The sequence below is a fragment of the Mesorhizobium sp. M0227 genome (assembly GCF_040321855.1).
Classification (GTDB): Bacteria; Pseudomonadota; Alphaproteobacteria; order Rhizobiales; family Rhizobiaceae; genus Mesorhizobium.
Genome location: NZ_JAMYSJ010000009.1, coordinates 167,761 through 221,522 on the forward strand (window position 1 = coordinate 167,761; position 53,762 = coordinate 221,522).

Here is a 53,762-nt window from a genome sequence, read left to right on the forward strand (position 1 = left end):
CATCATATTGTTCGGCATAATCCTCGTAGGCGCTGATCGTTTGACGGCTCTGCGCCAGAGCCTCCGATGACACACCCATCTTTTCCTCCCATGCGTCCATGTCGGTCAAAGAGCCGGACACTTTCCTCAGCGAATGCTGCCGGCGGAAGCGTGTCCATCGAGCAGTCCGATATCGCGCTTGCCCAGACCGCGGGCATCAGGCAGAGCGAAGCGCGCCGGGACTGACGACTGTCTCAGTTGGCGTCGGCTACCGTCTGCCGGCCGCCGGCCCAGGCGCGCCATTGCCGTTCGTCGCCATGGAAGACATTGAGGTCTATACGGCCGGTGACGCCGTGCGACAGGCCGGAGCCGGAATACTGCCAGAAGAGCCATTTGCGGCCGGGATAGACCTTTGACGGATGCTGGGCCACGGCACGCAGCCAGAACGGATAGTCGAGGAATTCGCCCCTGAGATTGTCGCGGTAGAAATCGGGCGCGGTGTAGATGATGGGACGCTGGCCGTAATGGCGCTCCAGCTTGTCCATGAACACCTGCATCTTTTCCAGCACCTTTTCGCGCGACGGCCGGCGCTTGCAGCTGGACTCGCCGTTCCACTCGACGTCTATCACCGGCGGCAGTGCGCCTTCGACCCTGGGCACGTTGCGGATGAACCAGTCCGCCTGCTCGCCGGCCGTGCGGCACCAGTAGAAGAAATGATAGGCGCCGCGCTTCAAGCCGGCGGCGTCGGCGTTGCGCCAGTTTTTCATGAACATCGGATCGAGGTGGTCGCCACCGTCGGTCGCCTTGATGTAGGCGAAGTTGGCGCCCTGGGCGCGCAGCTTGTCCCAATTCACGTTGCCTTGCCAACGCGAGACGTCGACGCCGTGCACTGCAAGGCGGCGAGGCGAAGCCTTGCCGAAATTGATAGGCTTGGCATCACGAAAACCGTAACGGGTGAGCGGCCCGGCAAGCATGGCCGGTGCCGCGCGGGTCAACAGCTTGGGCGGCGACACCAAGGCTGCCGGCTCGACCGGCAACCCGCCGACATCAGGCACTTGGGGATCAGGCACATCAGGTGCGGCAAACACCCCCGTCTCTTCCTCCTCCGCCAAACCAAACGGGCGCCTCGGACCGTTGTCAGACATGGGGGCCAATTCGGCCCTTGCCGCCCTGTTGCCCCTTGCCGCCGGAGCAGCGGCGATCGGTGCCGGCGGCCGAATCACGGAACTGGTGGTCTCGTTGGACGGTTTCTGCAAATCCAGCGCGTCGACGCCGGCCGTTGAAGAGCAGCCGGCAAGGCATAGCGATGCGATCAAAAAACTGACGACGCCCGGAATCCGCATCTGGACCTGTACTCAAAACACAACAGACCGAGGGCAAAACGACAGCCGACGGACAAACCGGATCAGTTATGAATGAGAAATTACCAATAAAGTTTGAATCAATTTTTTTCGCCCATACCGCGTGTGGGTAAGCGCGGTGGAAAACCGGCTAGGATTTCCTGAAAACGCCGATCATCGGCCCGAGATTCCAGTAGTCGTCTTTGCGGCCGATGGCAGGCGCAAACAAGCTTGATATCGTGCCGTCGAGGAACAGCGCGTTGTCGCAGCCAAGCGCGTCGCGGAAAAGCCGGGCGAAGGCATGGAAGGTCACTGTGCCGTTCGAAATCGCAAAGACCGCGACGCCGTCCTTTCGCACCCCGACACCGTCGCGGGTTTTCCGCGAAGTGCCGTCAGCCTGGAATTTTGGATGCAGCTTGCCGTCGATCACCAGCATCGGCCCCGATTGCGTCGCATAGTCGACGGTCGGGCGCCTTTTCACGAATTCCCGAGTGGCACGAACCGCGGCCTTGCCGTCGCGCAGGTAGAAAATGCCGTTCGGCTGCAGGGAAAAATTGCCGCTTCCCGATCCCGTTTTCACCGAGGCCATCTCCTGGCCACGCTCGACATAGAGGCCGACCGGCGCGAGGTTAGGGTGATACATGCCGGCATTGATGCCGAACACCATCGTGCGCCCGATCGCCTGTTGCGCGGCATGCAGATTGTGCAGCGACTGAAACGGCTTGCCCGCCGCATCCTTCCAGAACAGCTCGAGCTGGTATCGTTTCGGATCGACCTCGCAAACGAGATAGCTGGTCGCCTCGAAGGTGAAGTCCCGGCATGGCGGCAGTGAAGCGGCCCACTGGCCAAATGCCGCCACCGACGGCAGTGCGCCCTTGGCCAACGCCAGCAGCAACGGCAGTGATTGCAGGAGGGTCAAAAAATCCATGTGCGTACCGGAATCGAAGTTCGAGGTCCGGTACGGATATAGCCCGTTTCAAGCGATACTGTGGAACTTGCCTTAGACGAGCCATCCCATCGCCACGCCCAGCAGCAGGACGACACCGAGCAGGCCGCGATAAATGACGAACGGCCAGGCCGAGAAACGCTCCAGCACGTGCATCAGCCCCCATATGGCGAAGAAGGCGGAGATCGAGGCGACGACCAGCCCGACGGCAAGGACCGACCACCCATGGGCGTCGAGATGGACCTTGTGCAGTTCCCAGAGTTCCTTAAGGCCGGCGAGTGCAATCGCCGGCAACCCGAGCAGGAACGAGAAGCGCGCCGCCTCGGCCCGCTTGAAGCCGAGCCCCAGTGCCGCCGTCAGGGTCGAGCCCGAGCGCGAGACGCCGGGGACAAGCGCGCCGATCTGGGCAACACCGACGAGCAGCGCATCGGTCAGCGACGCACCGCCCATGCTGCGCCGGTGACGGGCAAAGATCTCGGCCAGCGCCAGCAAGATCGCCATTGCGATGCAGGCCCAGCCGATCACCGTTAGGCTGCGTAGCGGCGAATTGCAGGCGTTGAGCACGCCCGACAGCGCCACGCCGGCGATGACGATCGGGATCGTCGCCAGCACGATCCAGAGCGCCAGCTTGAAATGCCGGTCGGCGAAATCGCGTCGCGCCAGAGCGTCGAACGAACCAAACAGGATATTCCTGACATCACTCCAGAAATAGCTGACCACCGCGGCAAGAGCCGCGAGTTGCATGGCGGCGGAGAAGGCGGAGCCAGGATCCTGCCAGCCGAGCACGGCCGGCACGATGCGCATATGGGCGGTCGAGGAAATCGGCAACAGTTCGGTGATGCCTTGCACCACGCCGAGGAACGCCACCTTGGCGAACCCCAGCCCGACGAAGCCCGTGTCCAGGCCTTGTGTGCAGATGTCGGCCAAAATCGAATTCCGTGCATGAGAGATCAGAGTTGCGTGGACCGACCACCGGTCAATCCCCGACAAGCCTTATCGTCATGGGCCGGATAATCAATTTACGGATTTGTAAGCTGGCGTGCCGAAGTGCACGCCGTTCGAAAACCGGCCCACCTTGGAGCCGGCTTGAGATACACAGGGAAAATCGCAAAGCGACTACGGGCAGAGCCAGAGTTTCTGGCATGTCCTGGCGATCACATGCGCCGGCGGCACTTCGGGCTCATCGGTCGAAGGCCGGCGAGCCCGTTCGAGCAGCATGCGCACCTGTTCGGGGCGCACACGATCGCGCTCCATCACAAGCAGGACCATCGGATCGCTCAAAAGCTCGTCCAGGGTGCTGATGCTGTCGTTCATCCGTCGTCTCCTCGAATGCCGTACCCGCGACCCATAAATAGGGAGACAATGATGGCCCGCCAATGACGCTTTGCCGGCTATCTCGTGTCGATTTGGATTAAATTTTGGCCATGGTTGCGTTCTTCCTTCTCGCTGGCGTAGCGCGTCGATCCACCTTCTTCCACAACAAAGGGAAAGGGGAAAATTAGCCTGGCGGAGGGGCGCCTTCGTATTTCGGCAGGCTGTCATCGAGCACCACCCAGGGCTGCTTCGAGGCGGTGAAAATATGCATTTGCGGCTTGAAAACCGTGGGATCGTCGAGCGAACCGGTGGTGATGCCGATGATATCAGCGGAATCACGCCGGGAAAACATCGTCGTGCCGCAGCTCGGGCAAAAGCCGCGCTTGAGATCCGGCGAAGAGTTTATGGTCGCCAGCGGCCCGTCGATCGTCACGTCGTCGATGCGAAACAGGACGCGTGCGTTGAAGGCGGCGCCGATCGCCTTCTGGCAAACCCGGCAGTGGCAGACGCGTTCGTTGATGGGGGCCGCGTCCGCGCGGTAGCGCACCGCCTTGCACAGGCATCCGCCGTCATATCTTGCCATTGTCCGGATCGATCCACTGGTGGGGGAGAATAGGCGCGCAAGGTATCGGCGCGGCCGATTGGGTCAATTGAAAAGCTTTGATGCAACGTCATCGCTTATGCTGATGCGAGTGGGGCTGAAGTCATGACGCCGAAAGCCGTCATGGCGGCCGCATGACGATCCGCCGGCTGCCAGCCAACAACCGGCGGCCTTGGCGTTCACTCCGTTTCGCCGACGACCTCGTCCCAGGTTTTGACCTTGGTCTGGCCGTTGAGGAACGGCAGCGCGGCGGCCGTGAGTTCGGGGGCGAAGAAAGTGTCGTAGTGGGTGCGGTTGGGCAGGATCGCCAGGCGGTTCTGCGACAGGTTCTCGCGCATCCAGCCGGCGTCCTTCAGCCCGCCGCCGAGCATCTGATAAAACTTGATCTCGTGCTCGGGCTTGTACATATCGCTGTCGCCATAGACCAGCATGACAGGCATCTTCAGCTTGGCGACGTCGGCCGAGTAATCGCGGTTCTGACGCATGAAGCCGCCCAGCGCATCGAGGAGCTTCGGGAACTCCTCCGGATGCGGCGCCACCGCGACGTAGGATTTGTACATCGGCGTGTCCTTCATGAACTCAGCCGCAGCCGCGCTCACCTGTGCCTGCTGGGGACGCATCTCGTCATAGAAGCCGTCCGTGGCGTAGCCGGTCGATACCAGGACGAGGCGGCGCACCGCTTCGGGATGCTGGCCGGCCATGCGGAAGGCGACGCCGCCGCCCAGCGAATAGCCCATGACATCGACCTGGTCGTAACCGAGCGCCTTGACGATGGCGGCCATGTCGTCGCCCATCGCTTCCACGGTGAATGGTCGGTCACCCAGCGCGGTGCGACCGTGACCCTGCAGGTCGACGCCGATGACGGTGCGGTTTTCGGCAAGTTTCGGCAGGATCGGCGCGAACATATCCGTGGTGCCGAGACCGCCATGCAGCAGAAGCAGCGGCTCGCCCTTGCCATAGATGGCATAATAATAATTCAGGCCGTCGATCGGCAGCAGGCCAGACTTTTCCGGCTTCGGCAGTGCGTTCGTCTCAGTCGTCATGGCGGGTTTTGTCTCCTCCGCATTGGTGGTGCCCGGGCAGGCAAGCAGTGCTGCGGCCGAAGCAAAAATGGCGAAAAACAGGGTTTTGGACATATCGATCTCCTCTCGTCCTGCCGGTATCAGAGCGTCATGCGGATCAAAGCGTTTTGGCGAGTTCTTCGAGCTGGTCGGCGCACTGTCCCCAACCCTCGTGGAAACCCATCTTCTCATGCTGTTCGCGGTCGGCGACGCTCCAGTGCCTGACCCGAGCGATGTAGCGCGTCTTGCCGTTGCCCTCGTCCTCGAAGGTCAGCACGACGGTCATGAACGGCTTTTCCGAAGGCTGCCAAGCCTCTGTGTAGGCGTCGGTGAAGACGATCTTCCTGCCGGGAACGACTTCGAGGAAGATTCCCGGGTTGGGGAATTCGTTACCGTCCGGGCTAGCCATGACGACAAGGCTCGAGCCGCCGGTGCGCACATCCATCTCGGCGCGCGGCGTCGTCCACGGCTTTGGCGAGAACCAGCGCGTGATCAGTTTCGGATCGGTCCAGCAGCGATAGACGTTCTCACGCGGCGCATCGATGATGCGGGCAAGAACCACTTCACGGTCGTTGGTGGGGGCGGTGTCGAGCTTGGTGGTCATAAGGGCGTCCTGCGTTTGATCTGGCTTCCGTCCCAAGGACGAGCCGATGAACCGCAAACCGACATCGTCCACGAAAATTTTGCGATGACGTCCCTGCTCCGCGTCGGTCCGTGGGAACGAAGGAAGTGTCAGTGGCGCTTGGCTTGCACCAGATAAGCCTCGATTTCGGTCTCGCCGAGCCACTTTGCCGCTTCCAGCCGGTGCAGGCCTTCGACGAGGATGTGGCGTTTGCCGTCATGGCGGACCTGGATCGGCGTCTTCATGCCGTTTTCCAGAATGTCCTCGGCCAGATGGCGGACGGTCTCGGGATGCAGCGTCTTCTTGCGCGCTGTCGGCACGTAGATCTCGTCGACTTTGACCTTTTGCACTCTGAGCATTCCGACCCCCGTGGCGGAAACGCCGCCTGCCCTGAGATAGTCCGTTTGATGGAGGCGGCCAAGGGTGCGGCTAACGAATGCTGGTCCGATCGTTTCCATTTGACGCAACGACAGCAGATCGCCGAAATGGCGGCCTTCGACCTTTCAGGTGTTCATGACCCATCTGCCGACCGAATTCCCCGATTTCGGACTGACGCCGGAGCAGCGCCGCCACGCGGTGCGTGGCCATTACTACGAATGGCCGGGGATGGATGGCGAGCGCGGCGAGATCTGGTGCTACAGCGACCGCTTTTCCTATCGCGCCGGCGAAACGGTGGCGTTGCATGTCAGTTCGACAGCTCCGAACTTCGGCATGACAATCACCCGGGATGGCGGCAGCGAGACCAAAGCGTTCGAAAAATCGGGCATCGCGGCACGCCGGCAGGACACACCTGACCAGTGTTCGGTTGAAGGCTGCGGCTGGGACGTATCCTTCGAATTTCGCGTCGGGGCGGACTGGCCGTCCGGCGCCTATCGGGTCACGCTGACCGCCGACGGCCGCGACGGCAAACCGATCCAATCCCATCATCTTTTCATCGTCAGCCCGCAGCCGGGCCGTAAACCCGGCCGTGTGCTGCAGGTGGCTGCGACAGGCACATGGCTGGCCTACAACACCTGGGGCGGCTCCAACCACTACCAGGGCATCACCGGGCCGGATCGCAACCAGTATTCGCCCATCGTGTCGACGCAACGCCCCTGGTGCCGCGGCTTCGTCGTGCTGCCGAAAGACGCGCCGCGCGTGCCGCTGGAAGTCGCCGTGCCACCCAAGACGATTCCCCGCTATCCGCATATGGAATGGGCGCTCGCCACGGGCCATTCGAAGAAATACGCCTCTTCGGGCTGGGCCAGCTATGACAGCCATTTCTTCCGCTTCGCCGAACAGGCCGGCTATGGCGTCGATCTCATCAGCCAGCACGATCTGCATTTTTCGTCCGAAATTCTCGACGGCTACGACTGTGCCGTCTTCGTCGGCCATGACGAATACTGGACCTGGGAAATGCGCGATGCCGTCGACGCCTATGTCGAGCGCGGCGGCCATGCGGCGCGCTTTGCCGGCAATTTCATGTGGCAGACGCGGCTGGAAGACGAGGCCCGCCGGCAGGTCTGCTACAAATATCGCGCGCGTGCCGAAGACCCCGCCTATCTCCCAGGCGGCGACATCACCCGCGCCACCAACTCCTGGGAAGCGCCGGAAATCGGCCGGCCGGGTTCGGCGACCTTCGGGCTCAACGCCACGCGCGGGGTTTATACCGGTTGGGGCGGTTGCGCGCCGCGCGGCGTGCGTGGCTTTCCGGTCTACCGGCCGGAGCACTGGGCCTTTGCCGGCACCGGCATCTATTATGGTGACCTGCTGGGCTCCGACAGCCATGTCTATGGCTATGAAGTCGATGGGCTCGACTTCGAGATACGCGGCGGCCTGCCCTACCCCACAGCGACCAGCGGCGCGCCAGACGGCCTGCAGGTTCTCGCGGTCGGCATGGCATCCCAGGTCGAGGAAAGCGCCGACATTCCGATCGAGGATCAGTTCCTCACCGACGAAGACGGTCGCTTCACCGCCGAAACACTGTTCGGAGAGGCGAGCGACGCCAATCTGGAAAAGGTCAAACGCGGCAATGGCATGATCGTCAATTTCCCGCGCGGCAAGGGCGAGGTGTTCCACGCCGGAAGCTGCGAATGGGTCGCCGGCCTGCTAAGACAGGACCCGATGGTCGAACGCGTCACAAAAAATGTCCTCGATCGTTACCTCGGAAAGCCCTGATATGTCGAAAATCCAATCCGCCGTTGAAGAAACCGAAGTCCGGCGAGACTCGCATCTGTTCTATCTGTCCAGCCTGCGCCGGCCGCTGATCGACCGTGCCGAGGGCATCTATATGTGGACGCAGGACGGCCGCCGCTTTATCGACGGCTCGAGCGGCCCGATGGTCGCCAATATCGGCCATTCCAACCGCAACGTGCTGGATGCCATGAAGCGGCAGATGGACCGCGCCACCTTCGCCTATCGGCTGCATTTCGAGAACGAGCCGGCCGAAGAACTGGCACGTGAGCTGGCCGGCAAGCTGCCGGAAGGCATGGACCGTATCTTCTTCGTCTCGGGCGGCTCGGAGGCGACGGAATCCTGCATCAAGCTGGCGCGGCAATGGGCTGTCGCCACCGGCCAGGCCAGCCGCTGGAAGGTGATCACGCGCTTCCCCTCCTATCATGGCGGCACGCTGGGTTCGCTGTCGATTACCGGCGACGATGCGCTGGCCGAAACTTTCGAGCCGATGATGCGGGTGATGCCGACCGTGCCGGCGCCGAACGCCTGGCACGACCGCGACAATCTTTCGATGGAACAGCGCGGCATCCGCTATGCCGACATGCTGGAGGAGAAGATCCTGGCCGAAGGGCCGGAGAGCGTGGTCGCCTTCATCATGGAACCGATCGGTGGCGCTGCGACCGCAGCGCTGGTGGCGCCCGACAGCTACTATCCGCGCATCCGCGAGATCTGCGACCGCTACGGCATCCTGCTCATCCACGATGAAGTGATGAGCGGCGCCGGCCGCACCGGCAAATTCCTCGGCGGCGACCACTGGAACTGCAAGCCCGACATCGTTGCGCTGTCGAAGGGGCTGGGTTCGGGCTATGCGCCGCTTGGCGCGCTCGCCGCCCCGATGCGGCTGGTGCAGCCGCTGCTTGACGCCGGCGGCTTCCAGCACGGCCACACCTATGCTGGCAATCCGCTGGCCTGCGCCGCCGGGCTGGCTGTGCTCGGTGAAATGGACCGGCTCGACCTGATCGCCAATGCGGCCGCCATGGGCGACGTGCTGATGGACGGGCTGAAGGGGCTGGCGAAGCGGTTTCCGTTCATCGCCGATATGCGTGGCAAGGGCCTGCTCACCGGCGCCCAGATGGTTGCCGATCCCGAGACGCTGAGGCCGATCGACCAGAACAAGAAGGCCACGCAGCGGCTGCTCGACCTCGCCTATGAACGCGGGTTGATCATCTATGGCCGCAGGGTCAAGGGCGGCGTCGACGGCGACAATTTCATGGTCGCGCCGCCGATGATCGTCACCAGGGAGCAGGTCGGCGAGATCGTCTCCATCATCGGCGACTCGCTGGACGTTCTGGCCTCCGAACTCGACCTACCGGTCGAAGGCTGAGGCGACAAAGATGGCGCCTAGAAAAGTCATCATCACCTGCGCTGTCACCGGCTCGGTGCACACGCCGTCGATGTCGCCCTATCTGCCGGTGACGCCGGACCAGATCGCAGCGGAGGCGATCGCGGCGGCCGAAGCCGGTGCCTCGATTCTGCATCTGCACGCCCGCGATCCGAGTGACGGCCGCCCGACCGCCGATCCGGACGTCTACATGCAGTTCCTGCCGCGCATCAAACAGGCGACCGATGCAGTGATCAACCTCACCACCGGCGGCTCGTCGCTGATGACCCTGGACCAGCGGCTGGCGGCACCGCTCAGAGCCGAACCCGAAATGTGCTCGCTCAACATGGGTTCGATGAATTTCGCGCTGTTCCCGATGCTCGACAAGCCGAGGGAATGGCAGCACGAGTGGGAACCGAAGCTGCTGGAAGCCACCCGCGACACGATCTTCAAGAACACCTTCGCCGACATGGAAGGGGTGCTGGAAAGACTGGGCAAGGGCTGCGGCACGCGCTTCGAATTCGAATGCTACGATGTCGGCCATCTCTACTCATTGGCGCATTTCCGCGACCGGGGGCTGGTGTCTGGCCCATTGTTCATCCAGTTCGTGCTGGGCATTCTGGGCGGCATCGGCGCTGACCCGGACAATCTCGTCCACATGAAGCGGATCGCCGACAAATTGTTCGGCGACAGCTACCAGTTCTCGGTGCTGGCCGCCGGCCGCCAGCAGATGCCGCTGATCTCGATCGCCGCGGCCATGGGCGGCAATGTCCGCGTCGGGCTGGAGGACAGTCTCTATGACGGCCGCCAGCTGGCGAAATCCAATGCCGATCAGGTGCGCCGCATCCGTGGCATTCTCGATGGGCTGTCGCTGGAGGTTGCAACCCCCACCGAAGCGCGCGACATGCTGGCGCTCAAGGGCGGCGACCGGGTGGCGTTTTGAGATGCTGGCGTTTGAAAGGGAGACAATCTGAAATGATTGCGTTCCTTCGCACCCCCCTCTGTCCTGCCGGACATCTCCCCCGCAAGGGGGGAGATCGGATGTCATTTCGGCTTTCGCTAACTTCCAACGTTGCAGGATGGGCGGTAGTATCAAAACTGCCAATCTCCCTCCTTGCGGGGGAGACGTCCGGCAGGACAGAGGGGGGTGCCTGGGCACCGAACCTCCGATGATTGTCCCCCCGCCCAATATCCTCCTTCGACTCGGCACTCTCGACGACGTCGAAACGATCCACGCGGCGATCCTGAAACTCGGCACCCATATCGGCGCGCCCGAGGAGATCATTTCGACACCGGACGATCTCAGAACTTACGGCTTTGGTGAAAAGCCATCCTTCTCCACCCTGATCGCCGAAGTCGGCGGCGAATTTGCCGGGCTCTGCCTGCATTTCCCGATCTTTTCGACCTGGATGGGGCGGCCTGGCGTCTATGTGCAAGACCTCTATGTCGAGGATCGTTTTCGTGGCCGCAAGATCGGCGAGCGGCTGCTGCGGCACGTTGCGGCGCAGTGCCGGAAAGAAGGCGGCGTGTATCTGAGGCTATCCGTCGACACCGACAATGAGGGCGCCAAGGCCTTTTATGAAAGGCTGGGCATCGCCTGGTCGAGCTACGAACAGACCCAGAAGATCATCGGCGATGCCTTCTTTGCCTTCGCCGACACGGCCGAGAATGAGGAGCAGGAATGAAAGCCTTCTACGCCGAGGAACAGAAGCGTCACGACCCCAAGGCCTTTCTGTCAAGCGGTGCGGCGCAGCCCAATCCGGAAAAGCCGGAGCGCGTCGAAAGATTGTTAGCCGGCGCATTATCCGCCGGTTGCACGATCGAGCGGTCTCGGGATCATGGGCTCGGCCCGGTCGCGGCTGTGCATACGCCCGAATATCTGGATTTCCTCGAGCATATCTACGCGCGCTGGCAGCGCATCGAGGGCGCTTCGGCCGAAGTGATCCCCAACATCCATCCGATCGCGCGCAACGGCTCCTACCCGGCCTCGGCAGTCGGGCAGGCCGGCTACCACATGGCCGATACTGCTTGCCCGATCTCGGGCGAGACTTGGCAAAGCGCGCTGTGGAGCGTCTGGAGCGCGGTCGATGCGGCCGAGGCGGTGATGTCAGGCGTACCGGCCGCCTACGCGCTATGCCGCCCGCCCGGTCACCACGCCTTTGCCGATGTCGCCGGCGGCTTCTGTTTCATCAACAATTCGGCCGTCGCCGCACAGGCTCTGCGTAAACAGGCCGCACGGGTGGCGATCCTCGATGTCGACCTGCATCACGGCAACGGCACGCAAGGCATCTTCTATGCACGACCGGATGTGCTGACCGTCTCGCTGCATGCCGATCCCGTGCGTTTCTACCCGTTCTTCTGGGGCCATGCCGACGAGCGCGGCGAAGGGCCAGGCCTCGGCTACAATTTCAACCTGCCGCTGCCACGCAAATCCGCCGACGCGGCGTTTCTCGAAGCGCTCGAGGTAGCGTTCCAGCGCATCCGTGCCTTTTCGCCCGACGCGCTGGTCGTGGCGCTCGGGCTCGATGCGTTCGAGGGCGATCCGTTCGGCGGACTTTCGGTGACGACGCCGGGTTTCTCGCGCATCGGCGAGGCCATCGCAAAGCTCGACCTGCCGACGGTCATCGTCCAGGAGGGCGGCTACCTCTGCGACGAACTCGGCGACAATCTCACCGCGTTCCTCACCGGCTTCGGCGGCAAGATGCGGTGAGTACTCAAGCCAGTGTCAGGAGCGCTGCTGCCTGAGCATGGCGATGACCCGGTGCACGCTCTCCAGCGTCTCGTCGATTTCGGCAGATGTGTTGTAGTGAGCGATGCCGATGCGCACGGCGCCATACTCGGCCGGGATGCCGAGTTGATGGACGATCTCCCAGGCATAGTTGTGCCCCGACCACAGGAAGATGTTCTCGGCGTTCATCTGCCGTACGATCGTCTCCGGCACGATGCCGTCGACGGTGAAGGACACCGTCGGCACGCGCTCGCCAATCCGCTTCGGATCGGTGATGCCGTGGATGGTCAGACCCTCGATATCGGACAGACCGTCGATCAGCTGTTGCGCCAGCGGGTTTTCATAGGCGATCGACACCGCGAACGCCTTGGCGATCTTCTGCCTTCGCGATCCACCCTCGCCCGCTGCCGCGCCAAGGTCGGCGAAGTAATCGACCGCGGCCGTGAGGCCGGCCATCAGTTCGATCTGCGGCGTGCCCAGCTCGAACCGCTCCGGCAGGCCGTTGGATGAACAGCGGCACTTGTAGGGTTTCAGATCATCGATGACATCATGCTGGCCCCACAAAATGCCCATATGCGGGCCGAAGAATTTGTAGGCCGAACAGATCAAGAAATCGCAGCCGAGCTCCTGAACGTCGATCAGGCCGTGCGGGGCGAACTGCACGGCATCGACATAGACCAGCGCGCCGGCGTTCCTGGCGATGGCGCTCAGCGCCTTCACCCGGTTGATGGAACCAGTCAGGTTGCTGGCATAGTTCAACGCGACCAGCCGGGTCCTGTCGGATAGCAACCCGGCGAGCGTCGCCTCTTCGACCTGCCAGCTCTTTTCGTCGAACGGCAGCCAGCGCACGACGAGGCCGAGATCCTCGGCCAGCTGCAGCCAGGGCGACACATTGCCCTCATGGTCCATGCGGGTGAGGATGATCTCGTCGCCGGGCTTCATCGTGCGGCCGAGCGTGCGCGACATGTGATAGGTCAGCGTCGTCATGTTGGCGCCGATGATGATTTCTTCCGGGCTCGCCGCACCAAGGAAATCGGCCATTGCCCGATGCGCCTCATCGACGACGGCCTGCGCGGCAATCGTCGTTTCGAAATAGCCGCCAAGGTTGGCGTTGGTGGTCAAAAGACAGCGCGACACGGCGTCTGCGACGACTTGCGGCACCTGCGTGCCGGCCGGATTGTCGAGATAGATGCGGCGACGGCCCTTGTCGGTCAGGGAGAGAGCGGGAAATCTTTCGCGGACCAGCTCGATCGGAAAATTCATTGTTGCCCTTCTCCCATTGTAATCATTGGATTCGGCCAGCGGCCAATCCCCGTTCAAGGACAGGGATTACCGACCCGCTGATGGATCGCATCCACCGCCTTCTGCATTTCTTCGGTCCAGACGACATCGACGGAAGACAGCGCCATGTCGAGCTGCGAAAGCGTCGTTGCGCCGACGATGTTGGAGGTTACGAACGGCCGGCTTGAGACATAGGCATTGGCAAACAGTGCCGGCTCCAGGTCAAAGGAGCGCGCCAGCTCATTGTATTCAAGTTGTGCTTCGGCAGCACCTGGCGTCTCGTAGCGCTGGCCGCGGTTGAATAGCTGCGTGCGCGAGCCCTGAGGCCGCGCGCCATGGTCGTATTTGCCAGTCAGGTATCCCTGTGCCAGCGGCGAATAGGGCAGCAGCGACACTTGCTCGCGCTCGCAGACCTCGGCGAGGTTCACCTCGAAGGTGCGGTTGACGAGATTGTAGGCGTTCTGGATCGACGCGACGCGCGGGCCGATGTCCTTGTCGGCTTCGGCAAGGAACCGCATCACGCCCCAGGAACTCTCGTTCGACAGGCCGAAATGGCGTATCTTTCCTGCCTTCACCAGTTCGTCGAACACGGCAAGCGTCTCGGCGACCGGCGTTTCGTCGGCCGGTGCGCCGACGGAATCGGCGCGCGGCGACACGGCGCCGACGCGCGTCGGGTTGGCGCCCCAGGGGATATCCCGCTCCGGCCAGTGGATCTGATAGAGGTCGATATAGTCGGTGCCGAGCTTGGCCAGCGACTTGTCGATGGCGTCAAAGATATCGGCGCGCACCAGTTGCGACGGCCTGTCGCCGCGAAACCAGCTGTTGGCCGTGCGGCCGACGACCTTCGAGGCAAGGATTACCTTGTCGCGGTTGCCCTTGGCTTTCATCCAGCTGCCGATGATCTTTTCGGTCCACCCTTGCGTCTCCGCCTTGGGCGGGATCGGGTAGAGCTCGGCGGTATCGATGAAATTGACGCCGCGCGAGAACGCCAGGTCCATCTGGGCGTGGCCTTCGGCCTCGGTGTTCTGCTGGCCCCAGGTCATGGAGCCCAGGCAGATCTGGGTAACAAGAAGATCGGTCCGACCGAGACGACGCTTGTGCATGGAATTCGGCTCCGGAGGAAGGCTGGCGCGACTGCGCGGAGGAAGCCGCATCTATAGGCAAAGCAGAGCCGCTCTCCAAGCCTCGCCAGAGCGACTTTTGCGTGAACCAGCCGGGTTAGCGGCGAGCACCTGCCAATGCACGGCGCTTGGCCTCGTCGATCAGCATGTTGGCCACTTGCATGCGGATCATGGCGCGCTGGCGCAGATGCGGGGCGACACGGTCGGGGTGGTTGGCAAAGGCAAAGCTGCGGCGCATGCGGCCGAAATCGGCGACCTGCTTGGGCTGATTGAGGCCGAGTTCCACGGCGATGGCTTCGGGATCAATCGGCGGCAGTTTCTCCTCGGGCTTTGGCTCTTCGCCGGCGAGAGCCAGCCTGGCATGATCGAGCAAGGCGGCGAATTCGGTCGCCAGATCCGCGCCCGCCTCGCGATATTCGGCAGCGGAAACCTTGATGCGGCCGGAATGGAGTTCATCGGCCACCGAAAGATAGTCGAACGGGATGGATGGACGAGCGCCGGCCTCTTCGCCCTCGCCATTCTTGCCGGGGGCGATGAAGAGGTCGTCGAGCAACGAAGCGAAATCCCGCTTGGCGCCAGTAGCGATGTCAGCCTCCCCCTCGCCCGACCATTCGGGTATAGAAGCATAGAACCGGCTCGTTAAAAATGCATGGCACCGATCTTAACGAATTTAGCCGTCGCCTCATCTACCGCTTGTGACCGCAATCCCAGAAACAAAAGCCGGACTGCATTTTCATGCAGTCCGGAATTCGCCAGGAGTGGCGAGGAAAAACCAGCCATGTAGCCAGCATTCGAGGCTACGATGCGCATCAGTCAAAAGTTTCATCGGGTTGCAGAAAATGGCGAAAATTCGCCAAGACATGGCAGATATGCAAATGCTGCACTGCACAATTGTCACGATTCACCTATATTGGCAGCCGTGGAGGACCAATTTGGGGCTTGAATCATGGGTTTCTTCACTGAAATGTTCGCCCGGCCGCGGCCGCAGGAGCATCTGAGATACCGCTCGGCGCTCGCGCTGCTTCATTCGATGAGCAATGCCGACCGCGCCGACATCGGGATCAAGCCGGCCGACTTCCCCCGCATCGCCCGCGAAATGTCCATTCGCTAGGTACTTCCGGAGATGTCCCGGATCGATCCAGGACATCTCCAAAAAACTCAATTCCTTAGCGCGATCCCAGGAACGTCGCCTTGCCCAACGGCACGCCGTTGTGGCGAAGGATGTCGTAAGCCGTGGTGAGATGGAAATAGAAGTTGGGCATGGCTACATGCAGCAGATACTGCATGCCGGGCATAGAGCTTTCGCGCCCGCCGAGCTTCAATTCGATGATCTTGTCGTCGGAGCCGTCGAACTCGGCAGCCGAAAATGACGCCAGAAGGTCCAGGGTTTTCGTGATGCGAGCCTGGACATCGGCGAAACTCGCCTCATTGTCTTCGTATTTCGGCACTTCGCGGCCGGCGAGCCGCGACGGCGCGCCCTTGGCATGATCGGTGGCGATCTGCACCTGCCGCGTCAGAGCGTACATGTCGGGCGCCAGCCGAGAGGTCAAAAACACCTGCGGATCGATCTTGCGGTCAAGCGCATTCTGTTCGGCGGTCGCCAGCACATTGGAAAGCGCTTTCAGCCTGGCTGCAAACACCGGCACGGATGCCTCATACATCGATATCGTCACGTCAAATATCCTGTCCGGCCGAACGCCGGCGGACGCCACGTAGCGCCTTCGCGCAGGATTTTTCAAGACCGCCGACGCTGCGTCACCACGTTGCCGCAATCGCCGTCGTAGAATCCTCTATCGAGCGGAGGTTCCCGATGAGACGCGCCCTTTTCGCAGCGACTGCCTTTCTCTCCCTGGCACCGATCGGCCAGACGGTATTGGCCGCCGACGATGCCCCCGAAGCGCCCTATATCGACGATCGGTCGAGCGCCGATGCGGTTGTCCGTTCGCTGTACAGCGCCATCAGCCGGCACGAATTCGCCCGCGCATGGGGGTATTTCGGCGATACAAAGCCGGCAAAGGATTTCGACAGTTTCGTCAAAGGCTATGACGGCACCGACAAGGTCGAAGTCCAGATCGGGTCGGTTTCCGACGAAGGTGCGGCGGGCAGCATTTTCTACAACGTCCCCGTCGCCATCCGCGCCACCGACAAGAGCGGCGGCGAAAAGGTCTTTGCCGGCTGCTACACGCTGCGCCAGGTGAATGCCCAAATCCAGGCGGCGCCGCCCTTCGATCCAATCCATATCGAAAAAGGCGCGCTGAAACCCTCCACCGCCGATTTCGAAGAGGCGCTGCCGCCAGGCTGCGGCGACGGACCGCCACCGCCGAAGAAGGACACCGCACTGGAACAGGCCAAGAAGGCCTTTCTGGCGACCTATGGCGACCAGTGCGACAAGCAGTTCCTGGCCGATGAGCCGACCGTTTTTTCGATCAAATACAAGGACAAGGATGCGCAGCCTGGCGACCCCGACAAGGAGACGCGACTGTTCCATTTTTCCTGTTCGGCCGCCGCCTACAATGAAAGCTCGGTCTACTACATGACCGACGAGGTATCGGGCGTGCAGCAATTGCAATTCGCCGAACCCAAGATGGACATCCGCTACGAGAACAATGACAGCAACGGCAAATTGCTGGGCATGACCATCATCGGTTTCCAGACGTCCGGCTGGGCGGTCAATTCCGACTATGACGAGGCCACCCAGACGATCACCACGTTCAACAAGTGGCGCGGGGTCGGCGATGCTTCCGACGCCGGCACGTATCTGTTTCGCAACGGCAATTTCTCGCTGGTCCAGTACGACGTCGATGCATCCTATGACGGCGAGCAAAACCCCGAGACTGTCGTCGACTACAACACTGCGCCTTGAGCGTCACATGGGCTTGCAGGCAGCGCCTGTCAGGGCGCCTTCGATAGCATCCAGTTGAGCGTGCCGCGCCAGTCGGTCATGCGGATCGGCGTGCCATGGGTGCCTGTCTCGAAACGAACGAAATGGGTCGGGTAAGTCTTCGATTTGGCCAGGATCGAGCGAAAGAATGCTTCCTGATTTGCCACGGGGAAGACCACGTCGTGACTGCCCTGGCCGAAAAAGACCGGCACCCGGCGCTTGAAAGCAGGGCTGGCGAAGAAGCTCTCATCCCACAGCGAGCCGAGCAGCAGCAGGCCGCTGATGCGGCCGCCCATGTCCTTGCGCGCGGCAAGCTTCCAGCACAGCGCGCCGCCCATCGAGCCGCAGGCGACGAAGATCTTCGCGCCTGGCGATTGTTCGGCATAGTGACCGATCAGCGCTGCCACCTGCGCTGCTCCCTTGTCGCCGAAATCGGCAAAATCCGGGCTGAGATAGAGGCCGCCATTGCCGGCCATCAGGTTCTTGAGCCGGTTGAAATTGCCGCCGAAGGTGAAGTCGTCGACGCCTTGCTTGCGGCTGCCGCCCTGCCCGTGCAGGTAAAGCACGATGATGCCGGCGCCCTCGGTCTTACCGACGGCGACATGCCTGACATCGCCAGCATCGGTTTTCAGCAACAGATCCTGCTGCATCTTGCGGACGCCGGTGTCGGTGTATTGGGCGTTTACCCGGCGCTCCGGCACCTGGTCACGCTGGTTGATATCGCGCATCTCGCGGTAGTCGATGACGGTATAGGCGCCATTGGTGTCGGACGACAGCGTGGCCGGATAGGCGAAGAGATCGTCCTTGAAGGGTTTTAGTTCGAGAGCGGCAGCGTGGGCAGCTGAAGAAAACAAGAAAAGCATTGCCGTGAGGAAAGCGCGGCACGCCCCCCTCTGGCCTGCCGGCCATCTCCCCCTCAAGGGGGGAGATTGGATGCGCCTTCTGCTTTCACCAATCTCCAAGGTTTCGGGACGTGAGCTGCCGTCAAAGCTGCCAATCTCCCCCCTTGAGGGGGAGATGGCCGGCAGGCCAGAGGGGGGTAAAAGCGCCAACATGGAAGATGAAGTCATCCCTCTGGCATGCGTTTTTAGGCTTGGGTTTGTCAATCCTGCAGCACGCCGCCAGCGCCTTCCAGCGCCTCGCGCGTGTCGACATCGACAGACGCCGCCGCGCCGATCTCGACATCGATGACATCGAGCCCTTCGGTCTCGACCAGATGGCGTGCACCGGTGTCGCCTTCCAGATGGGCGATCGCCGGAAACAGCGAGCGCGGCAAAAGCACCGGGTTGCCGCGCTTGCCGTCATGCGAGGCACGGACCACCGCATTGCCGCCGGCCTTGCGGAATGTATCGATCAACCTGTCGAGGTCGTCGGACGCGATACCCGGCATGTCGCCGAGAACGATCATCACACCGGCGGCGTCTCCCGGCAGATAGGCAATGCCGGCTTTCAGCGAGGTGGACAGGCCCTCGGTAAAATCCGGATTGTCGGCGAAGGTCACGTCGAGGCCGGCCAGCGCCGTGCGCACCCGCTCGCGCTGATGGCCGGTGACGACAATCGTTCCAGACGCCTTCGAGCCGAGCGCCCGCTCGGCGGTGCGGCGCACCAGCGGCTTGCCGTCGAACAGCGCCAAAAGCTTGTTCGGTCCACCCATGCGGCTCGACCGGCCCGCCGCCAGCAGCACGATCCCGACCTTGAGCTGGCTCATGGCCGGCAGCGGTTCGCGCGGCTGCGGCCGCGTCGGGATTTCCATTAGCAGCCCGCCTACTCCCATGCCGGCAATATCCTTGGCGGTCACGTCGAGACCGGCGATCAGCCTGTCGAGCACCCAGTCGAAGCCGTTTTCCTTGGGGCTGCGGGCGCAGCCGGGAGCGCCGATGACGCGCTTGCCGTCGAGCATACCCAACACCAGCAGATTGCCGGGATCGACCGGCATGCCGGCGCGGATGACAGTACCACCCGCCTTCTCGATCGCGGCGGGAACGACATCGGCGAAATCGCTCATCGCCGAGGCGCCGAAGATCACCACCATGTCGTTGTCGCGCGCCAGCGAGGCCGCGGCTTCCGCCACCGACGCGATCTCATGCGGCGTGCGGCGCTCCGCCGTCAGCCTGCCGCCGGTGCGCGCCAGCCGCGCTTCGGTGACGCGCAACGTCTTGTCCAGCACACTCGGCTTGATGCCCGGCAGAACCGTCTGGATGACGCCGACACGCACCGGCTGGTAGGCGTTGACGGCAAAGATCTCACCACCGGCGCAAATTTTTGTCGCGGCGTCGACCAGCGCTGAACTGACCGCGAAGGGAATGATCTTCACCGTCGCGACCATCTGGCCTTTCTCGACCGGCGCATGCTGCGCCAGCGTGGCGATGGTGATGGCGGGATCGATGGCATTGATGGCGTCGATGGCAGCGGCATCGACCGTGAAGATGCCCGGCGCCTTGGCATGGAGGTTGACCCGCCCGGTCGCGGCAGGCCTGGCCTCGATCCCGCGAAAGGTCATGCTCTCAGCTATTTCCTGCGCGGCGGCATCCTCGCCGAGGTCGTCGGCAGCCAGCACGGCTGCAACGACCTGCGAAATGCCGGCGGCCCGCAGCAGCGCCACATCTTCGGCGCTGAGCCTGTGCGCCTTGCGGAAGCGGCGTTCACCAGCGGTGGTGGAGTGCGCCAGCACCGCGCCTTCCGCGGTCTCGATCGGGATCGGGCCGAATTTCACGCCGCAGCGCCCGTAGAGCGCCGCGCGTCCTTTTGGACGCGCAAAGGACGCTCTACTACTTTGAATCTACGCATCGTGCTTTTCCAAAATCGATTTCGATTTTGGAGCCGATGCGGAGGCATCGAAACCGCGCGAGCGGAAGGCATGGATCGCCTGGGCCAGCACCGCAACGGCGATCTCGGCCGGACTGGCAGCACCAATATCCAGCCCGATCGGCGCATGGATACGGGCGATCTGATCGGCGCTCGCGCCCAGCGCCAGCAGGCGTTCGACCCGCTTGGCATGCGTCTTCCTGCTACCGAGCGCCCCGACATAGAAACAGTTGGCGTCGAGCGCGGCCTTCAGGGCGAAATCATCGACCTTCGGGTCATGGGTGACGGCGGCAAGTGCGGTGTAGCTGTCGAGCGGCTGGCGCTTCAGCACATCCTCCGGCCATTCGGCATGAAGCGCCACATCGGGAAAGCGGTCCGGCGTGGCGAAAGCGGTGCGGGGGTCGATGATCTCGACGGGATAGCCGGCAATCCTGGCCATCGGCGCCAGCGCCTGGCTGATATGGACAGCGCCAATCACGACCAGACGCGGCTGCGGCAGATGCGCGTTGAGAAAGAAATTCCGCCCCTCGGCTTCGACCGAACCGGAGTTGCCTGTGCGAAACGCCCTGGCGATCGCGGCGCCAAGATCGCCGGCGACCTGATCGCCCTCGCGCACGATCCGGTCGCGGCCGTCACCGAGATCGGTGACAAGGATCGCCGCACGGCGAGCGCGTCGTTCGGCGTTCAAAGTTTTTAAGGCGTAGGGATCCATCAGGAAATCTCTTGTCCGAGCATGATCTTGTCCAAAAACCGGGTCCCACTTTTTGGGATCATGCTCTAGCCCAGTCTTTCCACGTACACCTTGATGCGACCGCCACAGGACAAGCCGACCTGCCATGCGGTTTCATCGGCAACACCGAACTCCAGCATCCTGGCCTTGCCGCTGTCGATGACGTCGATGGCCTCGCTGACCACAGCGCCTTCGACGCAGCCGCCGGAAACGGAGCCGTGGAAATTGCCGTCGGCATCAATGACCAGATGGCTGCCTATGGGTCGGGGCGCCGAACCCCAGGTCTCGACCACAGTCGCGATGGCCACGTCCTTGCCGTCCTTCATCCAGCCCTCCGCAATGATCAGCGGGTCGCGGGCCTCATCCAGATAAATGCTGTTTTCCATGACCGTTTCTCCAGAAGTCTGTTTTTCTCGGGATCTGTTTTCCGGATGGGAAAGATATGGTTATGCGGCGTGCCTCGCGCCAGCTTCCAGCCATCGGCGCGGATCGACGGATTGTGCCGACTTCTTGTCCAGCGACGCGCAGAGATCGGCGAGCGCGTCGAGATTGTGCACCGAGCGGAACTCGTCGACATGCGGCAGCATCGTCTTGACGCCGCGGGCGCGCGCCTGGAAGCCGTCGAAGCGCAGCAACGGGTTCAGCCAGATCAGACGCCGGCAGGATTTGTGCAGGCGTTCCATTTCTTCTGACAGGCCGGCGACATCGTCGCGCTCCAGCCCGTCGGTGATCAGAAGCACGACCGCGCCCTGCCCCAGCACACGCCGCGACCATACCAGGTTGAATTCGGCCAGCGTGTCACCGATGCGGGTGCCGCCCGACCAGTCCCTGACCGCCGCCGAACAGTCGGCAAGGGCTGCATCCGGGTCGCGATGGCGCATCTGCCGGGTCAGGTTGGTGAGCCGGGTGCCGAAGACGAAGGTGTGCACGCGACGCCTTTTTTCAGTCAGCGCATGCAGGAAATGCAGGAAGATGCGCGTGTACTGGCTCATCGAGCCGGAAATATCGGCCAGCACCACCAGCGGCGGGTGAACCTCGCGCGGCGAACGGAACTTCGGCAGAATCAGCTCGCCGCCGGTGCGCGCAGCCGAACGCATCATGGCGCGCGGATCGATGCGGCGGCCATGCGCATCGGCCTTGAAGCGCCGGGTCCGCACCATGTCGAAAGGCAACCGCAACTGCGCGATCGCCTTCTTGGCGTCGGCCATCTCGGCGGCGTTCATCTGGGCAAAATCCTTGGCCCGCAGCACCTCGTTGCCGGAAAAGGTGAAGCGGGCGTCGACCTCGATCTCGGGAATTTCCTGTGGCGGCTGGTTCTTCTGGTGGCCCTCGAACATCGCCTGGCTGACCCGGTTTTCAGCGGCGCGTGGCTTCTGCTTTTCCCTGGTGTCGGGTGCCACCGGCGAAAACATAGCCAGCATCTTTTCGATCAGTTCGCGCGACTTCCAGAACAGCCGGAAGGCTTCGTCGAAAATGGCGTGATCCTCATGCCGCGACACCAGCACGGCGTGCAGCGTCCAGTAGAAATCGTCGCGCGAACCAATGCCCGCGGCGAGCACCGCCTCGATGGCGTCCTTGACCGAGGCCGGCCCGACCCGCATGCCCGCCTTGCGCAAGGTGCGGGCAAAATAGACGATGTTGTCGGCGATTCGCCCGTGCGGCATGGCCTCTTTTGGCTCGGGGCGTAGCATCGCCTACTCCGCCGCCGAAAGCTCGGCCTTCACCTCGTTGAGGATGCGCCGGCCTTCGCCCTGTTCGATGCGGGCAATGTCGTCCTGGTATTTCAACAGCACGCCGATCGTGTCGGAGACGGTTTCAGGATCGAGCGCCACCTTGTCGAGCTCGGTCAGCGCGCCGGCCCAGTCGATGGTTTCGGCGACGCCCGGCACCTTGAACAGCTCGATCTGGCGCAGCTTCTGGATGAAGGAGACCACTTCGGCCGAAAGGCGCTGGTTGGCCTGCGGCACCTTGCGGCGCACGATCTCCAGCTCGCGCTCGGCATTGGGATAGTCGACCCAGTGATAAAGGCAGCGCCGCTTCAGCGCATCGTGGATTTCGCGGGTGCGATTGGTGGTGATGATGACGATCGGTGGTTCTTCCGCCTTGATGGTGCCGAGTTCGGGCACCGTCACCTGGAAATCGGACAGGATTTCGAGCAGGAAGGCCTCGAAGGCCTCGTCGGTGCGGTCGAGCTCATCGATCAGGAAAACCGGGGCAGCGCCCGTCTTTCCGGTCAGCGCATCGAGCACCGGGCGGCGGATCAGGTATTTTTCGGAAAAGACGTTGCGCTCCATGGCGGAGCGCTCGACCTCGCCGGCCGCCTCCTCCATGCGGATCTCGATCATCTGCGCGGCGTAGTTCCACTCATAGACGGCGGACGAGACGTCGAGGCCTTCATAGCACTGCAGGCGGATCAGCCGGCGGCCGAGCGCCTGTGCCAACACCTTGGCGATCTCGGTCTTGCCGACGCCGGCCTCGCCCTCGAGGAAAAGCGGCCGCTTCATACGCAACGACAGGAACAGCACGGTCGCCAGCGACCGGTCCGCCACATAGTCCGCACCGGTCAGGAGATCGAGCGTCTCGTCGATCGTCCGTGGCGCGGCGCGCGGTTTCAGCTCGGTCATTCTTTCTCCGTGAACGCCGCCGCTCCGCTTTCCAGTACGTGGTAGCCGCGGGCGTGATAGATCAGCGGCCGCAAATTATCGCCCATACGCAGACCTGTCACCTTGCCAAAAAGCACACGATGGGTGGCCAGATCCTTGGTGTCGATCAATTCGCAGTCGAACACGGCAAGCGCGCCTTTCAGGGTCGGCGCGCCGGTGGAGATCACATCCCATTCGCCAAGCGCGAAACGTTCCTCGACCGGCAGGCCGGTGATGCCGGAAAAGCCGACCGACAGCGGCTCCTGGTGCGAGGCCAGCGTGTTCAGGGCAAACCTGCCGTTTTTCACGAACAGCTCATTCTTGGCATTTTCGCGGTTGAGACAGACCAGGATGGTCGGCGGCGTGTCCGACACCGAACAGGCGGCGATCACCGTCGTGCCGCGCTTGCCGGCCGGCCCGTCGGTGGTGACCACATGGACGTGGCCGGCAAAGTGGCTCATCGCATCGCGATAGGCCTGCGGCCCAATGTCGTTCTTCTTCAGCACCGTAAATTTTCCATGGTCAGGATCCTACCGACATATATGGCCAGACATAGCCCGCCACAAGCGAAGTGCCTGAGCCATATCCCGAAATTCGCGTGTTGCACCAAGGCCGGGCAGCCTTTAGGTCTTGGCGGCAATAGTGCCGGGAGCATAGAGCCGGCACGGAGGGACCCATCGCTCGAATGCGACCCAGGACAAGAACAATAGCGGCGCTGTTCTGGCTGTTTCTGGCCAGTGCCGCGGATGCCCAGACGCTGCTCGTCGGCGTCGCGGCACCGCTATCGGGACCATCTGCCATTCTCGGCAAGCAGATCGAGGCCGGGACCGGCCTGGCGGCCGAAGCGAACGGCATCGAACTGAAGACGGTGGATGACGCCTGCACCGCCGATGGTGGCGCTGCCGCGGCCAGGGAATTCGCAGCCGCCAAGGTCAACATCGTGGTCGGCTTTCTCTGCACCGAAGCGATCGAAGCGGCGATGCCTATCCTCAAGGACGCCAACATTCCGGCCATCACCGTTGGCGTGCGAACCGAAAGTCTGACCGACCGCCGCGCCAAGACCGGCTGGCCGGTCTATCGCCTCGGGCCACGCGGCGACGATGAGCGCAACACCGTCGCCTCCGCCCTTACCCATCTGTGGCAGAACGAGCTGTTCGCCATCATCGACGACGGCACCATCTACGGCCGTGAGATCGCCGAGACGTTGCGGGCAGCGGCCGAACAGGCAGCGCTGAGGCCGGTATTCACAGACACGTTCCGGCCACAGCTCGACAACCAGATCGGCATGATCGGCCGGCTGAAGAAGGCCGGCGCGACGCATGTCTTTGCTGGCGGCGACGGCGACGACATCGCCATCATGGGCCGCGATGCCGCACAGCTTCAGGCTGGCATCGTCTTTGCCGGCGGCGAAAATCTCCGCACACCGCCGGGCGACGTGCCCTATGCCGTGGGCACGCTGATGATCGCACCGCCTGAATGGGCCGATGTCGCCGATCCAAAAGTGCTGGCGGCATTTGACGCTAGGAAGATCGTGCCCGACGGCTATGCGCTGCCCGCCTACGCCGCGGTCGAAATCGCCAAGGCGGCATCAAGCTTGTCCGAAAGCTCGGGCAAGCCATTGGCTGAAGCCCTGACCGGACAGGATTTCACCACGGCGATCGGGCCGATCCGCTTTGATGCCAAAGGCGACCTCAGCCAGAGCCCTTACCGCGTCTTCCGTTTCGACGGCACGCGCTTTGCGCCCTTGGAAAGCAACTGATGTTTCGCACCGGCCCACGCAACCTGATCACCGACGTTGCCGGCCTGCGCGTCGGCAATGCGTCCGACGCCAGCCTGAAGTCCGGCGTCACGACCGTGCTTTGCGACACGCCGACAGTGGCTGGCGTTCAGATCCTGGGCGGCGCGCCGGGCACGCGCGAGACAGACCTGCTCGAACCGCACAATTCGGTCGATGTGGTGCACGCCGTGGTGCTTTCAGGCGGTTCGGCTTTCGGCCTCGACGCGGCATCCGGCGTGCAGGCGGCGTTGCGCGAACGCGGCATCGGCATCGAGGTCGGTGGCTTTCGCGTGCCGATCGTGCCGTCGGCGATCCTGTTCGACCTGCGCAATGGCGGCGACAAGGATTGGGGCCGTTATCCGCCCTACCGTGAGCTTGGCTATGAGGCGGCGCAAACCGCCACCGCCGATTTCCAACTCGGCACGATCGGTGCCGGCACCGGTGCGCTGACCTCGGGGCTAAAGGGCGGCCTCGGCTCCGCCTCGACGCTGCTGGATAGCGGCGTCACCATCGGCGCGCTGGCCGCCGTCAATCCGACGGGCTCGGTAACCGTCAGCCGAACCCGCCATTTCTGGGCAGCACCGTTCGAGATCGGCGGCGAATTCGGCGGGCTTGGTTACCCCACGCCGATGCCGGACGATGCGAAACAGATTCTTTTGAAACACCGCAACAAGCATGTTGGCAGGCAGATGGAGACCGGCGGCAACACCACCATCGCCGTCATTGCCACCGATGCGGTGCTCACAAAAGCTGCCGCCAAGCGCCTGGCGATATCGGCGCATGACGGGTTCGTGCGCGCCATATGGCCGACGCACACACCGGCCGATGGCGATCTTGTGTTCGCGCTGGCGACCGGCACGAGCGGTATCGAACTCTCCGCCGATGCGGCAATCGATCTCTACGCCGCCGCCGGCGCCACCATGGCGCGCGCCATCAGTCGCGGCGTCTATGCGGCAACGCCTGCCGAAAACGATCTGTTTCCGGTCTGGTCGTCACGCCTGAGGTGAAGCGATCAATCAGACCCGATCGGACTTTTCTTCCTCGAACGTCACCGCAACATCGGAATTCGCCGACAGCCAGACCTTCTTCCCGTCGACTTCGGCAATCAGGCTCAGGGGAATATAGTGATGATGGCCCTTGTGAGCGCCCTCGCCGCTATCGGCCTTGGTCAGCTTGATGCGCTGGCCATCGACCTTGTCGACAGTGCCGACATGCACGCCGTCGGCGCCGACAACTTCCATATGCTCGCGAATTTTGCTGGTGCCGGTCATGGTGGTTCTCCATTGGGACTGCCGACCATAACAAATGACGGGCCGATTGGATGCATCGGCTTTCGCACCGCACGACGTTTTGATTTCGGCGTGCTAGGGGATTGAGACGATCACGGGGGTGAAGACCGATGCGAATGCTCTTTCTGTTTGCCGTTGGCCTGCTTGCACAGTTTGCCACCTCGATCGCGGCTCATGCCGGCGATGTCGCCGAACTTGAAATCCTCGGCTTCACCAAGGACGGCAGCGTCTTTGCTTTCGAGGAATATGGCGTGCAGGATGGATCGGGTTTTCCCTATGCCAACCGCTACTACATCGACACCAGCACCGACAGCTTTCTCAAGGGCACGCCGATCCGGGTCCGGCTTGAGGACGAGAATGCCAAACTGGATGCGGCGCGCCTTCAGGCCCGGCAAAAAGGCGAAGCCATTGTCAGTCAGGCCGAGCTGAGCGCCAATCGCGGCATCACCGCGGGTTTCAACCCGGTGACCGAGCTTTCGGCGGATCCGCACCGGATGGCGGTCAATCCGCGCCCGATCTTTTCGCCGGTCGACCCACCGCTCGAGTTCCGGCTCGACGAGATCGGCATGAACAACACCAAGGGCTGCGAGAGCCAGGGCGAGATCAACGGCTTCCGGCTGCTGCGCATCGAGGCGCAGGATGGTGGCACCACCAAGCTGCTGCACGAGGATAAGGCGATACCGAAAAGCCGGGGTTGCCCGAACGGCTACCGCATCGGCGCCGTGCAGACCTTTTCGATGGACAGTCTCAGCGCCTATGCCGTGCTGATCGCGGTGCGCCAGTACGGCATAGAAGGCCCGGACTTTCGCTGGATCGCGGTGACCGGCCGCCTGTGACACCGCTTGTCCCACCCGCCCCGCGCGATCGTTCGCTGAACCGCCTTCGCCGCGCTATACCGACGCCGCGCACTGCGTTTTATGGCGCCTTGCTATGGGCCACGACGATGGGCGCCAGTGCGCTCGTCACCCTGTTGTTGGACGACTGGGAGACGCCGGCGAAAATCCGCATTGTCACCGTACTGTTCGCGGTGGGAGCTGCGCTGGCCTTTCCTATCGGCCTGTTCGCGGCGCGGCTGGTTTCGCAGGGAAGACGCTGGGAAGTCGCCTTTGCCGCGGCCTTCGTGTGCCTAGCCGCGGCGACGATCGGCCTGACCGCCGGGCTGTTTGCCCTGCAGTACCGCTCCTACTATGCCGAGTGGCATGCGCCTGCTTTCACCCGCACCTGGGTCCTCCAGTTCGTCTTCACGACGTTGATTGCGCTTTATCAGTTCGTGGTGCTGGGCATCCGGCTCTATTTTCCAGTTGGTTTCATCGCTCTGTTTGCCGCGGGCGTCTGGTTTGCGCGCCAGCGGCGTTGAGCATTTTGCTCGCCTCTGTTAGGACGCGGGCAAACTTCTCGATATGTCAGGACTGACCGATGATCCCTCGCTATTCCCGGCCGGAAATGGTCGCCATCTGGTCGCCAGAAACCCGGTTCCGCATCTGGTTCGAGATCGAAGCCTATGCATGCGACGCGCTGGCCGAACTCGGCGTCATCCCCAGGGAAGCGGCAAAAACCATCTGGGAAAAGGGCGGGGCGGCAAAATTCGATGTCGAGGCGATCGACGAGATCGAGCGCGTTACCAAGCATGACGTGATCGCCTTCCTCACCCATCTTGCCGAATTCGTCGGGCCGGACGCCCGCTTCATCCATCAGGGCATGACCTCGTCCGACGTTCTCGACACCTGCTTTGCGGTGCAGCTTACCCGCGCCAGCGACATCCTGCTCGCCGACATCGATGGTCTGCTTGCAGCGCTCAAGCGCCGCGCCTTCGAGCACAAGGACACGGTCACCATCGGCCGCAGCCATGGCATCCATGCCGAGCCGACCACCTTCGGCGTCAAGCTGGCGCAGGCCTATGCCGAGTTCTCGCGCTGCCGCGAGCGGTTGGTGCACGCGCGGGAGGACATCGCCACCTGTGCGATCTCCGGGGCGGTCGGCACCTTCGCCAACATCGACCCCTATGTCGAGGAACATGTGGCGGCGAAGCTCGGCCTGAAGCCCGAGCCGGTTTCGACGCAAGTGATCCCGCGCGACCGTCACGCGATGTTCTTTGCCACGCTCGGCGTCATCGCCTCGTCGGTCGAGCGGCTGTCGATCGAGATCCGGCATTTGCAGCGCACCGAAGTGCTGGAAGCGGAAGAGTATTTTTCGCCGGGCCAGAAAGGCTCGTCGGCCATGCCGCACAAGCGCAACCCGGTGCTGACCGAGAACCTCACCGGCCTTGCCCGCATGGTGCGTTCGATGGCGCTGCCGGCGATGGAGAATGTGGCGCTCTGGCACGAGCGCGACATCTCGCACTCCTCGGTCGAGCGCATGATCGGCCCGGACGCCACCGTGACGCTCGATTTCGCGCTGTCACGGCTGACCGGCGTCATCGACAAGCTGCTCGTCTATCCCGACAACATGCTGAAGAACATGAACAAGTTCCGCGGCCTCGTGCATTCGCAGCGCGTCATGCTGGCGCTGACGCAGGCGGGCCTGTCGCGCGAAGACTCCTACCGGCTGGTGCAGCGCAACGCCATGAGAGTGTGGGAGCAAGGCGCTGATTTTCTTGAGGAATTACTGTCCGACAAGGAAGTGACCGCAGCGCTGCCGGAAGCCGAGATCCGCGAGAAATTCGACCTGGGCTATCACACCAAGCATGTCGACACGATCTTCAAGCGGGTGTTCGGATAGGATTTCCATGCGACTGGCTGTCCTTTCCGACATTCACGGGAATCTGCGCGCGCTTGAAGCGGTTCATGCGCGGATCAAGGACAATTCTCCCGACATCATCGTCAATCTGGGTGATTGTCTCTCCGGGCCGCTATGGCCGAAGAAACCGCGCAATATTTGATTGCACAGAACTGGCCGACCGTGCGCGGCAATCACGACCGTGTGCTGATCGAGCCGCCGGCTTCCGGGCTGGAAGACGTCGATGCCTTTACCCACCATTGCCTCTCCCAGACGTCATTGGCTTGGCTTTTGGCATTGCCGATTGCCCTGACGCTCGCCCCTGAAATTCTGCTCTGCCACGGCAGCCCCAGCGACGACGAGACGTTCCTGCTCGAGGAAGACGGCGGCAATCACTTCTATCCATCCAATCAAAAAGAAATCAGACACAAGCTCGGCAGCATCGATGCCGGGCTGACCTTGTGCGGCCACACCCATACGCCGCGCGTCGTGCGGCTTTCCGACCGCCAGACGATCCTAAATCCCGGCAGCGTCGGTGTTCAGGCGTTTCCCGGCCTTACCGTGACCGGCAGCCCGCATGCCCGCTACGCCCTCGCCACGCAAGCGCGGAGAATGGTCGTTCAGCCATCACGCGGTCAGTTATGACTGGGCCGAAGCATCCAGCCGCGCGACGGCGGCCGGCTTCGACAGTTGGGCACACGGATTGCTGACCGGTTACGCCGCCAGTTCTGTTTAAGAGCGCAGCGGGCGCTTAGCCGGCAGCGCCAGGCACGGTGCGGATCACCGTGCCCCACGGGTCTTCCCGCGTGGTTTCGGTGGATGCCTTGTCCGAACGCATCTCGACCCAGGCCAGACCTGACCGGGAGGGATCGCGGCGGCCTGCGCCTGAACTCTGCCAGGCGTTGGCGCCGATGTGGTGGTGATAGCCGCCCGACGACAGGAACACCGCCTGGCCGCCATATTTCGCCACCGTGTCGAAGCCGAATTCCTGGTTCCACCAGGCTTCGGCGTCTTCCGGCCTGCCGACACGCAGGTGGACATGGCCGACGATGCTGTTTTCCGGCGCGCCCTGCCAGCCGGCGTCACCCGCAGGCACTTCGGCAACGACGGACGGAATGTTCAGCCGCTCCGTTGCCATGGCAATCTTGTCGCCATTCCACTTCCAGTCCTGCGGGCGGCGGTCGGCATAGATCTCGATGCCATTGCCTTCGGGATCGGTCAGGTACAGAGCTTCGCTGACCAGATGGTCGGAAGCGCCCTCGATCGCGATCTTGTTCGATATAGCGTGGTTGATCCAGCGGCCGAGATCGGCGCGGCTGGGCAGCAGGAAGGCGGTGTGGAACAGCCCGGCGCTGCGCGGATCATCCGGCTTAGCTGAAGCGTCCTGCTCAAGCACCAACAAGGGACGGTTGGCGGCGCCCAGCGTGATCGAACCATCGGCACGGCTCAACTCCTGCAGACCGACAATTTCGCGGTAATATGCGGCAAGGCTTTCCGCGTCGCGCGCCTTCAGCCCGACGCGGGCAACGCTGACTGGGGTGGTGGCGGCAAAAGGCAACTCGCTCATCAAATGCTCCGTTCGACCGGCCTGCGATGAAGCTCCCAAAGCGAGAAGCCCCACTCCGCCGATCATTGTACGTCGTGTCAGTTCCAAAGTCAGGGTTCCCGCGCACGGCTGTTTCTTTTCCTGACCACAGATCGTCCATCGGCATCGTTCACACAAGACGCGAAGAAGCGAACATGGTGTTCACTATTGTGATCAAAAGTGGCGTTCCCGCCGGTTGCACGAAGCGATGCCGCTCGCTATCTCAGCGCCATGAAGGTCAGAGACGCAGATATCCTCATCGTGCCGGGCTACACCAATTCCGGCCCCGACCATTGGCAGAGCCGCTGGCAGTCGAAACTGTCGACGGCGCGCCGCGTCGAACAGGCCGAGTGGTCGAAGCCGGTTCGCGAGGACTGGACCGCGAGCGTCGCCAAGGCGGTCAACGAGGCCGAGCGGCCGGTCGTCCTGGTCGCGCATTCGCTCGGCGTCACCACTGCGGTGCAAGCCATTCCGCAATTCCGCAAGCCGATCGCCGGGGCCTTCTTCGTGGCACCTCCCGACGTCGCCAATCCCGAGATCAGGCCCAGGCACCTGATGACCTTCGGTCCCTACCCGCGTGAGCCGCTGCCCTTTCCCTCGATCGTGATCGCCAGCCGCAACGATCCGTTCTGCGCCTTCGATGTCGCCGAAGACATTGCCGGTGCATGGGGCTCACTATTCATCGATGCCGGCGAGACCGGTCATCTGAACGCGGATTCAGGCTTCGGGCCGTGGCCCGAAGGTTCAATGACCTTCGCCAAATTCCTGACGGATTTGAAACCCTGAGTTTCTTCAGGACCCAATCGAATCGCGGACGCTCTTGATCAGCGTTTTTGCGCCAAGCCCGATCAGCGAATGCTCGGAGCCCATGGCCAGCAGGCGATAGCCCATCGACACAACCCGGCCGGCAATTGCCGGCTCGACAACGTAGATCGCCGCATGTTTGCCGGCCTTGCGGGTGCGCTCGGCCACCGATGCCACCGTCTCCATCATGCTTTCCAGCGTCGAATTGACGGTCGCACCATTGCTCCAGGCGATCGAGAAATCCGATGGGCCGAGGAAGATGCCGTCGATGCCGGGCGTGTCGAGGATGCCGTCGAGCGCATCGAGGGCCGGACGCGTCTCGACCATGGCGAAGGCCATGGTGCGTTGGTTGGTGTCGCGCAGCCACTCGGCCTGGTCGCCCTTGCCGTGGCGTGGAAAAGCGTAGGTCGGACCCCAGGAGCGCTCGCCGAGTGGCGGGTATTTCATGGCGGCGGCGAACAATTTTGCATCGGCAACCGAATTCACCATCGGCGCGATGACCGCCTCGGCGCCGAAATCGAGCGCGCGGCTTGCCATGTCGAAACGGCCAACGGGAATGCGCACCAGCGCCGGCTTGCCGGCGGCGAGCACCGGCACCAGGCCACGCAGCACGCTGTCTTCGTGATGGCCGCCATGCTGCATGTCGAGCGTGACGGCATCAAAGTCCTGCTTGGCGACGATCTCGACGGTCAAGGCATCCGGCACGCCGGACCATGCGGTGAACAACGTTTCATCGGCCGCGAGGCGGGACTTCAGGGACATGGGTACTTTCCTTGTTAACTCCGGCAGTTTCAGCCGGAAATCGTGACAAAGGCAAAGAAAAACCGCCCGGATAGGCCGGGCGGTCGATTGGTCCAGCGTATGGCCGCGGGATCAGCGCATGGCCGGGATCAGGTGTTCTTGATCTGCTCGATCGCCTGCGCCATCAGTTCGTCCATGGTGCGGCGGATCTGGTGGTCCGACTGCTCGACGCCGGCCGCGTCGAAATCCCCGCGGATTTTGCGGAACACGTCGTGGTCGCCGGCTTCCTCGATGTCGGAGATAACCACTTCCTTGGCATAGGCGTCGGCATCAGCGCCGGACTTTCCGAGCTTTTCGGCGGCCCACAGGCCGAGCGCCTTGTTGCGGCGTGCCGAGGCCTTGAACCGAAGCTCCTCGTCGAATGCGAATTTACGCTCAAAGCCCTCTTCGCGGTCTTTCATGCTGCTCATGGCGTCCCTCCGGTCAAATTCGATTCGTTGGCGGTGAATATGTGCGTTGCCAAAGCACAAACCAAAAGGTCGCGGGCCGGTCAATACGCTTCATCGCATGCTGCGCTGCGGCATTTCAGTCCCGAAAGCGGTTGATTGGAAGGATTTGCCGATTGAGCAAACGATGTGATTGGGATAGACCCGGCATTGAACCCTACCGTAGCCGCACTATTTCAGGCAGACGGACAGGAAATGGTCTGATACCGCCCTGTCCGGAACCCCAGAGAAAAATCCAGATGAAAAATCGCCGCCGCATTTATGAAGGCAAGGCCAAGATACTCTATGAGGGACCCGAACCGGGCACGCTTATCCAGTTCTTCAAGGATGACGCCACCGCGTTCAACAAGAAGAAGCATGAAGTCATCGACGGCAAGGGCGTCCTCAACAACCGCATTTCCGAGTACATCTTCAACCATTTGAACCGCATGGGCATTCCGACCCATTTCATCCGCCGGCTGAACATGCGCGAGCAGCTGATCAAGGAAGTCGAGATCATTCCGCTCGAAGTGGTGGTGCGCAATGTCGCCGCCGGCTCGTTGTCCAAGCGGCTCGGCATCGAGGAAGGCACCGTTCTGCCGCGCTCGATCATCGAGTTCTATTACAAGGCCGACGCACTCGACGATCCGATGGTGTCGGAAGAGCACATCACCGCGTTCGGCTGGGCGAGCCCGCAGGAAATCGACGACGTCATGGCGCTGGCCATCCGCGTCAACGACTTCCTCTCCGGCTTGTTCATGGGCGTCGGCATCCAGCTTGTCGACTTCAAGATCGAATGCGGCCGGCTGTTCGAGGGCGACATGATGCGCATTGTCGTCGCCGACGAGATCTCGCCGGATTCCTGCCGCCTGTGGGACGTGGCGACACAGGACAAGCTCGACAAGGACCGTTTCCGCCGCGACATGGGCGGCCTCGTCGAAGCCTACCAGGAAGTCGCACGCCGCCTCGGCATCATGAACGAGAACGAGCCGCCGCGCCCGACCGGCCCGGTGCTTGTCGCCTCGACCGACGGCCTCAAAGGCAAGCCGCACTGATCGCGGCTTGCGAACTGATAGTCCGAACAGGAGCATGTCCAGCGTGATCAAGGCCCGCATTACCGTCACCCTCAAGAACGGCGTGCTCGACCCGCAAGGCAAGGCGATCGAACACGCGCTGTCCGGCCTGGGGTTCGATGGCGTGGGCCTTGTCCGGCAGGGCAAGGTGTTCGACGTCCAACTGGCGGAAAGCGACAAGGCCAAGGCCGAGGCCGACCTCAAAGCCATGTGCGACAAGCTGCTGGCGAATACGGTGATTGAGAATTACGCGGTGGAGATCGCCTAAATTGAAATCAGCCGTCGTCCTCCTGCCCGGCCTCAATCGCGACCGCGACATGATCGCAGCGTTGACCAAGATTTCGGGAACACCGCCAATCACCGTCTGGCAGACCGACACCGAAATCCCCGATGTCGACCTGATCGCCATTCCAGGCGGCTTTTCCTTCGGCGACTATCTGCGCTGCGGCGCGATCGCGGCGCGCATGCCGGTCATGCGGGCTGTGGCCGAAAAAGCGGCCGCCGGCGTTACGGTCATCGGCGTCTGCAACGGTTTCCAGATCCTGGTCGAGGCCGGCCTGTTGCCGGGCGCCTTGATGCGCAACACCTCGCTGAAATTCGTCTGCCGGCAGGTGAAGCTCGAGATCACCAATGCCAACACCATGTTCACCCGCCGCTATCAGCCGGGCCAGATCATCCGCTCGCCGGTCGCGCATCATGACGGCAATTATTTCGCCGATGCCGACACGCTTGCCCGCCTCGAAGGCGAAGGCCAAGTGGTGTTCCGCTATGCCGAGGGCACCAACCCCAATGGCTCGATCAACGACATTGCCGGCATCGTCAACAGCCAAGGCAATGTGCTCGGGCTGATGCCGCACCCGGAAAACCTGATCGAAGCAGCCCATGGCGGCACCGACGGCCGCGGACTGTTCGAGAGCGCCCTCGGCATCGCCGCCTGACGATATCGAAGCGAACAGCTTGAAAACAGCCGGACATTCCTGTCTCTTTGGAGCAAGTCTGGTTCATTGGGGAGAGAGACGGTCATGAAACTCTATTCGCGGCCGTTGTCGCCCTACTCGTCGATCGTGCGGGCACTGGCCTACATCAAGGACGTACCACTCAAGATCATCGCGCCGCCGCCCGGTTTCCCCATCCCGGAAGAGTTTCGCGCCATCTCACCGATGAACCGGATTCCGGTTCTGATCACCGGCTCGGGCGAAACCATCGTCGAATCGGTGGTCATCGCCGAATATCTCGAGGAACGGTTCCCGGAACCGGCGCTGCTGCCGCCCGATTCCAAGGACCGCGCGCTGGTGCGTATGTTCGCCCGCATCACCGATCTCGATGTGCTGACACCGATGATGAAGCTTTTCGAGCTTCATTCCGTGCCGAAGCGAAACAATGCCGAGATCGACGCCCAGTTTGCCCGCCTACATCATGGACTGGCGGCGATCGAGGCCCGCATGGCGCAAGGGCCCTTCGCACTCGGCGACGACATTAGTTTCGCCGATGCCTGGCTGACGCCGACGCGGTTCATCTTCAACAATTTCCGGGCCATGACGGGACGCCACGACCTGCTCGACGCCTATCCCAAATTCGACGCCTACCAGCAGATCGCCTCGCAACACCCGGCATTGTCGAGGGTGTGGGGCGAGATGACCGATGGTTTGAAGATTTTTCTGTCCGAGCTTGAGATGGGTGCCGCTTGATTAAGTCGAAGACGATCGCGCTGGTCGCCGCGGCGGGCTTTGTGCTGGCATCTTGCCAGTCGACGCCAAAGAGCACGCCTGTTCCCTCAGGCAAAAGTGCTGCGCTGCTGGCCATGGAACAAGTGGCGATCGCTGCCCACAAATGCTGGATCGCCAGCAAGGACCCAGCCTTCAAACCGTACCAGATGGCCAATGAGCTGAATTCGTTCAGCGGCACGCCGCGTTTCCTGCTGGTGCCGGCCAAGCATTATGGCGGCAAACCTTTGCTGGTCGTGCAGGCGCAAGGCAATTCTAGCCGTGTCGACGTCTTCGGACCGCTGATGAACGATCCGCTCGGCGCCCGCATCGGCTCGGACATCGCTCGTTGGCAGACCGGCAACCCGGCCTGCGCCGCGACGGCCTAGCCCATGGGCCGCTTTCTGCAGATTGTGGGGCTGGTCATCGGTCTGGCCGGGCTCATCCTGCAGTTCTGCATCAGCATTCCGGCATCGATGGAAGCAGGCCGCAGCCTGCTTGGCTCCGTCATTTTCGTCTTCAGCTTCTTCACCATCTTGACCAACATCGGCGCGGTGCTGGTGTACACGTCGCTGCTGTCACCCACCTTCTATGCCTGGCTGCCGGCCTTTGGAGGCGCGCGGGTGCGGGCCGGCGTTGCCGCTTCGATCGCGCTGGTTTTTATCATCTATGCAACGGTCCTGGCACAACTCTGGCAGCCGCAGGGGCTGTTCCTGCTCTGCGACGTCCTGCTGCATTATGTGACGCCGGTGCTCTTCGTGCTGTGGTGGTTGATATCGGGCGCTGACGGCAGGACGCGCTGGAGCGACATTTCCTGGTGGATGCTCTATCCCGTCGCCTATCTGATCTATGCGCTGGTACGGGCACCGCTTGCCGGCGAGGTGCCCTATCCCTTCCTTGACGTCGCCAAGAACGGTGCGCCCAGCGTTGCCATGTCGGCGCTGGCCATCACCGGACTTTTTCTCGTGCTGTGCGTGGTCGCCGTCCTTGCGGACCATGGCATTGCACGCATCAGGGCATCAAAACTCCGCTAGCTTTCAGTCCCAGAACGGCCTGATGCCCTCACGGTGGGCATCGCAGCGCGAGACGCCGATATCCTTGAGCTGATCATCGGTCATTTCCAGCAGCGCCAGCCGGCTGCGGCGGCGATCCAGCAGGCTGTCGATCCATCTCGCCAGCGATCTGACCAGACGCACCAGACGGCTGACAAAGCCGCTCCGGTCCGATGGACGTGTCGTTTGGCCCGATAACTCGGCGCTCGAATGACGGATTGTGGCGATTGTATTCATTTTCTTTCTGCCAGAATTCCAAATTGTACCCTTTTTGGCACGTAGCTGATATGCATTGACTCATGTATGGGTGCAATATAGAAAATTGTCACCATGACAAATTGGCTCCCCGACCTCACCACCGGCTCCGGACCGCTGTATCAGCGGCTTGCGGATTCCATCGAAACGGACATCGACCGGGGGGTGATCGATGCCGGCGCAAAGCTGCCGCCGCAACGCGACCTCGCCTACGACATCGGCACCACCGTCGGCACGGTCGGGCGGGCCTATCAATTGCTGCGCGAGCGTGGGCTGGTGAGCGGCGAAGTCGGGCGTGGAACCTATGTGCTCGGCCAGCGCGCGAAGCCGGATTTTCCGGCTCCGGACGTCGGCGGCGAAGGCACACGCTATATCGATGCGCCTAAAGGCAAGCTGCGTTTCGACAGCACCGCAGCACCCGATATCGGCCAGGGCGACATCGTCGCCGGTGTCCTGTCGCGCACGGCGCAGGACCATCCACACGAGATTTCAAGCTACACGCGGGATTTTCCCGACCGCTGGTACGAAGCCGGCGCCCGCTGGTTGGCGCGCAATTCGTTTCGTCCGAGTGCCGACACCATCGTTCCCACGCTCGGCACCCATGCGGCGGTGATGGCGGCAATCGCGGCGCTCACCATGCCTGGCGACTATGTTGCCTTCGAGCACCTCACCTACTCGCAGATTTCCCGCAGTGCCGGCCTGATCGGCAGGCGCACCGCGCTGGTGGCATCGGACGAGGAAGGCATCGATCCGCAGGATTTCGAGCGCGTCTGCGCGCAAAAGCATCCCAAGATGATCTTCCTGATGCCGACTGCGCAGAATCCGACGCTGGCCACCTTGTCGGCGGCGCGCCGCGAGGCGATCGCCCATGTCGCACGCGAATACAACGTCGTCCTCATCGAGGACGACCTCTATGGCAATCTGACCGATGATCCGACACCATTGCTGGCCGAGTATGCGCCTGAACGCACCATTGTCGCGGGCGGCCTGTCGAAGTCGGTCGCAGCCGGTGTACGCGGCGGCTGGCTTTCTTGCCCGCCCGCCTACCGCCACCGCATCCGTGTCGCCCACAAGATGATGACCGGCGGCATGCCTTTCCTGCTGGCGGAGGTGAATACAAGGCTGGTGCTGTCAGGTCAGGCGGATGAGATACGCAAGCGCAGCATCGCCGAAATCGGCGCCCGCATCGCCATCGTGCGCGAGACTTTGGCCGGCTTCGCATTCAAGTCGCATGACAGGGTGCCCTTTGTCTGGCTGACCCTGCCCGACCCCTGGCTTTCCGGCACCTTCAAGAACGCCTGCCTTGAGCACGGCGTGCTGATCGACGACGAGGACGAATTCAAGGCCGGACGCTCCGAGCAGGTTTTCCATGGCGTCCGCTTTGGCGTTTCGCAGCCGAGACAGCGCGAGGACATAGCCGAAGGCGTCGCGGTAATCCGGCGACTTCTCGATGAAGGCCGCGCCGGCTACGACAGCTTCTCCTGACACTGCGTGGCCTTGTCCGGTTTTCCGTCGTTTTTCGTCAATCCATGGGTGTATCGGCCGCAAGGCTTGCGATAAGACGGGACTCAAAATCCCAACGTCCCGGATATAAATCGCCGCCCATGACCATTTCCAATTCCGTGCCGATCACCCCTGAGCTCATTGCCTCACACGGGCTCAAGCCCGACGAGTATCAGCGCATCCTCGATCTTGTCGGGCGCGAGCCGAGCTTCACCGAACTCGGCATCTTCTCGGCGATGTGGAATGAGCACTGCTCCTACAAATCCTCGAAGAAGTGGCTGCGCACGCTGCCAACCACCGGTCCGCAAGTCATCCAGGGGCCGGGCGAGAATGCCGGCGTGGTCGACATCGGCGACGGCGACTGCGTCGTCTTCAAGATGGAGAGCCATAACCACCCGTCCTATATCGAGCCTTACCAGGGCGCGGCGACCGGCGTCGGCGGCATATTGCGCGACGTCTTCACCATGGGCGCGCGGCCGATCGCGGCGATGAATGCGCTGCGCTTCGGCTCGCCTGACCATCCCAAGACCCGGCATCTCGTTTCAGGCGTGGTTTCCGGCGTCGGCGGCTATGGCAACGCTTTCGGCGTGCCGACAGTCGGTGGCGAGGTCAATTTCGACGCCCGCTACAATGGCAACATCCTGGTCAACGCCTTTGCGGCGGGCCTTGCCAAGACCGATGCGATCTTCCTGTCGGAAGCCAAGGGCGTCGGCCTGCCGGTCGTCTATCTCGGCGCCAAGACCGGCCGCGACGGCGTCGGCGGCGCCACCATGGCGTCGGCTGAATTCGACGACAAGATCGATGAGAAGCGCCCGACAGTGCAGGTCGGCGATCCCTTCACCGAAAAGTGCCTGCTGGAAGCCAGCCTCGAACTGATGGCCTCGGGCGCCGTCATCGCCATCCAGGACATGGGTGCCGCCGGCCTCACCTGCTCGGCGGTCGAAATGGGCGCCAAGGGCGACCTCGGAATCGAGCTCGATCTCGACAAGGTTCCGGTGCGCGAAGAGCGCATGAGCGCCTACGAGATGATGCTGTCGGAAAGCCAGGAGCGCATGCTGATGGTGCTGCGCCCGGAAAAGGAAAAGGAAGCCGAGGCGATCTTCCACAAATGGGGGCTCGATTTCGCCATCGTCGGCAAGACCACCGACGATCTGCGCTTCCGCGTTCTGCACCAGGGCGACGAGGTCGCCAACCTGCCGATCAAGGATCTTGGCGACAAGGCTCCGGAATATGATCGGCCGTGGACCGAACCGAAGAAGCCGGCGCCGCTGGCCGCCAATGACATTCCGCAAGCCGACGTTGCCGACGCGCTGCTGAAGCTGCTCGGCGGGCCGGACCTTTCGTCGCGGCGTTGGGTGTGGGAACAGTATGACACGTTGATCCAGGGCAATTCGCTGCAGCTTCCAGGCGGCGATGCCGGCGTGGTCCGGGTCGAAGGCCATGCGACCAAGGCGCTCGCCTTCTCGTCCGACGTGACGCCGCGCTATTGCGAGGCCGACCCTTATGAGGGCGGCAAGCAGGCGGTGGCCGAATGCTGGCGCAACTTGACCGCCACCGGCGCTCTGCCGCTGGCCGCCACCGACAACCTCAATTTCGGCAACCCGGAACGGCCCGAGATCATGGGCCAGCTGGTCGGCGCGGTGAAAGGCATAGGCGACGCCTGCCGTGCGCTTGGCTTCCCTATCGTCTCCGGCAATGTCTCGCTCTACAACGAGACCAACGGCCAGGGCATCCTGCCAACCCCGACTATCGGCGGCGTCGGGCTGATCGCCGACTGGTCGAAGATGGTGCGGACCGGCTTTGCGGCCGAGGGCCAGATGATCCTGCTGGTCGGCGCGCCGGCCTCCTGGGGAACGCATCTCGGTCAATCGGTCTATTTCAGGGACATACACGGCCGCACGGATGGCCCGCCGCCGCCGGTCGACCTCGATCACGAAAAGCGCGTCGGCGACCATGTGCGCGCGCTCATCGCATCCGGTGTCGTCACGGCGGCGCACGACGTTTCCGATGGCGGTGTCGCCGTTGCACTTGCCGAAATGGCGATGGCGTCCGGTATCGGCGCCACCGTTCCCGGGCTTGTCGGCACCGACCCGATCCCGGTCTGGTTCGGCGAGGATCAGGGCCGTTATCTCCTGACGCTGTCGATCGATCCGCATGGTGACGAATGGGACGCCATTCGCAAGCAGCAGGGCGAACTCGGCATCTTCGCGCCGTGGATCGGCTCGACCGGGGGCAACGCGCTGAAGCTTGGCGACGCCAGGGCAATCCCGGTCAGCGAACTCTCCGCGGCGCACGAAGGCTGGTTCCCCCGCTTCATGGACCAGGCCAGTTGACGAGAGCATGATCCCGAAAAGTGGGAACGGTTTTTCGGGAAACTCATGATCAATCACAGGAAACTGGCTGCCCGGGCGCTGCTTGCAGTCGTCTTCTGGCCGTCGTTGTTCTTCTTCTGGTTCCTGGGACCGTTCGTCTTTTTCCTGCTGTCGACAACCTCAAGCGAGGTGTGCATGCGGCTGGAAACGCGCGCGGAGTTCCTTGCCGCGGCCAATGGCGCCATCCCCATGCTCATCGCGCAGAATCTCATCTACGCGGTCCCGATCGTCTGCCTGGTTCTGTGGGACCGCCTGGCGCCGGATCCGGCACGGGCAAGGCACATTGTCACCTGCATCAAGCTTTTTGCCAGCGCGGTGGTCGTAGGCGCGTTGTGGGAGTACGGCTCGTCGTTGACCTGCGACGGCTACGGCCAGGCGTTCTTCTCGCCGGCTTGGCAAATGACGAGCTATCTTCCCATTGTCAGCCTCGTGCTCAACGTGCCGCTCTACGTGCTGGCCTTCAGCCTTGGCCGCGCCTTCTCGACACGCGAGGACATTGCCGAGGATGAAGCAAGCCCACCGGTCTAGTCTTTCTCTGAAGCCATCGAACCGTCTTGCCGTTGGTGGGACAGAACGGCTTCAATCCGGACCGGAAAGGCTTTAGGCTCGCCCGACTCTCATCTTATGGCCGGCTGCCGGCCGCTCGAAACAGGATTTTGCCATGGCAATGGATGCCCACGACATCGAAAAACTGATCAAGGACGGCATTCCGGACGCCAAGGTGACGATCCGCGATCTTGCCGGCGACGGCGACCATTATGCGGCCGAGGTGGTGGCCGAGAGCTTTCGAGGGAAAAGCCGCGTGCAGCAGCACCAGATGGTCTATGACGCGCTGAAAGGAAATATGGGCGGCGTGCTGCATGCGCTGGCCTTGCAGACCAGCGTTCCGGACTGACCCTTAGCGCTTGGCCCAACACGGCTCATCCTTTGCGCCATTTCAGCCACGGCACGGCTAACGTCTTGTTTCGAGCAATCGTTGGGTTTATTTGAAGGGATATGTTTCGAGCCTGACTCCCACAGGCGGGAAAGGATTTTCCATGAGCGGTATCAACGACTACATCGACAATGAAGTGAAGGGCAACGACGTCGTCCTTTTCATGAAGGGCACGCCCGGTTTCCCGCAATGCGGATTTTCCGGCCAGGTCGTCCAGATCCTCGACTATATCGGCGCCGACTACAAAGGCGTGAACGTTCTGGACTCGGCTGAACTGCGCCAAGGCATCAAGGAATACTCCAACTGGCCGACGATCCCTCAGCTCTACGTCAAGGGCGAATTCGTCGGCGGCTGCGATATCATCCGCGAGATGTTCCAGGCCGGTGAGTTGCAGACGTTCCTGGTCGAGAAGGGCGTCAGCGTCAAAGGCGCCGCCTGATTTCTGTTTTGTGCATATTGCCATCCGAAGGTTGATTTTGATTTTCGGGGTCATGCACAAAGGCGTCGGGGGCAGCTCGGCAATTTTCATGTCCTGAACCCAGGACCAAGACGAGCCAATGCGCCGGCCCGCCGGCGCATTTTCGTTTGAAAGATCGGACTTGCCGTGGACCAGTCAAAACCAGAGCCGCAATCGGCAAGCAAACTGCCCATTCCGCGCTGGGAGTTCATCGCCCTGTGCGCGGCGCTGATGGCGCTGAACTCGCTGGCCATCGATATCATGCTGCCGGCGCTGCAGCAGATCGGCGCCTCGCTCGGCGTCGAAAATGAAAACCACCGGCAGTACGTCATAACGGCCTACATTCTGGGCTTCGGCGGCGGACAGTTGTTCTTCGGGCCGATCTCGGATCGCTTCGGGCGTCGCGCACCGCTGGTCGCCGGGCTGGTGATTTATGTCGCCGCGGCGGCGGCTGCCGCCATTGCGCCAAGCTTTGAAACACTTCTGCTGTGCCGGGCCGTGCAAGGCATCGGTGCGGCCGCCACCCGCGTCATCGCCGTCTCGATCGTGCGCGATACGTTCGACGGCCGGCGCATGGCCGAGGTGATGTCGCTGATCTTCATGGTGTTCATGGCGATACCGGTCATTGCTCCCGGCATCGGCCAGTTCATCATGCTGTTTGCGACCTGGCATTGGATCTTCGTCACCATGGCCGTCGGTGCGCTCCTCGTCTCGGCCTGGTCGCTGCTGCGCCTTCCTGAAACGCTGCATCCCGAACATCGCCGGCCGCTGACCGTGAACTCGATTGTCGGCGGGTTTCGCATCGTGCTCACCAACCGCATTGCGATCTGCTATGCCTTCGCCAGCACCTTCATCTTCGGCGCCATGTTCGGCTTCATCGCTTCGGCGCAGCAGATCTATGTGGACATCTTCCATGTCGGCGAGATGTTCCCGGTCATCTTCGCCGGGGTTGCGGGCGTGCTCGCCTTCTCCAACTTTCTGAATTCGCGCCTTGTCGGCCGCATCGGCATGCGCCGCCTGTCGCAGAGCGCGTTGCTGCTGTTCCTGGTCATCAGCCTTGCCTGGCTGGTCGTTTCGCTGGAAATGAAGATGCCGCTCTGGCTGTTCATCACCTTCTTTGCCTGTGCCATGCTTCCGTTCGGTGCGCTCGGCGCGAACTTCAACGCGCTGGCCATGGAACCGCTCGGACAACTGGCCGGCACGGCGTCGTCGATCCTCGGTTTCATGCAGACGTTTCTCGGCGGCATTCTCGGCACGCTGATCGGCCAGGCCTTCAACGGCACGGTGACGCCGCTGGCCGCCGGCTTCTGCAGTGTCTCGGTCGCGGCGCTGCTGATGATCTTCATCGCCGAGCGCGGCAAGATGTTCCAGCCACAGAACCCGCCCGTTTCAGGGCACATCACCGACTTGCATTAGGACGCACCTTCAAGAGTTGCCGTGAACCGAGGGGCAAGCATGCGCCCTGCGATTGCTTCACCCATGCTGTCCGAAAAAGGCAATGGCAGAGCGTCATCAAGTGCCCTGAGGATGGATGCCACGAAGGCCCTGCTGCGCTGGGCATCGGTTCCCAGATCGGAATATGTGGCGCGAGGTTTGCCAATCAGTGTGCCGTTGCGGCGAAGCGAGAACCGCAGTGTCAGGGACATGCCCGCGGTTCCGGGTGGCGGTTTCCAGCAGGCATAGATAGCGTCCGACATCTCCCTTATCGTATCGACGGGATCGGAACTGCGACAGCTGCGCTCTTGCGATCTTGCTTCCTGGGAACTGGCAAACAGAGCGGCGGCAAGAGCCGTGGCGACAAATGCGAACCGAGGTTTCATTCGAGAGCCTCCGGATTTGCGTGAAATTGCACCGCTCCTTCGGCTAACGCAGCAATTAATCCTGTGCCGCCCAGAGTTCGCGGCGCAATTCGTGCCAGCTTTCGCGATCGGGCGCGACAAGCAGGCCGCCGCCGAGATGCGAGGGCAGATAGGTGCTGCCGTCGAAGCGCGCCGCGTGGCCGCCGGCCTCGGCATGGATCAGCACGCCGGCCAGATGATCCCACGGCATCAGCTTGTTGTAGACGACGAAGTGGGCATGGCCGCTCGCCAACAGGCGGTATTCGTGCGCGGCGCAGCGATAGGCGAATTGCGACAGGATCTTCGTCTGGTTGCGCGCCAGCCGCGACCGCTCCGGCTCGAACATATATTGCCAGGAGACGGAGCCGGTCATCTGCGCGATCGGCGCAGGTGCCGCGACATGCACCTTCTCCAGGCTGCCATGCGCATGCCGGATATGGCTGCCAGCGCCCCTGGCACTGATCAGCCAGTCCTTGCCGACGGGATCGTGGATGATGCCGGCAACCGTCTCGCCCTGGACCACGACCGCCAGCATGACGCCGAACAGCGGCACGCCGGAGGCGAAGTTGAAAGTGCCGTCGACCGGATCGATGACGAAGGCCAGATCGGCATCGCCCAGACCATCGAGCAGTGCCGGATTGTCGGAACAGGCCTCCTCGCCGACGATCATCGCCTGGGGATAGCGCTCGCGCAGCCGCGCGGCGATCAGCCGCTCGGCATTGACGTCGGCTTCGGTCACAAGGTCGGCAGCCGACGTCTTCTGGCGGATGTCGCCCTCACCAAGCCGGCGAAAGCGCGGCATGATCTCGGTCAGCGCCGCCTCGGCCAGAATGCCGGCCAGCCAGTCGATCGCGGTGTCGTCAAATGTCATCGGAAATATCTTGCCTTGTGCTGAGGGTCTCATTGAGCGCAGCGAAGTCGAACAGCTTTCTGTCGAGCAGATGCGATGGCCTGCTGTTCGACAGCGCGCGCAGCATCGTATCCTTGCGGCCTGGCATGCGCTTTTCCAGGTCCTCGAGCATCGCCTTCATGGCGTTGCGCTGAAGACCTTCCTGGCTGCCGCAGAGATCGCAGGGAATGATCGGGAAATGCATGGCGGCGGCGAATTTTTCCAGATCGGCCTCGGCGCAGTAGCTCAATGGCCGCAGCACCATGACGTCGCCGTCGTCGTTGAGCAGTTTTGGCGGCATAGCGGCGAGACGGCCGCCATGGAACAGGTTCATGAAGAAGGTTTCGAGAATGTCCTCACGATGGTGACCGAGCACAAGCGCCGAGCACCCCTCCTCGCGCGCAATGCGGTAGAGATGGCCGCGCCTGAGGCGAGAGCAGAGCGAGCAATAGGTGCTGCCCGCAGGCAGCTTGTCGGTGACGACGGAATAGGTGTCCTGATACTCGATGCGATGCGGGATGGCGTATCTGTCGAGATAGTCCGGCAGGATATGTTTGGGGAAATTGGGCTGGCCCTGATCGAGATTGCAGGCCAGAAGATCGACCGGCAAGAGCCCGCGCCATTTGAGGTCGAGCAGCACCGCGAGCAGGCCGTAGGAATCCTTGCCGCCAGACAGGGCAACGAGCCAGCGCTGGCCGGGCTTGACCATCGAGAAATCCTCGATCGCCTGCCGGGTCAGCCGCAGCAGCCGCTTGCGCAATTTGTTGAATTCGACCGAGGACGGCACGTCGGCGAACAGCGGATGGAAGCCGCCTTCGCTGTCGGCGATCGGTTCGATGTCTGGAAGCATGTTCATGGCATGTCGCTTTCAGTGGCCCAGAGCGCCGGATTAGCGGACATGACCGACAAAGAAAAGGCCGCCTCGACGGGCGGCCTTTGCTTGGTATCGCAGAACGCGCTCGTTTTAGCGCGAATAGAATTCGACGACCAGGTTCGGTTCCATCTGCACGGCGAACGGAACGTCCGCAAGGCCAGGGATGCGCGAGAAGGTCGCGACCATCTTGTTGTGATCGGCTTCGATGTAGTCCGGCACGTCGCGCTCGGCGAGACCGACCGCTTCCAGAACGATGACCAGCTGCTTGGACTTTTCGCGCACTTCGACCACATCGCCCGGCTTGCAGCGATACGAGCCGATATTGACACGCTTGCCGTTGACGTTGACGTGGCCGTGGTTGACGAACTGACGGGCGGCGAAAATGGTCGGCACGAACTTGGCGCGGTAGACGACCGCGTCGAGACGCGATTCGAGCAGGCCGATCAGGTTCTCCGAGGTGTCGCCCTTGCGGCGGTCAGCCTCTTCATAGACCTTGCGGAACTGCTTTTCCGAAACATCGCCATAGTGACCCTTCAGCTTCTGCTTGGCGCGCAGCTGCAGGCCGAAATCGGAAAGCTTGCCCTTGCGGCGCTGGCCATGCTGGCCAGGACCGTATTCACGCTTGTTGACCGGGGACTTCGGGCGGCCCCAGATATTTTCGCCGAGACGGCGGTCGATCTTGTACTTCGCGGATTCGCGCTTGCTCATCGCATTCCCTTTTCAAAACAATACACCCGGAACCTCATGGTCCGGGTGAAGGAAACGCGCCCTCCTCTGGCCTCCGTTTTCGAGACCTGACAGGGTTTTCCCACGCAACGCGGCGGAAAACCCACGGGACACGTCAGTTCAAACAAGATAGTAGAATTGGATTTCCACGCATCTTGCGCACATAAAGAAAACCACCGGGCATTGCGGCCCGGTGTTGGCGCGCTGATTAAACGGAGATTTAACCGGTGTCAAGCTTGTGGCTGGCGTAGGCCATGGCGACGATATAGCGTCTCTGGGTTGAGTACAGTGCCGGATGTGGCGGGAGGTTGCGCCAGCGGCATCAGGAAGGGACCGGAGCAGAGGAGCTAAATTCGCATGAAGAAATTCTTCCTTACCCTGACAGGAGCCGCTGTGTTGGCGGGATCCATGGCGGTCCTGACACCGGAGCCGGCGGAGGCCAGGCATTGGCAAGGACACCGGCATCACCAGGCTTGCCGCATCGTGATCAAGAAGAAGGTTATCTGGCGGCACGGCCACAAGAAGGTCATACGCTACAAGATCAAGCGCTGCAGCGGGCGCTGGTAGGCTCCTATCCGGTCTCAGGCGGCCGATATTATTTCAAAGCCCGCGGTTTTGGCCGCGGGCTCTTTGATTCCGGATGCTTAACCCTTAGTCTTTCGACTTCTTCTCCGGCAGGCCCTTGCGCTTCGTCTCGGCGAATTCCTCGAGCTGCTTTTCGCTCATCGATTCGTACATTCCCTTGGAAGCGCCCTGGAGTTCGCTCTTCTTGGTCTCGCCGCGCTTGGCCGACAGAGCCGCGCCGGCGGCTTTCTGCTGGGCTTTCGAGGTGGCTGGCATGGCTCTTTCTCCCGTTAGAATCTGGAGAAAAACGCAACGACTGCCGTGATGTTCCGCTTCGGAATCACGACATCGCCAGCCCGAAGCCCTGTATTAGGCGACGGGTCGGAAAATCGGCTCTTTTCGATGTGAAGACGGCAAGGTCGGGGCCTTCAGGCAGCATCTCGCCACGACCGCTCGGATCGATGTCGGCGAGAAGCGACAGCGCCCGGCGCGCGATCGCTTCAGCGGGGTCGAGCCAATCGACCGGCCAGGGCGCCGTCTTGCGCATGCGATTGGCCAGAAAGGGGTAGTGTGTGCAGGCGAGCACGACGATATCCGTACGCAGCGCATCATGTTCGACGAAGCACGGCGTAATCTCGGTGCGCACGGCTTCTTCATCGACGAAGCCCTCACGCATGTAGATCTCAGCCAGTCCCGCCAGCCTGTCGCTGCCGACCAGGCGGACATGGCATTTCTGCGCCCATTTGCTGATCAGGTCGCGCGTGTATTGGCGCTTGACGGTGCCAGGCGTCGCCAGCACCGAAACCAGCCCTGAGCGCGTGCGTTCCGCCGCCGGCTTGATCGCAGGCACCATGCCGACGAAAGGATGCTCGGGAAATCTATCGCGCAGCGCATCGATCACCAACGTCGAGGCGGTGTTGCAGGCGATGACGGAAATGGCCGGCGCAAACCGCTCAAGCAGTTTGCCGAACAATTCGAGGATATGCGCCCTCAGCGCCGGCTCTTCCCAAGCGCCGTAGGGAAACGCAGCGTCGTCGGCGACATAGATGAAGCGGCGGTCGGGCATCAGCACGCGTGCCTCGCGCAGCACGGTAAGCCCGCCGATGCCCGAATCGAACATCAGGATCGGCCGCTCAGTCATTGTCGGTGCCCTTGCCGCCCAACGGCGGTATGTCATCGTCCTTGCCGGTGTCGGCAAAGCGCGCCGCCTCCGCCTTGCGGGCACGCGCGGCGGCCGCGGGCAAGCGCCGTGGATCATCGCCAGGGGATCCGTCGCCGCGCGGCATCGCCGGAGAAAACCTGTCGAGCGACGAGATGATGCCGCGCAGCACCTTGAGCTCCGGTTCGGCAAAGCCGGGGCGTGTGAGCACCGCGCGCAGATTGTCGACCATTTTCGGCTTCTTCGGTGCCGGCCGGAAATAGCCGCGCGCTTCCAATGCGCCTTCCAGATACGCAAACAGGCCGTGCAATTCTTCCTTGCTTGCCGGCTTCATGTCCGGGCCGGAAAAATTGGTCTTGGTCTCATCTTCCAGGCCGGACTTCATCCATTCATAGGACATCAGCAGCGCGGCCTGGGCGATGTTGAGCGAGGAGAAATCGGGATCGACCGGGAAAGTGACGATCTCGTCGGCCAGGCCGACCTCGTCATTGTAGAGGCCGAAGCGTTCGCGTCCGAACAGGATGCCGGTGCGCTGGCCCATTGTGTGGCGCGCCCGCAGCAGCCTGCCCGCCTCCACCGGCCCGCGCACGGATTTGAAGCCGTCGCGCTGCCTGGCCGTGGTGGCGAAGACAAAGTTCAGGTCGGCGAGCGCCGAGGCCAAATCGTCGAAGACGGTGACAGCGTCGATGACATGATCGGCGCGGCTGGCCGCCGCGCGCGCCTTCTCGCTCGGCCAACCATCACGCGGGTTGACCAGGCGCAGCTCCGACAGACCGAAATTGGCCATGGCGCGCGCGACCATGCCAATGTTCTCGCCAAGCTGAGGCTCAACGAGGATGATCGCCGGGCCGGCGACTGCAATGCTATCGGGATCTTTGATGACGGGCATGATTGTCAATGAACTGCTGTTTGCGGCATTTCAGCGTCCCTGCCACATTCGGCCGGGAAAATGAAGCATTCGCAAATGACGACGGCTCTGGCCTCCAATTCGTGACCGATCGCCGTTTGCGTGGCCAAAAGCGCTTTGATATACGGGCGACATCTCCCGGCCCAACGCCACGCGGGCAAGGCCGTCCCATATCCCAGCAACGAGGCATTCTTTCCATGGCGAAGATCAAGGTGGCGAACCCGGTCGTCGAACTCGACGGCGACGAGATGACCCGCATCATCTGGCAGTTCATCAAGGACAAGCTGATCCACCCTTATCTCGACCTCAAGCTCGAATATTACGATCTCGGCATCGAGCATCGTGACGCCACCAACGACCAGGTGACCATCGATTCGGCCAACGCCATCAAGAAATACGGCGTCGGCGTGAAATGCGCGACGATCACCCCCGACGAGCAGCGCGTCGAGGAGTTCAAGCTGAAGAAGATGTGGAAGTCGCCGAACGGCACCATCCGCAACATCCTCGGGGGCACCATCTTCCGCGAACCGATCATCATGAAGAACGTGCCGCGCCTGGTGCCCGGCTGGACCAAGCCGATCATCGTCGGCCGTCACGCCTTCGGCGACCAGTACCGCGCCACCGATTTCCGCTTTCCCGGCAAGGGCAAGCTGACGATCAAGTTCGTCGGCGAGGACGGCGAGGTGATCGAGCATGACGTCTACGACGCACCGGGCGCCGGCGTCGCCATGGCCATGTACAATCTCGACGACTCGATCCGCGAATTTGCCCGCGCCTCGCTGAACTACGGCCTGCTGCGCAACTATCCGGTCTATCTGTCGACCAAGAACACCATCCTCAAGGCCTATGATGGTCGCTTCAAGGACATCTTCCAGGAGGTCTACGAGGCGGAATTCGAGGCCGAGTTCAAGTCGAAGAAGCTGTGGTACGAGCATCGCCTGATCGACGACATGGTGGCCTCCAGCCTGAAATGGTCGGGGGGTTATGTCTGGGCCTGCAAGAACTATGACGGCGACGTGCAGTCCGACACGGTGGCGCAAGGTTTTGGGTCGCTCGGCCTGATGACCTCGGTGCTGATGACGCCGGACGGCAAGACGGTGGAAGCGGAAGCCGCGCACGGCACCGTCACCCGCCATTATCGCCAGCACCAGAAGGGCGAGGAAACCTCGACCAATTCGATCGCCTCGATCTTCGCCTGGACGCGCGGGCTGGCCCACCGCGCCAAGCTCGACGACAATGCCGAGCTGAGGCGCTTCGCCGAGACGCTGGAAAAGGTCTGCATCCAGACCGTCGAGTCCGGCTTCATGACCAAGGACCTGTCGCTGCTGATCGGTCCCGACCAGCCATGGCTTTCGACCACCGGTTTCCTCGACAAGATCGACGAGAACCTGCAGAAGGCGATGGCCTGACAGCCGAGCCCCGGAGGAGGGCTAGCATGAGCAAGCCCATCGTCTACGGGGCGGATTACAGCGTCTATGTGCGCATCGTCCGCCTCGTGCTTAAGGAAAAGGACATCGACTACGAGCTTGTGCCAGTCGATGTCTTTGCCGCCGACGGCATTCCCGCCTGGTATTTCGAGCATCACCCGTTCGGCCGCATCCCAGCCTTCGAGCATGAAGGCTTTCGGCTCTTCGAGACGAGTGCGATTGCCAGATATGTCGACGAAACGTTTGACGGGCCGAGCCTTCAGCCGAGGGAGCCTCGCGACCGCGCAAGGATGAACCAGATCATCGGCATGCTCGACGCCTATGCCTACAGGTCGATGGTCTGGGATGTCGCCGTCGAGCGCCTGGAGAAGGAAGCGCCCGACGAGGCGCTGATCGCCAATGGCATTTCGCAGGCGAGCAAAGCGCTGCAGACGCTCTCTTCGCTGAAAGCGCCGGGCTCGTGGTTGCTGGGCGATCGGCTGACACTGGCCGATCTGCATGCGGCGCCGATCATCGGTTATTTCGTCAAGGTCGCTGAGGGGCAAAAGCTGCTGGCCGAGTTTGCCGAGATCCAGGCCTGGTGGGATCGCGTTGCAAAACTCCCACGCTTTGCCAACCGGCTGACATAAGGCTTGGGCGCGTCCATGGATGATCTTTCTCACCAGGACGCACTCACGGTCGCCAGAATAGTCCGAGTGAACCACGCCGGCGAGTTCGGGGCGATCCGAATCTATTCGGCGCAGATTCTTGTCGCCAAGCGCTTTTGGCCAGATTGCGTGCCGTCCTTGTCGGAGATGCTTGGGCACGAGCGCAAGCACTGCGTGGCCTTCCGTGCAGCCATGCCGTTGCGGCAGTCGCGACCGTGCCGGGTGATGCAATTCTGGAGCTGGGGCGGCTGGCTGCTGGGTTTTCTGACCGCCCTGCTCGGACCGCAAGGCATCTGGGCCTGCACCGCAGCGGTCGAAGCGGCGGTGCATCGCCATCTCGACGATCAGCTGTTTTTCCTCGCCGAACGCGATGGCGAACTGCACGGCATCATCCTGGCGATCCGCGAGGAAGAGCTTGCCCATCTCCATCACGCCGAGGAGCAGCTGAAATCGCCTGGACCGCTGCTCAACCTTTTGCGGTCGACGATCTCGGTCGCCACGGACAGCCTGATCTGGCTGTCCACCTGGGGCGATTCCAGCAGAATGACGCATGCGCTGAAAGCGGCAAAGCGTCCCTGATGAACGCTAGGCTGCTTCCAGCGCAGCCCTTACCGCGGCAATGGCATCGGCAGCCTTGGAGGCATCCGGGCCGCCGGCCTGCGCCATATCGGGCCGACCGCCGCCGCCCTGCCCGCCCAATGCGGCGGAGGCCAGGCGCACCAGGTCGACGGCGCTGAAGCGGCCGATGAGGTCGTCGGTGACGGCCACCACGACGCTTGCCTTGTTGTCTTCGCCGGCGCCGACTAAGACGACGACGCCGGAGCCGAGCGAGCTCTTTCCGGCATCGGCCAGCGGCTTCAAATCCTTCGGCGAGACACCGGAGACCGTCTTGCCGAGGAAGCCGACACCGGCGACCGTCTCATTGGCGGCTGGAGCATCGGCTGACGATCCCCCGCCCAGCGCCAGCTTCTTGCGCGCCTCGGTCAATTCCTTCTCGAGCTTCTTGCGCTCTTCGAGCAGCGTCTCGACGCGCGCCGGCACATCGACCGGCGAAATCTTGAGCACGGCCGCCGTCGCCTTCAAACGCCGGTCCTGCTCGTCGAGATGTTTGCGCGCGGCTTCGCCGGTCAGCGCCTCGATGCGGCGCACGCCGGCGGCGACCGCGCTGTCCGACACGACACGCACCAGGCCGATATCGCCGGTCGCCCGGACATGCGTGCCACCGCAGAGCTCGACCGAATAGGGCCGGTTGGCCTTGGCGCCGTGCACCCCGGTGCCCATGGACACGACGCGCACTTCGTCACCATACTTCTCGCCAAACAGCGCCATGGCGCCTTCGGCAATGGCATCGTCGACCGACATCAGGCGCGTGGACACCGGGCTGTTCTGCACGACGATCTCGTTGGCCATGCGCTCGACCTCTTCGAGGTCCTCTGATGAAATGGGTTTGTTGTGCGAGATGTCGAAGCGCAGGCGCTCGGGCGCCACCAGCGAGCCCTTCTGCGCGACATGGCTGCCCAGCACCTCGCGCAGAGCCTCGTGGATCAGATGCGTCGCGGAATGGTTGGCGCGCAACCTGGAGCGGCGCGCATGGTCCACTTTGAGCTCGACGGCGGCGCCGGTCTTGACCGTGCCGCTGGCCACCTTGCCGACATGGACGAACAGCCCATCGGCCTTCTTCTGCGTGTCGGAAACCTCGATCGAGAAGCCCTCGCCTGAAATAACGCCGGTGTCGCCCATCTGGCCGCCGGACTCGGCATAGAACGGCGTCTGGTTGACGACGATCGCCACTGCGTCACCCTTGCCGGCGCTGTCGACGGTCTTGCCGTCCCGGACAAGCGCCTGGATGATGCCTTCGGCAGCTTCAGTCTCATAGCCGAGGAACTCGGTGGCGCCCGCCTTCTCGCGCACCGAGAACCAGATGGTCTCGGTCGCCGCGTCGCCGGACCCAGCCCAGTGCTTGCGCGCCTCGGCCTTCTGCTGCTCCATCGCATTGGTGAAGCCGGCAAGATCGACCGAGATGCTGCGCTGGCGCAGCGCGTCCTGCGTCAGATCGAGTGGGAAGCCATAGGTGTCGTAGAGCTTGAAGGCCGTCTCGCCATCCAGCATGTCGCCGGCATGAAGCGTTTCGGTCGCCTCCGAAAGCAGGCCGAGGCCGCGCACCAGCGTCTTGCGAAACCTGGTCTCCTCGAGCTTCAGCGTCTCGGTGACCAACTGTTCGCCGCGCAGCAGCTCCGGATAGGCCTGACCCATTTCGCGCACCAGCGCCGGCACCAGCTTCCACATCAGCGGTTCGTTGGCACCGAGCAACTGCGCATGACGCATGGCGCGGCGCATGATGCGACGCAGGACATAGCCACGGCCTTCGTTCGAAGGCAGCACGCCATCGGCGACCAGGAA

Annotated in this window: 65 protein-coding genes (2 of these 65 only partly in view); 32 read left to right on the forward strand and 33 right to left on the reverse strand. The window is 62.5% G+C overall.

The genetic code is table 11. The features are described 5' to 3' along the window. Positions 1–79, reverse strand: the beginning of a protein-coding gene (locus NKJ00_RS15180; RefSeq protein WP_023810377.1) for a class I SAM-dependent DNA methyltransferase. 530 nt of this gene lie to the left of the window's left edge; the window shows 79 of its 609 coding nt (coding positions 1–79); the start codon lies at positions 77–79; its stop codon lies beyond the left edge, outside the window. A 154-nt stretch (positions 80–233) separates the two neighbouring features. After that, positions 234–1,235, reverse strand: a complete 1,002-nt coding sequence (locus NKJ00_RS15185) for a glycoside hydrolase family 25 protein (protein ID WP_502895807.1) — start codon at positions 1,233–1,235, stop codon at positions 234–236. Between NKJ00_RS15185 and NKJ00_RS32225 the strand changes: the two genes are divergently transcribed. Next, positions 1,123–1,398 carry a hypothetical protein gene (locus NKJ00_RS32225; protein ID WP_245490376.1) on the forward strand — a complete coding sequence of 92 codons (276 nt, stop codon included), beginning with the start codon at positions 1,123–1,125 and terminating at the stop codon, positions 1,396–1,398. The genes NKJ00_RS15185 and NKJ00_RS32225 overlap by 113 nt on opposite strands. 72 nt (positions 1,399–1,470) lie before the next feature. Here the strand turns inward: NKJ00_RS32225 and NKJ00_RS15190 are convergent, their stop codons facing one another. From NKJ00_RS15190 to NKJ00_RS15220, 7 genes are all read right to left on the reverse strand, one after another. Then, a complete protein-coding gene (locus NKJ00_RS15190) occupies positions 1,471–2,247 on the reverse strand; it encodes a phosphodiester glycosidase family protein (protein ID WP_023810375.1) in 777 nt (258 codons plus the stop codon). A 72-nt stretch (positions 2,248–2,319) separates the two neighbouring features. Then, complete coding sequence (locus NKJ00_RS15195) at positions 2,320–3,192, reverse strand: undecaprenyl-diphosphate phosphatase (RefSeq protein WP_023810374.1); 873 nt, start codon at positions 3,190–3,192, stop codon at positions 2,320–2,322. 189 nt (positions 3,193–3,381) lie between these two features. Beyond that, positions 3,382–3,579 (reverse strand): hypothetical protein, encoded by a 198-nt coding sequence (locus NKJ00_RS15200; protein WP_013532087.1) that lies wholly within the window; start codon positions 3,577–3,579, stop codon positions 3,382–3,384. A gap of 184 nt (positions 3,580–3,763) precedes the next feature. Next, positions 3,764–4,162, reverse strand: coding sequence for a GFA family protein (locus NKJ00_RS15205; RefSeq protein ID WP_023810373.1), 399 nt, complete (start codon positions 4,160–4,162; stop codon positions 3,764–3,766). A 197-nt stretch (positions 4,163–4,359) separates the two neighbouring features. Next, a complete protein-coding gene (locus NKJ00_RS15210; protein WP_128303305.1) occupies positions 4,360–5,316 on the reverse strand; it encodes an alpha/beta fold hydrolase in 957 nt (318 codons plus the stop codon). 43 nt (positions 5,317–5,359) lie between these two features. Then, on the reverse strand, positions 5,360–5,845 hold the full coding sequence (locus tag NKJ00_RS15215; protein WP_023810371.1) for an SRPBCC family protein: 486 nt from the start codon (positions 5,843–5,845) through the stop codon (positions 5,360–5,362). A gap of 128 nt (positions 5,846–5,973) precedes the next feature. Continuing rightward, positions 5,974–6,222 carry a ParB N-terminal domain-containing protein gene (locus NKJ00_RS15220; RefSeq protein ID WP_013532091.1) on the reverse strand — a complete coding sequence of 83 codons (249 nt, stop codon included), beginning with the start codon at positions 6,220–6,222 and terminating at the stop codon, positions 5,974–5,976. Between the two features lie 154 nt (positions 6,223–6,376). On the opposite strand from NKJ00_RS15220, the gene NKJ00_RS15225 reads away from it, so the two are divergent. From NKJ00_RS15225 to NKJ00_RS15245, 5 genes are all read left to right on the forward strand, one after another. Beyond that, positions 6,377–8,020 carry a N,N-dimethylformamidase beta subunit family domain-containing protein gene (locus NKJ00_RS15225; protein ID WP_023810369.1) on the forward strand — a complete coding sequence of 548 codons (1,644 nt, stop codon included), beginning with the start codon at positions 6,377–6,379 and terminating at the stop codon, positions 8,018–8,020. 1 nt (position 8,021) lies between these two features. Continuing rightward, positions 8,022–9,401: an aminotransferase family protein gene (locus tag NKJ00_RS15230; RefSeq protein ID WP_128303304.1), complete on the forward strand. Its 1,380-nt coding sequence runs from the start codon at positions 8,022–8,024 to the stop codon at positions 9,399–9,401. Positions 9,402–9,411: 10 nt separating this feature from the next. After that, positions 9,412–10,341, forward strand: a complete 930-nt coding sequence (gene kce, locus NKJ00_RS15235) for a 3,5-dioxohexanoate:acetyl-CoA acetone transferase (RefSeq protein ID WP_352630242.1) — start codon at positions 9,412–9,414, stop codon at positions 10,339–10,341. A 226-nt stretch (positions 10,342–10,567) separates the two neighbouring features. After that, positions 10,568–11,083 (forward strand): GNAT family N-acetyltransferase, encoded by a 516-nt coding sequence (locus NKJ00_RS15240; protein WP_031212950.1) that lies wholly within the window; start codon positions 10,568–10,570, stop codon positions 11,081–11,083. Then, positions 11,080–12,108 carry a histone deacetylase family protein gene (locus tag NKJ00_RS15245; protein ID WP_128303302.1) on the forward strand — a complete coding sequence of 343 codons (1,029 nt, stop codon included), beginning with the start codon at positions 11,080–11,082 and terminating at the stop codon, positions 12,106–12,108. The genes NKJ00_RS15240 and NKJ00_RS15245 overlap by 4 nt, the downstream gene beginning before the upstream one ends. A gap of 15 nt (positions 12,109–12,123) precedes the next feature. Here NKJ00_RS15245 and NKJ00_RS15250 read toward each other — a convergent pair whose 3' ends face one another. From NKJ00_RS15250 to NKJ00_RS15260, 3 genes are all read right to left on the reverse strand, one after another. Further along, positions 12,124–13,389 (reverse strand): cysteine desulfurase-like protein, encoded by a 1,266-nt coding sequence (locus NKJ00_RS15250; protein ID WP_128303301.1) that lies wholly within the window; start codon positions 13,387–13,389, stop codon positions 12,124–12,126. 53 nt (positions 13,390–13,442) lie between these two features. After that, complete coding sequence (locus tag NKJ00_RS15255; protein WP_128303300.1) at positions 13,443–14,510, reverse strand: aldo/keto reductase; 1,068 nt, start codon at positions 14,508–14,510, stop codon at positions 13,443–13,445. 115 nt (positions 14,511–14,625) lie between these two features. After that, entirely contained in the window at positions 14,626–15,081 is a 456-nt protein-coding gene (locus NKJ00_RS15260; protein WP_352440168.1) for a hypothetical protein, read from the reverse strand. A 393-nt stretch (positions 15,082–15,474) separates the two neighbouring features. Between NKJ00_RS15260 and NKJ00_RS15265 the strand changes: the two genes are divergently transcribed. Next, the gene (locus NKJ00_RS15265; protein WP_023810361.1) at positions 15,475–15,639 is read left to right on the forward strand and encodes a hypothetical protein; all 165 of its coding nucleotides are present in this window, start codon (positions 15,475–15,477) and stop codon (positions 15,637–15,639) included. Between the two features lie 55 nt (positions 15,640–15,694). Here the strand turns inward: NKJ00_RS15265 and NKJ00_RS15270 are convergent, their stop codons facing one another. Continuing rightward, positions 15,695–16,201, reverse strand: coding sequence for a DUF1993 domain-containing protein (locus NKJ00_RS15270; RefSeq protein ID WP_352630246.1), 507 nt, complete (start codon positions 16,199–16,201; stop codon positions 15,695–15,697). A gap of 137 nt (positions 16,202–16,338) precedes the next feature. On the opposite strand from NKJ00_RS15270, the gene NKJ00_RS15275 reads away from it, so the two are divergent. After that, positions 16,339–17,391 (forward strand): DUF1176 domain-containing protein, encoded by a 1,053-nt coding sequence (locus NKJ00_RS15275; protein ID WP_352630248.1) that lies wholly within the window; start codon positions 16,339–16,341, stop codon positions 17,389–17,391. Positions 17,392–17,420: 29 nt separating this feature from the next. On the opposite strand, the gene NKJ00_RS15280 is transcribed toward NKJ00_RS15275, so the two are convergent. From NKJ00_RS15280 to NKJ00_RS15310, 7 genes are all read right to left on the reverse strand, one after another. Continuing rightward, on the reverse strand, positions 17,421–18,272 hold the full coding sequence (locus NKJ00_RS15280) for an alpha/beta hydrolase family protein (protein ID WP_352610585.1): 852 nt from the start codon (positions 18,270–18,272) through the stop codon (positions 17,421–17,423). Positions 18,273–18,511: 239 nt separating this feature from the next. Further along, on the reverse strand, positions 18,512–20,122 hold the full coding sequence (locus NKJ00_RS15285) for an NTP transferase domain-containing protein (RefSeq protein WP_352610583.1): 1,611 nt from the start codon (positions 20,120–20,122) through the stop codon (positions 18,512–18,514). A 66-nt stretch (positions 20,123–20,188) separates the two neighbouring features. Beyond that, positions 20,189–20,926, reverse strand: coding sequence for an XdhC family protein (locus tag NKJ00_RS15290; RefSeq protein WP_352610581.1), 738 nt, complete (start codon positions 20,924–20,926; stop codon positions 20,189–20,191). 65 nt (positions 20,927–20,991) lie between these two features. Then, positions 20,992–21,330 carry an XdhC family protein gene (locus tag NKJ00_RS15295; protein WP_128303293.1) on the reverse strand — a complete coding sequence of 113 codons (339 nt, stop codon included), beginning with the start codon at positions 21,328–21,330 and terminating at the stop codon, positions 20,992–20,994. 60 nt (positions 21,331–21,390) lie between these two features. Further along, on the reverse strand, positions 21,391–22,635 hold the full coding sequence (locus tag NKJ00_RS15300; RefSeq protein ID WP_352610579.1) for a vWA domain-containing protein: 1,245 nt from the start codon (positions 22,633–22,635) through the stop codon (positions 21,391–21,393). Positions 22,636–22,638: 3 nt separating this feature from the next. Continuing rightward, positions 22,639–23,568, reverse strand: a complete 930-nt coding sequence (locus NKJ00_RS15305; protein ID WP_352440161.1) for an AAA family ATPase — start codon at positions 23,566–23,568, stop codon at positions 22,639–22,641. Continuing rightward, positions 23,565–24,092, reverse strand: a complete 528-nt coding sequence (locus tag NKJ00_RS15310) for a flavin reductase (protein WP_027036962.1) — start codon at positions 24,090–24,092, stop codon at positions 23,565–23,567. Before NKJ00_RS15310 ends, NKJ00_RS15305 begins: the two co-directional genes overlap by 4 nt. Before the next feature lie 179 nt (positions 24,093–24,271). On the opposite strand from NKJ00_RS15310, the gene NKJ00_RS15315 reads away from it, so the two are divergent. After that, positions 24,272–25,345: a branched-chain amino acid ABC transporter substrate-binding protein gene (locus NKJ00_RS15315; RefSeq protein WP_352610577.1), complete on the forward strand. Its 1,074-nt coding sequence runs from the start codon at positions 24,272–24,274 to the stop codon at positions 25,343–25,345. After that, positions 25,345–26,370: a P1 family peptidase gene (locus NKJ00_RS15320; protein ID WP_352610575.1), complete on the forward strand. Its 1,026-nt coding sequence runs from the start codon at positions 25,345–25,347 to the stop codon at positions 26,368–26,370. The genes NKJ00_RS15315 and NKJ00_RS15320 overlap by 1 nt, the downstream gene beginning before the upstream one ends. Before the next feature lie 9 nt (positions 26,371–26,379). On the opposite strand, the gene NKJ00_RS15325 is transcribed toward NKJ00_RS15320, so the two are convergent. Next, the gene (locus NKJ00_RS15325) at positions 26,380–26,634 is read right to left on the reverse strand and encodes a DUF2171 domain-containing protein (RefSeq protein ID WP_352610574.1); all 255 of its coding nucleotides are present in this window, start codon (positions 26,632–26,634) and stop codon (positions 26,380–26,382) included. Positions 26,635–26,762: 128 nt separating this feature from the next. On the opposite strand from NKJ00_RS15325, the gene NKJ00_RS15330 reads away from it, so the two are divergent. From NKJ00_RS15330 to NKJ00_RS15350, 5 genes are all read left to right on the forward strand, one after another. After that, the gene (locus tag NKJ00_RS15330) at positions 26,763–27,488 is read left to right on the forward strand and encodes a DUF2259 domain-containing protein (protein ID WP_352630250.1); all 726 of its coding nucleotides are present in this window, start codon (positions 26,763–26,765) and stop codon (positions 27,486–27,488) included. 107 nt (positions 27,489–27,595) lie between these two features. Next, a complete protein-coding gene (locus NKJ00_RS15335; RefSeq protein ID WP_128303287.1) occupies positions 27,596–28,009 on the forward strand; it encodes a hypothetical protein in 414 nt (137 codons plus the stop codon). A 59-nt stretch (positions 28,010–28,068) separates the two neighbouring features. Next, the gene (gene purB / locus NKJ00_RS15340; RefSeq protein ID WP_128303286.1) at positions 28,069–29,370 is read left to right on the forward strand and encodes an adenylosuccinate lyase; all 1,302 of its coding nucleotides are present in this window, start codon (positions 28,069–28,071) and stop codon (positions 29,368–29,370) included. 7 nt (positions 29,371–29,377) lie between these two features. Next, entirely contained in the window at positions 29,378–29,530 is a 153-nt protein-coding gene (locus NKJ00_RS15345; protein ID WP_352552711.1) for a metallophosphoesterase family protein, read from the forward strand. Next, positions 29,503–30,012 carry a metallophosphoesterase family protein gene (locus NKJ00_RS15350; RefSeq protein WP_352630253.1) on the forward strand — a complete coding sequence of 170 codons (510 nt, stop codon included), beginning with the start codon at positions 29,503–29,505 and terminating at the stop codon, positions 30,010–30,012. The genes NKJ00_RS15345 and NKJ00_RS15350 overlap by 28 nt, the downstream gene beginning before the upstream one ends. A gap of 106 nt (positions 30,013–30,118) precedes the next feature. Here the strand turns inward: NKJ00_RS15350 and NKJ00_RS15355 are convergent, their stop codons facing one another. Next, positions 30,119–30,934 carry a VOC family protein gene (locus tag NKJ00_RS15355; protein ID WP_023810345.1) on the reverse strand — a complete coding sequence of 272 codons (816 nt, stop codon included), beginning with the start codon at positions 30,932–30,934 and terminating at the stop codon, positions 30,119–30,121. Between the two features lie 249 nt (positions 30,935–31,183). On the opposite strand from NKJ00_RS15355, the gene NKJ00_RS15360 reads away from it, so the two are divergent. Beyond that, entirely contained in the window at positions 31,184–31,738 is a 555-nt protein-coding gene (locus NKJ00_RS15360; protein ID WP_352630255.1) for an RBBP9/YdeN family alpha/beta hydrolase, read from the forward strand. 6 nt (positions 31,739–31,744) lie between these two features. On the opposite strand, the gene NKJ00_RS15365 is transcribed toward NKJ00_RS15360, so the two are convergent. Both NKJ00_RS15365 and NKJ00_RS15370 read right to left on the reverse strand, forming a co-directional pair. Further along, on the reverse strand, positions 31,745–32,518 hold the full coding sequence (locus NKJ00_RS15365; protein WP_352630257.1) for an HpcH/HpaI aldolase family protein: 774 nt from the start codon (positions 32,516–32,518) through the stop codon (positions 31,745–31,747). 128 nt (positions 32,519–32,646) lie between these two features. Then, positions 32,647–32,967: a DUF1476 domain-containing protein gene (locus tag NKJ00_RS15370; protein ID WP_013532126.1), complete on the reverse strand. Its 321-nt coding sequence runs from the start codon at positions 32,965–32,967 to the stop codon at positions 32,647–32,649. A gap of 275 nt (positions 32,968–33,242) precedes the next feature. Here NKJ00_RS15370 and purC point away from each other — a divergent pair, with 275 nt between their 5' ends. The 6 genes from purC to NKJ00_RS15400 all read left to right on the forward strand — a co-directional run bounded on the left by purC (position 33,243) and on the right by NKJ00_RS15400 (position 36,792). Beyond that, positions 33,243–34,037: a phosphoribosylaminoimidazolesuccinocarboxamide synthase gene (gene purC / locus NKJ00_RS15375; RefSeq protein ID WP_013532127.1), complete on the forward strand. Its 795-nt coding sequence runs from the start codon at positions 33,243–33,245 to the stop codon at positions 34,035–34,037. 43 nt (positions 34,038–34,080) lie between these two features. Next, positions 34,081–34,323: a phosphoribosylformylglycinamidine synthase subunit PurS gene (gene purS, locus NKJ00_RS15380; RefSeq protein WP_352630298.1), complete on the forward strand. Its 243-nt coding sequence runs from the start codon at positions 34,081–34,083 to the stop codon at positions 34,321–34,323. Position 34,324: 1 nt separating this feature from the next. Beyond that, complete coding sequence (purQ, locus tag NKJ00_RS15385; RefSeq protein WP_128303282.1) at positions 34,325–34,993, forward strand: phosphoribosylformylglycinamidine synthase subunit PurQ; 669 nt, start codon at positions 34,325–34,327, stop codon at positions 34,991–34,993. 84 nt (positions 34,994–35,077) lie between these two features. Then, a complete protein-coding gene (locus NKJ00_RS15390; RefSeq protein ID WP_127810643.1) occupies positions 35,078–35,743 on the forward strand; it encodes a glutathione S-transferase family protein in 666 nt (221 codons plus the stop codon). After that, on the forward strand, positions 35,740–36,147 hold the full coding sequence (locus NKJ00_RS15395; RefSeq protein WP_128303281.1) for a hypothetical protein: 408 nt from the start codon (positions 35,740–35,742) through the stop codon (positions 36,145–36,147). Before NKJ00_RS15390 ends, NKJ00_RS15395 begins: the two co-directional genes overlap by 4 nt. A gap of 3 nt (positions 36,148–36,150) precedes the next feature. After that, positions 36,151–36,792: a Pr6Pr family membrane protein gene (locus NKJ00_RS15400; RefSeq protein ID WP_352630259.1), complete on the forward strand. Its 642-nt coding sequence runs from the start codon at positions 36,151–36,153 to the stop codon at positions 36,790–36,792. Positions 36,793–36,795: 3 nt separating this feature from the next. Here the strand turns inward: NKJ00_RS15400 and NKJ00_RS15405 are convergent, their stop codons facing one another. Further along, complete coding sequence (locus tag NKJ00_RS15405; RefSeq protein ID WP_352630261.1) at positions 36,796–37,047, reverse strand: DUF1127 domain-containing protein; 252 nt, start codon at positions 37,045–37,047, stop codon at positions 36,796–36,798. Between the two features lie 93 nt (positions 37,048–37,140). On the opposite strand from NKJ00_RS15405, the gene NKJ00_RS15410 reads away from it, so the two are divergent. From NKJ00_RS15410 to NKJ00_RS15435, 6 genes are all read left to right on the forward strand, one after another. Then, the gene (locus tag NKJ00_RS15410; protein ID WP_352630263.1) at positions 37,141–38,550 is read left to right on the forward strand and encodes an aminotransferase-like domain-containing protein; all 1,410 of its coding nucleotides are present in this window, start codon (positions 37,141–37,143) and stop codon (positions 38,548–38,550) included. 119 nt (positions 38,551–38,669) lie between these two features. Further along, a complete protein-coding gene (gene purL / locus NKJ00_RS15415; RefSeq protein ID WP_352630265.1) occupies positions 38,670–40,901 on the forward strand; it encodes a phosphoribosylformylglycinamidine synthase subunit PurL in 2,232 nt (743 codons plus the stop codon). Between the two features lie 45 nt (positions 40,902–40,946). After that, the gene (locus tag NKJ00_RS15420; protein ID WP_352630267.1) at positions 40,947–41,468 is read left to right on the forward strand and encodes a hypothetical protein; all 522 of its coding nucleotides are present in this window, start codon (positions 40,947–40,949) and stop codon (positions 41,466–41,468) included. A 133-nt stretch (positions 41,469–41,601) separates the two neighbouring features. After that, positions 41,602–41,835: a BolA/IbaG family iron-sulfur metabolism protein gene (locus NKJ00_RS15425; protein WP_010909092.1), complete on the forward strand. Its 234-nt coding sequence runs from the start codon at positions 41,602–41,604 to the stop codon at positions 41,833–41,835. 142 nt (positions 41,836–41,977) lie between these two features. Continuing rightward, a complete protein-coding gene (gene grxD, locus NKJ00_RS15430) occupies positions 41,978–42,313 on the forward strand; it encodes a Grx4 family monothiol glutaredoxin (protein ID WP_006332883.1) in 336 nt (111 codons plus the stop codon). Between the two features lie 249 nt (positions 42,314–42,562). Then, entirely contained in the window at positions 42,563–43,747 is a 1,185-nt protein-coding gene (locus NKJ00_RS15435; RefSeq protein ID WP_245486115.1) for a multidrug effflux MFS transporter, read from the forward strand. Here the strand turns inward: NKJ00_RS15435 and NKJ00_RS32230 are convergent. The 4 genes from NKJ00_RS32230 to rpsD form a co-directional block, all read right to left on the reverse strand. Then, positions 43,744–44,151 carry a UCP034077 family protein gene (locus NKJ00_RS32230; RefSeq protein ID WP_127293481.1) on the reverse strand — a complete coding sequence of 136 codons (408 nt, stop codon included), beginning with the start codon at positions 44,149–44,151 and terminating at the stop codon, positions 43,744–43,746. The two genes, NKJ00_RS15435 and NKJ00_RS32230, sit on opposite strands and share 4 nt — an antisense overlap. A 55-nt stretch (positions 44,152–44,206) precedes the next feature. Further along, positions 44,207–45,040, reverse strand: a complete 834-nt coding sequence (locus tag NKJ00_RS15445; protein ID WP_352630269.1) for an inositol monophosphatase family protein — start codon at positions 45,038–45,040, stop codon at positions 44,207–44,209. Then, positions 45,030–45,914, reverse strand: a complete 885-nt coding sequence (gene ttcA / locus NKJ00_RS15450) for a tRNA 2-thiocytidine(32) synthetase TtcA (protein ID WP_352630271.1) — start codon at positions 45,912–45,914, stop codon at positions 45,030–45,032. The genes NKJ00_RS15445 and ttcA overlap by 11 nt, the downstream gene beginning before the upstream one ends. Before the next feature lie 108 nt (positions 45,915–46,022). Continuing rightward, positions 46,023–46,640, reverse strand: a complete 618-nt coding sequence (gene rpsD / locus NKJ00_RS15455) for a 30S ribosomal protein S4 (RefSeq protein ID WP_023759539.1) — start codon at positions 46,638–46,640, stop codon at positions 46,023–46,025. 375 nt (positions 46,641–47,015) lie between these two features. On the opposite strand from rpsD, the gene NKJ00_RS15460 reads away from it, so the two are divergent. Next, positions 47,016–47,225, forward strand: coding sequence for a hypothetical protein (locus NKJ00_RS15460; RefSeq protein WP_023810329.1), 210 nt, complete (start codon positions 47,016–47,018; stop codon positions 47,223–47,225). 84 nt (positions 47,226–47,309) lie between these two features. On the opposite strand, the gene NKJ00_RS15465 is transcribed toward NKJ00_RS15460, so the two are convergent. From NKJ00_RS15465 to NKJ00_RS15475, 3 genes are all read right to left on the reverse strand, one after another. After that, the gene (locus tag NKJ00_RS15465; protein ID WP_023810328.1) at positions 47,310–47,498 is read right to left on the reverse strand and encodes a DUF3008 family protein; all 189 of its coding nucleotides are present in this window, start codon (positions 47,496–47,498) and stop codon (positions 47,310–47,312) included. 64 nt (positions 47,499–47,562) lie between these two features. Continuing rightward, complete coding sequence (gene murI, locus NKJ00_RS15470) at positions 47,563–48,363, reverse strand: glutamate racemase (RefSeq protein ID WP_023810327.1); 801 nt, start codon at positions 48,361–48,363, stop codon at positions 47,563–47,565. Further along, complete coding sequence (locus NKJ00_RS15475; protein WP_352630273.1) at positions 48,356–49,270, reverse strand: RNA methyltransferase; 915 nt, start codon at positions 49,268–49,270, stop codon at positions 48,356–48,358. The genes murI and NKJ00_RS15475 overlap by 8 nt, the downstream gene beginning before the upstream one ends. A gap of 215 nt (positions 49,271–49,485) precedes the next feature. On the opposite strand from NKJ00_RS15475, the gene NKJ00_RS15480 reads away from it, so the two are divergent. From NKJ00_RS15480 to NKJ00_RS15490, 3 genes are read left to right on the forward strand one after another with little or no spacing between them, the layout of a single operon-like run. Next, complete coding sequence (locus NKJ00_RS15480) at positions 49,486–50,697, forward strand: NADP-dependent isocitrate dehydrogenase (protein WP_352630275.1); 1,212 nt, start codon at positions 49,486–49,488, stop codon at positions 50,695–50,697. Positions 50,698–50,723: 26 nt separating this feature from the next. Then, positions 50,724–51,344 carry a glutathione S-transferase family protein gene (locus NKJ00_RS15485; protein ID WP_352630277.1) on the forward strand — a complete coding sequence of 207 codons (621 nt, stop codon included), beginning with the start codon at positions 50,724–50,726 and terminating at the stop codon, positions 51,342–51,344. 15 nt (positions 51,345–51,359) lie between these two features. Continuing rightward, the gene (locus NKJ00_RS15490) at positions 51,360–51,941 is read left to right on the forward strand and encodes a demethoxyubiquinone hydroxylase family protein (protein ID WP_352630279.1); all 582 of its coding nucleotides are present in this window, start codon (positions 51,360–51,362) and stop codon (positions 51,939–51,941) included. 6 nt (positions 51,942–51,947) lie between these two features. Here the strand turns inward: NKJ00_RS15490 and alaS are convergent, their stop codons facing one another. Further along, positions 51,948–53,762 carry the 3' portion of an alanine--tRNA ligase gene (alaS, locus tag NKJ00_RS15495; protein ID WP_352630281.1) on the reverse strand. It continues 852 nt past the right edge of the window, so only the last 1,815 of its 2,667 coding nucleotides appear in the window; its start codon lies off the right edge, out of view; its stop codon occupies positions 51,948–51,950.

Coding starts and splice junctions, on each gene's coding strand:
- NKJ00_RS32225 (WP_245490376.1), top strand. CDS start 1,123: ATGGGGGCCAATTCGGCCCTTGCCGCCCTGTTGCCCCTTGCCGCCGGA.
- NKJ00_RS15190 (WP_023810375.1), bottom strand. CDS start 2,247: ATGGATTTTTTGACCCTCCTGCAATCACTGCCGTTGCTGCTGGCGTTG.
- NKJ00_RS15200 (WP_013532087.1), bottom strand. CDS start 3,579: ATGAACGACAGCATCAGCACCCTGGACGAGCTTTTGAGCGATCCGATG.
- NKJ00_RS15205 (WP_023810373.1), bottom strand. CDS start 4,162: ATGGCAAGATATGACGGCGGATGCCTGTGCAAGGCGGTGCGCTACCGC.
- NKJ00_RS15210 (WP_128303305.1), bottom strand. CDS start 5,316: ATGTCCAAAACCCTGTTTTTCGCCATTTTTGCTTCGGCCGCAGCACTG.
- NKJ00_RS15215 (WP_023810371.1), bottom strand. CDS start 5,845: ATGACCACCAAGCTCGACACCGCCCCCACCAACGACCGTGAAGTGGTT.
- NKJ00_RS15220 (WP_013532091.1), bottom strand. CDS start 6,222: ATGCTCAGAGTGCAAAAGGTCAAAGTCGACGAGATCTACGTGCCGACA.
- NKJ00_RS15225 (WP_023810369.1), top strand. CDS start 6,377: ATGACCCATCTGCCGACCGAATTCCCCGATTTCGGACTGACGCCGGAG.
- NKJ00_RS15230 (WP_128303304.1), top strand. CDS start 8,022: ATGTCGAAAATCCAATCCGCCGTTGAAGAAACCGAAGTCCGGCGAGAC.
- kce (WP_352630242.1), top strand. CDS start 9,412: ATGGCGCCTAGAAAAGTCATCATCACCTGCGCTGTCACCGGCTCGGTG.
- NKJ00_RS15240 (WP_031212950.1), top strand. CDS start 10,568: ATGATTGTCCCCCCGCCCAATATCCTCCTTCGACTCGGCACTCTCGAC.
- NKJ00_RS15245 (WP_128303302.1), top strand. CDS start 11,080: ATGAAAGCCTTCTACGCCGAGGAACAGAAGCGTCACGACCCCAAGGCC.
- NKJ00_RS15250 (WP_128303301.1), bottom strand. CDS start 13,389: ATGAATTTTCCGATCGAGCTGGTCCGCGAAAGATTTCCCGCTCTCTCC.
- NKJ00_RS15255 (WP_128303300.1), bottom strand. CDS start 14,510: ATGCACAAGCGTCGTCTCGGTCGGACCGATCTTCTTGTTACCCAGATC.
- NKJ00_RS15265 (WP_023810361.1), top strand. CDS start 15,475: ATGGGTTTCTTCACTGAAATGTTCGCCCGGCCGCGGCCGCAGGAGCAT.
- NKJ00_RS15275 (WP_352630248.1), top strand. CDS start 16,339: ATGAGACGCGCCCTTTTCGCAGCGACTGCCTTTCTCTCCCTGGCACCG.
- NKJ00_RS15280 (WP_352610585.1), bottom strand. CDS start 18,272: ATGCTTTTCTTGTTTTCTTCAGCTGCCCACGCTGCCGCTCTCGAACTA.
- NKJ00_RS15290 (WP_352610581.1), bottom strand. CDS start 20,926: ATGGATCCCTACGCCTTAAAAACTTTGAACGCCGAACGACGCGCTCGC.
- NKJ00_RS15295 (WP_128303293.1), bottom strand. CDS start 21,330: ATGGAAAACAGCATTTATCTGGATGAGGCCCGCGACCCGCTGATCATT.
- NKJ00_RS15300 (WP_352610579.1), bottom strand. CDS start 22,635: ATGCTACGCCCCGAGCCAAAAGAGGCCATGCCGCACGGGCGAATCGCC.
- NKJ00_RS15305 (WP_352440161.1), bottom strand. CDS start 23,568: ATGACCGAGCTGAAACCGCGCGCCGCGCCACGGACGATCGACGAGACG.
- NKJ00_RS15315 (WP_352610577.1), top strand. CDS start 24,272: ATGCGACCCAGGACAAGAACAATAGCGGCGCTGTTCTGGCTGTTTCTG.
- NKJ00_RS15320 (WP_352610575.1), top strand. CDS start 25,345: ATGTTTCGCACCGGCCCACGCAACCTGATCACCGACGTTGCCGGCCTG.
- NKJ00_RS15325 (WP_352610574.1), bottom strand. CDS start 26,634: ATGACCGGCACCAGCAAAATTCGCGAGCATATGGAAGTTGTCGGCGCC.
- NKJ00_RS15330 (WP_352630250.1), top strand. CDS start 26,763: ATGCGAATGCTCTTTCTGTTTGCCGTTGGCCTGCTTGCACAGTTTGCC.
- NKJ00_RS15335 (WP_128303287.1), top strand. CDS start 27,596: ATGGGCGCCAGTGCGCTCGTCACCCTGTTGTTGGACGACTGGGAGACG.
- purB (WP_128303286.1), top strand. CDS start 28,069: ATGATCCCTCGCTATTCCCGGCCGGAAATGGTCGCCATCTGGTCGCCA.
- NKJ00_RS15345 (WP_352552711.1), top strand. CDS start 29,378: ATGCGACTGGCTGTCCTTTCCGACATTCACGGGAATCTGCGCGCGCTT.
- NKJ00_RS15350 (WP_352630253.1), top strand. CDS start 29,503: ATGGCCGAAGAAACCGCGCAATATTTGATTGCACAGAACTGGCCGACC.
- NKJ00_RS15355 (WP_023810345.1), bottom strand. CDS start 30,934: ATGAGCGAGTTGCCTTTTGCCGCCACCACCCCAGTCAGCGTTGCCCGC.
- NKJ00_RS15360 (WP_352630255.1), top strand. CDS start 31,184: ATGAAGGTCAGAGACGCAGATATCCTCATCGTGCCGGGCTACACCAAT.
- NKJ00_RS15365 (WP_352630257.1), bottom strand. CDS start 32,518: ATGTCCCTGAAGTCCCGCCTCGCGGCCGATGAAACGTTGTTCACCGCA.
- NKJ00_RS15370 (WP_013532126.1), bottom strand. CDS start 32,967: ATGAGCAGCATGAAAGACCGCGAAGAGGGCTTTGAGCGTAAATTCGCA.
- purC (WP_013532127.1), top strand. CDS start 33,243: ATGAAAAATCGCCGCCGCATTTATGAAGGCAAGGCCAAGATACTCTAT.
- NKJ00_RS15390 (WP_127810643.1), top strand. CDS start 35,078: ATGAAACTCTATTCGCGGCCGTTGTCGCCCTACTCGTCGATCGTGCGG.
- NKJ00_RS15400 (WP_352630259.1), top strand. CDS start 36,151: ATGGGCCGCTTTCTGCAGATTGTGGGGCTGGTCATCGGTCTGGCCGGG.
- NKJ00_RS15405 (WP_352630261.1), bottom strand. CDS start 37,047: ATGAATACAATCGCCACAATCCGTCATTCGAGCGCCGAGTTATCGGGC.
- NKJ00_RS15410 (WP_352630263.1), top strand. CDS start 37,141: ATGACAAATTGGCTCCCCGACCTCACCACCGGCTCCGGACCGCTGTAT.
- purL (WP_352630265.1), top strand. CDS start 38,670: ATGACCATTTCCAATTCCGTGCCGATCACCCCTGAGCTCATTGCCTCA.
- NKJ00_RS15420 (WP_352630267.1), top strand. CDS start 40,947: ATGATCAATCACAGGAAACTGGCTGCCCGGGCGCTGCTTGCAGTCGTC.
- NKJ00_RS15425 (WP_010909092.1), top strand. CDS start 41,602: ATGGCAATGGATGCCCACGACATCGAAAAACTGATCAAGGACGGCATT.
- grxD (WP_006332883.1), top strand. CDS start 41,978: ATGAGCGGTATCAACGACTACATCGACAATGAAGTGAAGGGCAACGAC.
- NKJ00_RS15435 (WP_245486115.1), top strand. CDS start 42,563: ATGGCGCTGAACTCGCTGGCCATCGATATCATGCTGCCGGCGCTGCAG.
- NKJ00_RS32230 (WP_127293481.1), bottom strand. CDS start 44,151: ATGAAACCTCGGTTCGCATTTGTCGCCACGGCTCTTGCCGCCGCTCTG.
- NKJ00_RS15445 (WP_352630269.1), bottom strand. CDS start 45,040: ATGACATTTGACGACACCGCGATCGACTGGCTGGCCGGCATTCTGGCC.
- ttcA (WP_352630271.1), bottom strand. CDS start 45,914: ATGAACATGCTTCCAGACATCGAACCGATCGCCGACAGCGAAGGCGGC.
- rpsD (WP_023759539.1), bottom strand. CDS start 46,640: ATGAGCAAGCGCGAATCCGCGAAGTACAAGATCGACCGCCGTCTCGGC.
- NKJ00_RS15460 (WP_023810329.1), top strand. CDS start 47,016: ATGAAGAAATTCTTCCTTACCCTGACAGGAGCCGCTGTGTTGGCGGGA.
- NKJ00_RS15465 (WP_023810328.1), bottom strand. CDS start 47,498: ATGCCAGCCACCTCGAAAGCCCAGCAGAAAGCCGCCGGCGCGGCTCTG.
- murI (WP_023810327.1), bottom strand. CDS start 48,363: ATGACTGAGCGGCCGATCCTGATGTTCGATTCGGGCATCGGCGGGCTT.
- NKJ00_RS15475 (WP_352630273.1), bottom strand. CDS start 49,270: ATGCCCGTCATCAAAGATCCCGATAGCATTGCAGTCGCCGGCCCGGCG.
- NKJ00_RS15480 (WP_352630275.1), top strand. CDS start 49,486: ATGGCGAAGATCAAGGTGGCGAACCCGGTCGTCGAACTCGACGGCGAC.
- NKJ00_RS15485 (WP_352630277.1), top strand. CDS start 50,724: ATGAGCAAGCCCATCGTCTACGGGGCGGATTACAGCGTCTATGTGCGC.
- NKJ00_RS15490 (WP_352630279.1), top strand. CDS start 51,360: ATGGATGATCTTTCTCACCAGGACGCACTCACGGTCGCCAGAATAGTC.